Here is a 57,671-nt window from a genome sequence, read left to right as displayed (position 1 = left end):
ATCATCCTGTATAACCGTACCGGTAACCAACTTTATAACCGCATATTTGTGGTATCAGCATTTTCGGGTGTTACTAATGTGCTTTTAGAAAATAAAAAGACGGGCGAACCAGGTGTATATCATTTGATTGCCAAACACCAAGATTTTCAACAGGCGTTAGAGCAATTAATTGTGAAGCTTAAGCAGCTAAATAAGCAATATGAGCCGCTCGGCCTTAATCTAACCGAAGCGGATGAGTTTATTGAAAAGCATATCAGACACGCCGAAGGCTTTTTAAATAATTTGGTTGGCATCTTGGCCTCAGGTTATGTAAGCACGGAGGGTATTTTGCAAGCTGCACGAGAAATCCTTGCTTCTATCGGCGAAACACATTCGGCTTATGTTTTTACTAACATTCTGCAAAACATGGGCATTAATGCTACGCTGGTAGATTTAAGCGGTTTTCATGATCACGAGCCTTATACCATAGATCAGCGTATTAAACACGCTTTTAAGGACATTGATTTTGCCAGCACTATTTGCATTGCAACCGGGTACACTAAAGGTACCGAGGGCATTATGCGTGAGTTTGACCGTGGCTACTCGGAAGTTACCTTTAGCAAAATAGCTGTTGCGGTAAAACCTGAAGAAGCTATCATACACAAGGAGTATCACCTATGCTCGGCCGATCCGGTTTTAGTGGGCGTTGACAATTGCATGCCGGTAGGTTTTACCAACTATGACGTAGCTGATCAACTGGCCGACGTAGGCATGGAAGCCATTCACCCAAAGGCATCTAAACCTTTAGAAATTAATAATATAAACCTGCGCATAAAAAACACTTTTGAGCCCGAACACCCGGGCACATTAATTACTCGCGAGTATGTTTCTCCGGAGAAAAAAGTGGAGGTGATTACCGGTACCAACAAACTGGTAATGGTAGATATTTACGACCCGCTGATGGTAGGCAACGTAGGTACGGATTTGCAGATTATGCAGATTTTTGCAAACCACAATGTAAGCTACAACTTTAAAGCCACCAGTGCCAACAGTATCTCCATTGTTATTTGGGAAAAAGATTATACCAGTGAACTGTTCGACGAACTACAATCAAAATTTGAAAAAGTAACCGCCGAAAAGGTTGCTATGGTATGTTTGATCAGTTCAAATATGGATCAGCCAGGCTTACTGGCCCGGGCAGCGCAGGCCTTGGCGGGTGCAGACATTAACATAAAAAGTGCTGGCTTTGCCTTGCGCCAGGTAAACATCCAGTTCCTGGTAGATCGTCAGGATTTTGATACTGCTGTTATAGCCCTGAACAAAGGCATGTAATGCAGCCGCGTGTGCAAATTAATTTTGGAGTAAAATTTTCATAAAAGTGAATTTCGCATATTGAATTAACGGTAGTGTATCTACAGATATTTCATTTCAATGGTTAATGAAAATTGCATTGTAACTTTTTCATAACCCGCTTTTATTCCCACCTATTTTTACGCATTTTAGGTTGACTTTAACGAAAACTCAACTTGAAATGCGTAAAATTTTACTTTTAGGCCTATTTTCGGCAGCCAGCATGAGCGTTTTTGCTCAGCAGGCAGCTAAAAAGCCGCTCGACCATTCGGTGTATGATAGTTGGCAGAGTGTTGCCAACCAAAACATTAGTAACGATGGTAAATGGGTGGTTTATGTGGTTAGACCGCAGCAAGGCGATGCCAACATGGTAATCACCACCGTTAAAAATGCCGGAAAAATCACCATACCGCGTGCAGATACCGCCCGCTTTACGGCCGACTCTAAATACGCAGTTTTTTTGATAAGGCCATTTTATGCCGCCACCCGCATGGCCCGCATTAAAAAGAAACGCCCAGATGAAATGCCTAAAGACACTTTAGGCCTGCTTACCTTGGGCGGCACAACAATAACCAAAGTACCCGGCGTACGCTCATTTAAGATAGCCGATAAAGCCGCAGTTATTGCTTACCTGGCTCCTTCTGACACAGTTCGGAAGCCGGCCGCTGGCGATACCTCCCGTCGTGCGGTAGCCACTACCATTGCTCCTCCAACCCGCGAAGGTGCAGACCTTACCATCAAACAACTGCTTACAGGCAAGCAACGCACCTTTAAATATGTAACCGAGTACCAGCTGAGTAAGGATGGCAAGTTTATGGCTTACGCCGTAACTGCCCCCCGCCGTTCTAAAGATGTGCAATCGGGCGTGTATTTTTACAATATTGAAAAAGATGCCATAAAACCTATCAGCAGCGGCCGGGGCACTTACCGCAATCTGGCTTTTGATGAGACCGGCAAACAGCTGGCTTTTACAGCTGAAAAAAATCCGGAGAAAGCACAGGTTAAACCTTTTAAGTTATACTATTACAATACATCTAAAGATAGCGCTACGGCAATTGTTGGTCCGGCTATGGCGGGTATTACGCCTAAATGGTCGGTTAGTGGCGATGGCCGTGTGTATTTCAGCAAAAGTGGTAACAACTTATTCTTCGGCACTGCTCCTATCCCTAAACCTGCCGATACCACGCTGGTTGAGTTTGAAACTGCCAAATTGGACATCTGGAATTACAAAGACGAATATCTGCAACCTCAACAGCTTAAAACCCTGCAACGCGATTTGCGCCGCAGCTATTTGGCCGTTATTCATCCGGCTGAGGCTAACGCTAAAATGGTTCAACTGGCCGATAAATATATTGAGAACATATCGCAGCCCATGGGCAACGACTCAAAATACGTATTAGGCACTACAGATACAGGCTCGAGGGTGCAAGCCCAGTGGGAAGGCAGTGGTAACCAGGAAGCTTATTTAATAAACACTCAAACCGGCGAACGTAAAAGAATTATCCCCCGTACAAAAGCACGCTACCTGTTCAGTACAGGCGGTAAATATGTAATTTGGTTTGATGCTAAAGATCAGAACTATTTTAGCTACAGCCTGGCTACTGGTAAAAAAGTAAACCTTACTAAAGCCACCGGCGTTAAACTGGGCGAAGAGGATAACGACGTGCCCGATGATCCAAACCCGTACGGCTTAGCCGGCTGGACTGCAGATGATAAGAACGTGCTGATTTATGACCGTTACGACATTTGGAGCATAGATCCTGAAACTGGCAAGGCTGTAAATTTCACTAACGGTGCGGGGCGTAAAAACCGTTTAATTTTCCGTTATCCTATGCCGGGTGGCGGCCGCTTTGCAGCATTATTTGGCGGTGGCAGCGTGGACGATGATGACCGGTACATCTCCACCAAAAAACCTTTGTGGTTGCTTACGCAAAATGAGGATACCAAGCAATGGGGCTATTACAAACAGGCGTTCGGCTCGTCAAAAGCGCCCGAAAAAATGGTGACTGCGCCTTACAGCTACAGTACCTTAACCAAAGCTAAAAACGCCGACATATATATTTATACCAAACAAAGCTTCGATAAATCGCCCGATTTGTATGTGTCTACTGATTTAAAGAAAGAAACCAAGCTAAGCGCTATCAATCCGCAGCAATCACAATACAACTGGTTTACTGCCGAGTTGGTAGAATGGACCACGCCAAAGGGCTACAAATCTAAAGGCATATTGTACAAGCCCGAAAACTTTGACCCGAATAAGAAATACCCAATGCTGGTGTATTTTTATGAAAAGGTTTCAGAAACGCTCTATAATTATCAGTCGCCGGCACCTACGCCTTCGCGCTTGCCTATATCCTATTTTGCAAGCAATGGTTACCTGGTTTTTACGCCTGATATTAGCTACGAGATTGGCCACCCCGGCCCATCGGCAGTTGAGTTTGTGAATTCGGGTGTTGAAGCGCTAAAGAAAAACCCTTGGGTTGACGGAAAACACATTGGAATACAAGGCCAAAGCTGGGGTGGTTACCAGGTGGCTTATCTCATTACCCAAACCGATATGTATGCAGCCGCATGGGCTGGCGCACCGGTTGCTAACATGACCTCTGCTTATGGCGGTATACGTTGGGAAAGCGGTGTAAATCGCCAGTTCCAGTACGAAAAAACGCAAAGCCGTATTGGTGCTACATTGTGGGAAAAACCTGAACTTTATATGGAAAATTCGCCAATATTCCAGTTCCCTAAGGTTAAAACCCCTGTTGTGGTAATGTCTAACGATGCAGACGGAGCCGTGCCATGGTATCAGGGTATTGAAATGTTTACCGCACTGCGCCGGTTAAATAAACCGGTTTGGCTATTGCAGTACAACGATGAAGCACATAACCTGGTGCAGCGCCGTAACCGCAAAGACATCACCATCCGAGAAGCACAATTTTTTGACCACTTCCTGAAAGGCGCACCACTGCCCGTATGGATGGACAAAGGCGTACCAGCTGTTGATAAAGGCAAAGACTGGGGTTTAGCCTTAAGCGATGGCGGTAGATAATTTAAGGGTTAACTACTACGGTTAATCCTTAAAAGGGTGCTTAGACTTTTCTAAGCACCCTTTTTACTTCTACTACTTTGGCTAGCATTAGTAAACTTTACTCCAAGTAGTAATGCCTGATCTGGTTTAACCTATCATCTAACTCGTAAACCCACGGGGTAGCAGTAGGAATATCCAGCTGGGCAACTTCCTCGTCACTCAGGTTATCAATATACTGTACCAGTGCACGTAAGCTGTTGCCGTGTGCACAAATAACTACTTTTTGGTTTTGGCGCAGCGCCGGCACAATGCTTTCATGCCAAAATGGTAGCGCGCGCGTCATGGTTTCGCTCAGGTTCTCGGTAAGGGGAAGTTCCCTATAAGTCAAATCGTTATAGCGCAGGTAATGGCCGGGGAAGCGGTCATCATCTTCGGTAATAGCAGGCGGGTGCTCTTTAGGGTCGCGTCGCCACTTGTGTACCTGCTCCTCGCCATATTGATCAATGGTTTCCTGCTTATTTAAACCCTGTAAAGCACCGTAAAAACGTTCGTTAAGCCGCCATGATTTTTGCACCGGTATCCACAGCATATCCAGTTCTTCGAGCACAATATGCAGCGTTTTGATTGATCGTTTGAGTACCGATGTAAAACCGGCATCGAAAGTGTAGCCATGCTTTTTAAGCAGTTGGCCGGCATGCCTGGCTTGTTCTACGCCATTGGCAGATAAGTCTACATCCGTCCAGCCGGTAAAACGGTTCTCCTGGTTCCAAATACTTTCGCCGTGGCGCAGTAAAACAAGTTTTTGCATATAATTAGCTATTCAACAGCAAAGCTAACTATCGGTTTATATTTTTTGCGTATTGATGATGAATGATTTATATTGCGCATACTAACCCATAATAAACCTATATTTTATGATTCCAACTACCCCTGTAGTGGTAAAGGATGGCATAGCCAATCCGGCACCGCTTGGTCTTTGCGCCTTTGGCTTAACCACTGTCCTTCTTAACATTCACAATGCCGGCTTTACCGAGCTTAGTTCCATGATACTGGGAATGGGCATATTTTACGGCGGAATAGCCCAGGTAATTGCCGGAGTAATTGAGGCTAAAAAGAACAATACGTTTGGCTTAACGGCCTTCACCTCTTATGGCTTTTTCTGGCTGTCATTAGTTGGTTTGCTGGTTATGCCTAAACTGGGTTGGGCAGAGCCCGCCAGCAACGGATCAATGGTGGCTTACTTAAGCATATGGGGCATCTTTACCTTTTGCTTGTTTTTTGGCACCTTGCGACTTAACCGTGCACTACAATTTGTTTTTGCTTCACTAACCATTTTGTTTGCACTGCTTGTTTGGGGTGACGCCTCTGGCGATGCAGGCATTAAGCACCTGGCTGGGTACGAAGGCATTGTATGTGGCGCCTCTGCCATTTATACGGGTATTGCCGGTGTTTTAAACGAGGTGTATGGCAAAACCGTGTTGCCTATTGGTCCGGTTAATGCTTAACAAAATTTCATAAACACTAATTTAGGTAAACATATCACATTGATGTGGGTGCCAGTTGAGGGGATAATTGTCAAACTTAACACACTACAAAGGCCGGATTGGGATAAAAACCAGTCCGGCTTTCTTATGTCAGTATAATTGAGGAAATGTTAAACTGATACAGGTTAATATTAACTGACACCTAAACATTTATCTTATGAGTTGGGTTAAGGTTTTATGAAAAAGTTACTCATCTGCCTTATGAACTTTGCCATGGTTACCGGGATGGTAGCTATCGCATCAACCAGCTATGCACAGCAGCCTAAACTGCAGCAGGTATATTCTGATAATACTTATCAATTTACCGGCGTAGCCATATCTGCTAAAAACCGACTGTTTGTTACCTACCCGCGCTGGTCTAAAACCTATAAATACGCCGTGGTTGAGGTAATGCCCAACGGCACCGCAAAACCTTTTCCTGACGCAGCCACCAACAGCTGGCAGCCAGGTGAGGATGGCATGAACAAATGGGTTTGTGTGCAAACCGCTTATGTAGACGATCAGGATTATCTTTACATTGTTGACCCTGCAGCACCTATGCTGGCCAAGGTGGTAGGCAACAGTGCCAAAGTGGTGAAGTTTAACTTAAACACCAATAAAATAGAAAAGGTATACCGTTTTACCGGCACTATAGATAACAGCAGTTACTTAAACGATATACGCGTAGATACCCAAAAGCAAATGGCTTATCTTACCAACTCCGGTACAGGCGGTATTGTGATACTGGATCTTAAAACAGGCAAATCGCGCCAGGTATTGCAGAGCCACAAATCGGTACGGCCCGATCCAAATTATAAATTTGTGATTGATGGCAAACAGTTAATGAAGCAGGGACAACCGGCTGTATTTAATTCTGATGGTATTGCCCTGAGTCCAGACCGCGAATGGCTCTATTATAAAGCTATTAATGATAAAAAGCTTTACCGTATCAAAACTGCTTCGCTGTTAAACGAAAAGTTAACGCCTCAGCAGTTAGGCGGCGAGGTAAAATACTTAGGAGAAGTAGCGAGCACCGATGCCATGATTTTTGATAAGAAAGGTAACCTTTACCTGGGCGATATGGTCAATTATCGCATGATACAAATATCTCCCGATTTAAAAGCACGCACCTGGTTTAAAAGCAAAAGCCTGATCTGGCCAGATACTTATTCCGTATCAAACGATGGTCACCTGTACATCACTACCTCACAAATTCAAAAGCAGCCCGATTTTAATAACGGCGTAAACAAGCGCACAGAGCCGTACCGGGTGTTTAAAGTAAAGCTACCGTAAGGAGCGTATAGAATATAGCGTTAGAAGCACAAGCCTTTTAAGGTCATCCCTTGTCATTTCGAGCTACAGCAAGAAATCTTTTCCATGCGACTAGCTTGTCAATTTGAAAGAATCTCTGATTGTAGTTCGAGATGACACTTTTTGTAATTCATTTGCTTCCCGGCTCAATTCCACATAGGTTAACCCGCATGGAAAGGGTTAAAATTCCGTTGGCCAATTTCCATGCCGGCGGCACGGCAAACGGTTTTATTGCCATACTTAAAGTTGATGTTATCCATGGCTTTATAGAGCTTTATTTGTTCCTCATTATCCTCAAACAAATTAATTTGATAGCTGCCTGTACAAAGCTGGCTAAGCTTTACACCTATTAAGCGTATAGGCCTGTGCTGGTTCCAGGCGCGTTTAAGAAGGTTTTTTATACCCGGAATTAAAATATGCTCGGCTGAGGTTAGCGCAATCTTCTCCTGCAAGGTATGCGTCTCAAAATTAGCGTAGCGTATCTTGATGGCCAGGCACGAAGCCAGTTTACTTTCGCTGCGTAATTTAAAGGCCAGCTCCTCAGTCATCGACACCAGCAGCGTTTCCAGCTCGTGCCTGTTGGCCGTGTCCTGATGAAAAGTATGTTCTGTTGAAATGGACTTGCGTTCGCTGTAAGGTATAATTTCGCTGTCATCAATACCGTTGGCTTTCTCCCAAATGTATTTACCGGCCCTACCAAATCTGCTCTCCAAAAAACGCGGATTTACACGTTGTAAATCTCCAATTTTTTCAATACCGTATTGATATAGCTTTTCGCAGGTTTTATCGCCTAGCATGGGTATCTTGCTAATGTTGAGCGGCGCCATAAATTCCTTTTCGCGACCGTGTTCAATTAACAGTTGTCCGTTTGGCTTAGCCTGATTAGTGGCCATTTTAGCTACCGTTTTACAGGATGCCATGCCAAAAGAAATAGGCAAACCGGTTTCTGTCGTAATTCGCTGGCGCAAGTCAGTCGCCATTTGGTAAGGATCATAATAACGGTCCATACCAGTGAGGTCAATGTAAAACTCATCAACCGAAGTTTTCTGATAAAGTGGTACCGTATCATGAATAATTTGTGTTACCTCGCGCGATGCTTCGGAATACCGCCCATGACTGCCATGCAAAAAAATAGCATGCGGACAAAGCTTATAAGCCTGCCGGCTGGGCATGGCCGAGTGAATGCCAAACGCCCGCGCCTCGTAACTACAAGAAGCCACCACTCCCCTGTCTTTTGAACCGCCGATAATTACCGGCTTACCTATCAACGCCGGATTTAATCGCCGTTCCACCGACACAAAGAAGGAATCGAGATCGATATGTACAATATATCTCTTGGACATCACGCTACAAATGTGGAAAAAAGAAATCACAAATTACTAATTTTATTAGCATTTTTGTTTTGGTTAGAAAACACAACATGTTGAAAAATAAAGACGTCTTATTTATCCTGGAACCTTCAGACACATTAAAACAGAAGGTTGCTGCAATGAAAACTGAGGTTGCGAACACTATCGGGGCATATGAAAGCAGGTATTCTAAAGCCCATATAACCTTATGGGACGCTGCAAACCTATCTCCATATTTGATTGACCACCTAATCTCAGTAAATGAGAAATATGTTAGAGCAATACGACCACAGACCTTGGTAGCTGGCGGGTTAAATTCTTTTAGTGAAAAATTTCCCTATACCGTCTTTATTCCTTTAGAAGAAACATCGACAATTGATAAGTGGTTCAATGAGCTGTATAATGCGATAAAGCAAAAAAAGAGAACGCCTCATATTACCATTGCCAAAGGATTACAACTCGAACAACGTCATTCCATATTTCGCTTATTTACAGATTTAAAAATCAATGAAAGCTTTACTCCAAACGGCATTACCGTGCTGGTAAGAGACACTTTCGATCATAACTCCCATTGGAAGCCTCATAAAACACTTTATTTCAATCAATAATTATTACGATTCATTAATATAAACCACATCTAACATGGAAGGATATTATGATTATCTTTTCTTACTGCAGCCGTCGGACGCGGTAAAAGAGCAGATTAAACACTGCAAACTGAAGGCCTGCGAATATATTGGCCATTACCAGGGCATGAAAGCCACTGCCCATCTTAGCATTTGCGAAATAACACGGCAAAAGCCGCATGTTATAGACTCTTACCTGCAAACCGTTAAAAACAAGGTAAACAGCATTCCACCCGTTAACCTGGAGATCAACGGCTTTGACTTTTTTATGCACAGCAATGAACATATGACTATTTATGCAGCCATTAAGCCTACCTATAAAACAGACAACTGGTTTGCACTACTCAAAAAGCTACTGAACAGCAAAAGGCCTTTAACACCGCACATTACGGTAACCCGGTATATTCCGGTGAATGATTTTTATAAGCTTTGGCCTGAATTGCGCCAGGTTCGTTACCAAGATAGTTTTGTGGCCAACAGGCTCACCATTTTAGAAAAAGAAACATTTAAGCCTAATGCTAAATATAACATCCGGGAGGAAATCTATTTCAAAAATGAGTTGAAAGCACAGTACTGACAATAGGCAGTAACCAGGATGTTACAGCAAACGTTGGAACTTATTCGTTTCACAAAGGGCACTACTTGTTTAACACCTGCAACCATTCAATGAGACGGTTAAAAGAAATCCTACCGGAGTTTAAAGGTAATTTTTATAGCTGAACATCAGCTGCTTAACCATAACTTTACATTTAGTTGCACAGAAATCGATATTTTTTCTACTTTTGTGGCGGGTAAGTCTTTTACGACCAGCTCCTCTTGAACTCCCCCAGGGTGGGAACGCAGCAAGGGTAGAGAGTTGAGCGGTGCGATAGAAGTAGCTTACCCATTTTTTGTGCCTAAATTTTTCCAAACGCCTCTCCTTCCCTTGCAATAAATCATCATTTAAGTAATCCTTTTAGCGAAATGCTTGTTTAGTTCGTAAATATGTTATGCAAATCAAACAACAAATAGATGGTGATGAAGGCCTGTTCTTTATCGAGAAAGACAATAAGCCGGCAGGTGAAGTACGCTTTATGATCAATGACGGTGAAATAGAAATTTACCATACCGAAGTTGACCCAGAATTTCAGGGCCAAAAGCTTGGCGAAGAACTGATTGAATATGCGGCAAATTATGCCCGCCAAAATCAGCTAAAAGTGGTGCCATCTTGTACCTTTGCTAAAACTGTATTTGCCAGAAACAAGGCACTGCAAGACGTACTGGCCTGATTAAATTTTAATATGCTTGACCTCATTATTATTGGCGGCGGCCCCATCGGCTTAACCTGCGGATTGGCTGCCCAAAAAGCCGGCCTCAGCTTCATCATCCTCGAAAAAGGAACGCTGGTAAATTCGCTGTATAACTATCCCTCTACCATGACCTTCTTTTCCACTTCAGAAAAGCTGGAGATTGGTGGATATCCCTTTGCCACTACTCATGTTAAGCCTAATAGAGCCGATGCTTTAGAGTATTACCGGCGGGTAGCGCTTAGCAATAGCCTGCCACTACAACTATTTGAAGAGGTGACTTCTGTTGATGCTGTTGAAGGCGGTTATGCGGTAAATAGCAAGAGGGGAAATTATCAGGCTCAACACATCATAATTGCCACCGGCTTTTATGATATAGCGGTTAATTTGGACATACCTGGCGAGAACCTACCTAAGGTTAAGCATTATTATCAGGACCCGCACTTTTTTACGATGCAAAAGGTAGTGGTAGTAGGCGCCAGTAACTCATCGGTTGATGTAGCTTTGGAAACTTATCGTAAAGGTGCGGAAGTAACGATGGTTGTGCGGGGCAATGAGATTAGCCGGCGGGTTAAGTACTGGGTGAAACCCGATATTCTGAACCGCATTGAAGAAGGCAGTATTAAGGCTTACTTTGATTCCAATCTAAAAGCAATCCGCGAGCACGAAGTGGACATTGAAACACCGGGTGGAACTATTACCATCCAAAATGACTATGTAATGGCCATGACAGGTTATAAGCCTAACTTTGATTTCTTGAAAAAGATAGGAATACAGTTATCTGACGACGGCAAGTTTATTCCACATTATAATCCGGAAACTATGGAAACTAATTTGCCAGGCGTTTATTTGGCAGGCGTAGTTTGCGGTGGCTTAGATACCCATTTGTGGTTCATTGAAAACTCACGTGTGCATGCGGAAATGATCTTGAGCGATATTGTCGAAAAACAACAACGTTAAAATCTTGTGGAATATCAGTATGAGCTGATCCAAGATAATACCCTGGCCGAATACGTAAGCTAGTTTTTGCTTACACAGATAGTTGCTTGCCATATTTGGCTGCGCCAAACTTAGCTTTAATTAACTCGAAACCGCCAAACAGTATGGCGCCAAATATCGCATCAGCCAGCAGCATGTTACGCTCAAATGGCAGCGCCATTAGCAATGACTCACCGTAACCTAAAAGTCCTTTATCATAATAGCTGCTGTACAACCATGGCTCAATATCAGTTAACAACCAGTGTATAGCCACACTTGCAAGTGATGCTAACAGCACATTGGTAACGTTTACTTTCTTAATCAGGCTACCGATAAAAATCATAATAATTAAACTACCATATAGCCACAAAGCACTATTGCCGTACCAAATAATTAGCTTAGAGGTATACAAATAGTTAATAAATATATCTGTTAAAAAAAGGGTAACTACCGTCAGCAAAGCAGCTTTCCATTTATCAGCAAAATAAGCGCCACCAAATATAGCCAGTGCACCCATCGGTGTAAAATTGCTCAGCATCGGAAAATAGAAGCTCACCAAACGCATAGCGCCGGTAGATATAACAGATGCAACAATTACCAGTATGAGAGCTGGTACGCTTAGTTTTACTTTTTGCAATGACATTTTTTAAAGTTGTAGATGCAAATTTATGAAATATTTATGTACCACCACTGTTCCGTTTACAAAGTAGCTTTCTTAAACTACACAAAACAAGCTAAATTCCATTAATTTCAGATAAACAAAACTTAGCATACAACGCAGTGTTTAACATGTACCTATAAAAAACAATGTTATGGCAACTAATGCATTAGAAAAAAAACCATTATTTGAAGGCTTAACCAAAGGATCTATAAATCTGGAGTGGCCCGAGCGTTATATATCAATAGCCGCTGGCGTAAAGATTTCACTGTCAGGCTTAAAAAACGTTTTTTCAAGTCCGTTTACCAGCATCTTAAAAGTTGGTGCCGGCGGCTACCTTATTACCCGCGGCATCACTGGTCATTGTGAGTTATATACCCAAATGGGTAAAAACAGCACCGAGCCGGTTAATGTAAACATCCGCTCATCATTTACTATAAATAAACCACGACAAGAAGTATACGAATTTTGGCGCCAGTTAGATAACCTGCCTAAATTTATGAAGCACCTGGATACAGTAGAGGTAATTGATAGCAAACGCTCGCACTGGGTGCTAAAATTGCCTACTAATGTAGCTAAAGTAAGCTGGGATGCTGAGATTGTAAATGACGAACCAGGCTACGCCATTGGTTGGAGTTCATTACCAGGCTCAACTATTGATAACGCAGGTAAAGTACGCTTTAAAGATGCAGAAGACGGCAGTGGCACCATTGTAGATGTAGTGATAAGCTACACTCCTCCTGCTGGTGGCGTAGGTACGGTAGCCGGCCACGCACTCAACCCTCTGTTTAAAAAGATGGTTGATGATGATGTTCGTAATTTTAAACAATATATGGATGTTGAAAGCACTGATAACACGCTAGCTGGAACGGGCGCTGATCAACCACATTCAAATAGCGCTGTATTATAACAGCTTGTAAACATAAAAAAGCCATGTTCGTTAGATCATGGCTTTTTTATGTGCGGATTCCGCCTTATTGTCCCATTATACAAAGCCAGTTTATTTTACCTGGACTTTTTGCGGCCTCTCTCTCCATACAGTTATTAATAACAAAAGAAGCCCCGCTCAAATGAGCAGGGCTTCTTTTGTTTGCTTGTATGTAAGAGTCTGGCTTATTTAACAACGGCCTCAACCACAGCTTTAAAAGCTTCCGGGTGATTCATTGCTAAGTCTGCTAATACTTTACGGTTTAAGCCAATTTCGCTGGCGTTTAACTTACCCATTAATTGTGAGTAAGAAATGCCATGCTGACGGGCACCAGCGTTAATACGCTGAATCCATAAAGCACGAAACTCTCTTTTTTTGGTTTTACGGTCGCGGTATGCGTATTGTAAACCTTTTTCAACTGTGTTTTTTGCAATGGTGTAAACCTTGCTGCGTGAACCATAATAACCTTTTGCAAGGTTCATGATTTTTTTCCGGCGTCTTCTCGACGCAACTGCGTTAACTGAACGTGGCATTTTTTTGCTCTTTTGGTAGTGAGTGTTCCATTAATCGGAAACTTGACGAACTCGAATACCTGGTTAAAAATTTAATGAATTACTTTCCGATACAAAGCATACGTTTAACGTTACCCATGTCAGCATCAGATACTAAACTGGTCTGACCTAAGGCACGTTTACGTTTAGTCGACATCTTGGTTAAGATGTGGCTTTTGTATGCGTTTTTTCTGGCAATTTTACCGGTTCCAGTAAGCTTAAAACGCTTTTTAGCACTGGAATTGGTCTTCATTTTTGGCATAACACTTATTTATTTAATTTCTACGCTTCACCAGCGTATTATCTTTACACAGCACAAAGGCTGGTTTCAGTCAACTATTTTTTGGCTGCTTTAGGGCCAACTATCAAAAACATACGCTTACCTTCAAGCTTGGGCAATTGCTCCACCTTGCCAACTTCTTCCAAAGCCTGTGCAAATTTAAGCAATAAAATCTCACCCTGCTCTTTGTAAACAATCGCACGACCTTTAAAGTGTACGTAAGCTCTAACTTTTTCACCAGCCTCTAAAAAGCTGATCGCATGCTTCAGTTTAAAATTAAAGTCATGATCATCAGTATTTGGGCCAAAACGTATCTCTTTAATTACGGTTTGCTTAGCGTTGCTCTTGATCTCTTTTAGCTTTTTCTTTTGCTCGTAGATAAACTTATTATAGTCGATCACACGGCAAACAGGCGGAACAGCATTAGGCGATATTTCAACCAGATCCAGCTCCTGCTCTTGCGCTATAGCCAAAGCTTCGCGGGTTGGGTATACACCCTGCTCCACGTTATCTCCCACAAGGCGAACCTCGGGAGCTTTGATGAAGTTATTAATATTGTGCTCTGCTTCCTTTTTCTTGAAAGGAGGCCGTGGCCCTCTGTTGAAATTCGGTCTTCCTAATGCCAAGTTATATGGTTATTTCTTTAACTAATTGTTGTTTAAAATCTTCAATACTTATACTTCCCAAATCACCTACGCCGTGCTTACGAACAGAAATCGTGCCATCGGCAGCTTCCTTCTCGCCTACTATAAGCATGTATGGAATCTTTTTGACTTCAGCATCACGTATCTTTCTGCCTATCTTCTCATCTCTAAAGTCAATCAGCCCGCGAATATCGGAATTATTTAACATTTGTGAAAGTTTTTTCGCATAATCCTCATACTTTTCAGATATAGGCAGGATTACATATTGCTCGGGCGACAACCACAGCGGGAAGTTGCCTGCACAGTGTTCAATTAAAACAGCTACAAACCTTTCTAACGAACCAAATGGCGCCCGGTGAATCATTACCGGACGATGTTTTAAGTTGTCGCTTCCGGTATATTCCAGCTCAAAACGCTCAGGCAGGTTGTAATCAACCTGTATAGTACCTAATTGCCATTTACGGCCCAGGGCATCTTTCACCATAAAATCAAGCTTGGGGCCATAAAATGCTGCTTCACCGTATTCAACTACAGTTGGTAAACCTTTTTCGGCAGCTGCTTCAATAATTGCGCTTTCTGCCAAGGCCCAGTTCTCGTCGGTGCCAATGTACTTAGCTTTGTTTTCGGGATCTCGCAGAGACACCTGTGCCGTATAATCTTCAAAACCTAAGGCCGAAAACACATACAACACCAGGTCGATTACCTTTTTAAATTCTTCTTTTACCTGATCTGGACGGCAAAATAAGTGAGCGTCGTCCTGTGTAAAGCCACGCACACGCGTTAAGCCATGTAATTCCCCGCTTTGTTCGTAACGGTATACGGTACCAAATTCGGCAAAACGTACAGGTAAATCCTTGTACGAACGCGGTTTAACTTTATATATCTCGCAATGGTGCGGGCAGTTCATCGGTTTTAAAAAGAACTCCTCTCCCTCCTGCGGTGTTTGAATAGGCTGAAAGCTATCCTTGCCATATTTTTCGTAATGGCCCGATGTTACGTAGAGGTTTTTATGACCGATGTGCGGGGTAATTACCTGCTCATAACCCGCAGCTACTTGTGCGCGCTGCATAAAGTTAACCAGGCGCTCACGCAGTGCAGTACCTTTGGGCAACCACAAAGGCAAGCCCATGCCCACTTTTTCAGAAAAAGCAAAGAGCTCCAGTTCTTTACCTAATTTACGGTGGTCGCGTTTCTTGGCTTCTTCCAGTACGCGCAAATATTCGGTTAACTCGCCTTGTTTAGGAAAGGTAACGGCATATATACGGGTAAGCTGCTTGCGCGTTTCATCGCCGCGCCAGTAGGCACCGGCCACGTTCATTAGCTTTACTGCTTTTACAAAACCGGTGTTAGGTATATGCGGACCACGACATAAATCCGTAAAGTTGCCCTGGCTATAAAAAGTTATAGAACCGTCGGGCAGGTCTTTGATCAAGTCAAGCTTGTATTCGTCGCCTTTTTCGGTAAAGTATTCGATAGCGTCCGCTTTACTAACCGGCTTGCGCACGTAGTCAGATTTTGCTTTAGCCAGCTCCACCATTTTATCTTCAACGGCTTTAAATTCCTCTTGTGAGAAGGTACGGTCGCCAAAGTCAACATCGTAGTAAAAACCGGTTTCGATAGCCGGACCAATACCAAACTTAGTGCCCGGATACAAGGCTTCTAAAGCCTCGGCCATTAAGTGGGCTGATGAATGCCAGAAAGTTGATTTACCATCAGCATCGTTCCAGGTAAGCAGCTTAACTTTTGCGTCTTGCTCAATTGGCCGGTTGGCGTCCCATACGGTGCCGTCAACCTCGGCAGCTAAAACGTTACGTGCTAATCCTTCTGAAATAGATTGTGCAATTTGCATGGAGGTAGTTCCTTTTTCGTACTCACGAACGGAACCATCAGGAAGTGTAATCTTAATCATCTACAACTATGATTTATGTTCTTAAAATGAAAAATATAAAATTACTTACAACAGTGATTTATGAGTTGGCTGCAAAAATAGAATAATTTGTATGAAATCGTTAGCCTGATATGAAAGGATGACAACTGGTTATTGTTGAAAATAACTATTTGCTATTTGATGACTTAATTAAGCGCTTGTCTGCAATCGCAAATAATATAACTGTAGTAGTAAGCTGTATGCCAGCGGTGGTTACAAAACAAAGCATCCTCACAAACAGTGTAATATTTTTAAAAGCCAAATTAAAAACTTCCGGCATCCAAACTAATGGTAGCAAAGTGAATGCAGAAAAGAATAGTAAAAGCCATTTAATGGTACTTGAACCGCGATAAATTGCACTGGTTATGGCGCAACCAACTATGATTATGGTGAACATTGATGGCAGTTCTTTTGACGAAATAGACCCATCAAGTATAAATGGCACAATGTTAAGTAATATTGAAAAACCATAGACATACGCCAGCTTCGTTTGTAACTTGTATTCCATTTAATGCAGTAAATAGCTAACTTAAATATTCCCCCACCCGTTAGCTAGTACATCAGCTATATGGATAGTTTTAATGGGCAGTTTTTGTTTGTCAATATAATTTTGAAGATGCAATAAGCAGGATGCATCAGTTGAAATAATGTAATCAGCGCCGGCAGCTAAAGCGTTATCTACCTTTTGCTGCGCCATAGCGCTTGATATAGCCTCAAACTTAACGGCAAACGTGCCGCCAAAACCGCAGCAGGTTTCGTTACCATGCAGTTCAAGCATCTCCAATCCGTACACTTGAGATAAGAGTTTACGGGGCTCATCCTTAATTTTACACTCACGCAGCCCGCTACAGCTGTCGTGGTAAACAGCCCGGCCTTCCAGTTCTGCACCAAAATAATCAACCTGCAGAATGTTTACCAGAAAATCAGATAATTCGTAAATGTTGCCTTGTATAGCCCGGCATTTGTTATGCGCCGTGGTATTGGTAAACAAATCATTGTAATAATTGCGTACCATGCCTGTACATGAGGCGGATGGCGTTACGATGATATCTTCTTCACTAAAATCATTTAAAAACTTGCTGCCTACGGCTTTAGCGTCGTCCCAAAAACCGGCATTAAAAGCAGGCTGACCACAGCAGGTTTGCTGGGCATTAAAGTTCACCTCGCATCCGGCCTTTTGTAAAACCTTCACTGTATTAAAAGCCGTATCGGGGAACAACTGATCAACAAAACACGGCACAAATAATTCAACCTTCATGATAGCTTATCCATTTTATTGTGCACTAACCGCTACGGTTTCTGCTTGCCGCTTTTGCGTACTCAACAACAAAAACAACAGCAACAAACCTGCTATAAAAAACACGGTAAGTACCAGCGCCGAGTTACGCATGCTATGCGTAAGCGACTCCACAAAGCCAAAAGTAAACAATCCAATCACAATAGCCAGCTTTTCGGTAACATCGTAAAAGCTGAAATAGGATGCAGTATCTGTAATATTTTGCGGTAAAAACTTTGAGTAGGTTGAGCGCGATAATGACTGTATACCTCCCATTACCAAACCCACCACTACAGCCAGCAAGTAAAACTGCACGGCAGTTTGTATAAAGTAAGCGGTTATACATACGCCTATCCAAATCATCACCACCCCTATCAATACCCTAACATTACCATAGATGGACGACAGCTTTGACATTAGCGCCGCACCACCGATAGCTACGAGTTGTATAATCAGAATTATTGCTATTAAGCTTTCTGCTGGCAGTTTCAATTCCTTAGCTGCGAAACCAGTAGCTACCAGCATAATAGTTTGCACGCCCATAGAGTAAAAAAAGAAAGCCGATAAGTACCGTTTAAGCACGGGCATTGCTTGTATTTGATGCCAAACATGGCCTAATTCTTTAAAACCACCTGCAATTACGTTTTGCCGCTGGCTGGCATTATTAGGCACACCTTTAGGTAACTTATAAAACGGAATTTGGGCAAAGCCCAACCACCATATGCCAACCAACAAAAATGAAAGCCGTGCCGGAAACGAACCATCGCTAATACCAAACCACTCTGGTCTTAAAACAAATATGAAGCAAATAATCTGCAACAATACGCTGCCCACGTAACCATAGGTGAAACCCTTGGCACTCACTGCATCCTGTTTATCAAGCGTAGCGATTTGGGGCAGGTAGGAGTTATAGAACACAGCACCACTACAGTAACCTATAGCCGCAAGTGCGAAGCAAAGCATACCAAACTCAAGTGTATCTAATTTGAAAAAATACAGCCCACAGCAAGCCAGTCCTCCTATCCATGTAAACAGCTGCATGTAGCTTTTCTTGTTTCCCCTGTAGTCTGCTATTGAGGTTAAGATGGGAAGTAGTAGAACAACTATCATATAGGCAGCTGCCAATACATAATCGGCCAGGGCAGTGTTTACAAACTTATGGCCTAAAAAGGTAACCTTGTCTCCATTTGCTTCGGTTTTAGTAATAGCGGTATAGTATGCCGGGAAGATGGTTGATGTTATAACCAGATTGTAAGCTGAGTTTGCCCAGTCGAACATAGCCCAGGCTTGGATGGTTTTTGGGTTGTTTTTGGTTTGCATGGATAAGCTAAATTAGAAATATATACGCACAAAAAAAGACTTGTTAGGAAACAAGTCTTTTTCGCATTTGCCCAAATTGAACTTACGGTACGTTAGCAATGCTACTTTCAAAACAGCTATTCTGTGCGCAAACTTTTTACAGGGTTAACTATAGCAGCCTTTACCGATTGAAAGCTAATGGTAAATAATGCTACTACTATTGACACGATTGCTACCGATGCAAAAACAGATAAATCGATAGTTATGCGGTAAGCAAAGTTATTTAACCACTTGTGCATGGCCAGCCAGGCTAGCGGCCATGCAATAATATTTGCTAAGATTATTAATTTAAGGAAATGCCCTGAAATTAAGAATACAATGTTATTAACTGATGCGCCCAACACCTTTCTTACCCCAATTTCTTTAATCCGCTTTTCGGCAGAGTAAGACGCCAACCCGAGCAGGCCAAGGCTCGATATGAAAATAGCTAAGCCGGCTAAGATTCCTATTACCTGGCTCACCTGGTTATCGGCGCGATATACTTCACTAAAGTGATCTTCAACAAACTGGTACTCGAAAGGGTAATCCGGAATAGTATTTGCCCACTTTGATTTGATGAAAGCAAGCGCCTCTTTGGTTCTGCCCGGACTTATTTTTACCGACATTTGGCTATAACCCCAAGCTTTTACATTGAACATAAACATGGTTTCCACCTTATGATGCATAGAGTTGAAGTTAAAGTTTTTAGCTATACCTGTAATTACACCAAGTGAATCGAACCCAAACTGCCTGCCAATGAGCGACTGTAATTTTTTCTTAGGCTCATCCTTAAGTAGTTCTTTGGCAAGTTCTTCATTAATGATGTACTCTCTACCATAACCATTTTCACCAGTCGAAAAATTACTGCCCGCAGTCAGTTTAATGTTATATAAATTTAAAAAGTCTTTATCAACAATAAGCCTGGTAGAGGTAAGAACACGTACCGGTCCATTCTCTGGTTTGTACCCCACTCCACCCTGATCAAGATGACTGCCCAGCACGTCCTGCGACCCGGTTACGCCATTTATTAAGCTATTGCTTAATAAATCCTGCTTTAGTTGGTCGTATTTTTTCTTTGCAACGTCGTTAAGCGGTATGGTAATAATTTGTTCACGACTAAACCCTGGGTCGCGCTTTTGCATAAACTTAAGTTGTTTAATAACAAAAACAGTTGTTATCATTAAAAAAACAGCACTTGAGAACTGACCAACAACCAGTATATTACGTAAACCAGACTTGCTAGAACGCAAAGATACCGCACCTTTAAGCACCTTGACTGGTTGAAAAGATGACAGGAACACTGCCGGATACAAGCCCGCTATTAAACCGACCACAACTGTCAGTAAAACCAAACCCACTAACAATGCCGGATTGCTGAATAAAGACAGCTCCAGATTACGCTGACTAAGCCGATTAACATAAGGCAGACATAATTTAACAATCACTAAAGCTAAGACGAGGGCAATAAGTGATAACATAGCCGTTTCACCCAAAAACTGACATGCAAGTTGTGTACGATGCGCTCCTATTGATTTACGTATGCCCACTTCTTTCGAACGCTCTATAGACCGTGCCGTTGTAAGGTTCATAAAATTAACACAGGCTATAACAAGCACAACAAGAGCGATTACACTAAACAAATTGGTTGACTGTTTATCAAATTTTTGATAATTCAGGTAATCCAGTCCAACGTCTGTAGTTGATGCGTGAACTTCACTGATGGGAGTAAAAAACAGTTCATACAACTTCCATGAATCATTATTGGGCATATATTTTTTCAAAAAAGCCGGCATTTTGTTTTCCAGCACTTTTATATCTGTTCCTGGAGCAAGCTCCACATAAGTATTTAGCCAGTTGCCGCTCCAGCTGTCCATCCATGATTCATGAATGCTGCTTAGTGATAGTAAGCCGTCGAACTGTAATTGTGAATTTTGAGGCACATCTGCAAGTACTCCGGTAACGGCGAAGCTTACGGTATCAGAGCCATAGTGCATAACGGTTTTACCCATGGGATCTTTATTACCAAATAACTTTAGGGCCGTTTGCTGAGTGATTATTATGCTATTTGGTTTTTCAAGAGCCGTTTTCCTATCGCCTTTGAGTAACTGGAAACTGAATATACTTAGAAAGGCAGAGTCTGTAAATAGCACCTGCGGTAGGAAAACCCTTTTCGACTGGTTAGCCAGTTGATACTTATTGCTCCATTTTACCCGTGTAAAGTTCTTTACCGCAGGGTAGTCATTTTTAAGGCTAGGTCCCATCGGGTACATGGAAAGCGCAACTTTTTGCGAAGCTACCATACCCGGAAACTTTTGCACCTCACTCAAACGATAAATGTTTTTTGTGTGAAATTTATCGAAGCTTTTCTCGTAAAAAACAAAAAGCATAATGACTATACAAGCGGCGATACCAATTGAAAGGCCGATAATATTGATCACTGAAAAGAACTTGCTTTTCCAGAGATTCCGCAATGCGCTTTTGATATAGCTTTTTATCATAAAATAGATGTGATTACAACCAACTTATTATAAGCTACACATGGCAAGCCATCATCGCAAACACTTGCATATCAACAAATTACGATTTATCATAATACTTACACTGTGCGCATTTGATACAATAATTGAATGCTTTTGATACACGCGGTAACGTGAAAACTGAACACGATATAGGTAATAATGACAACTAATAACTGGATTGAAGACAATTGTGTTAGCAGCGGCAACCAAAAAAGATCACACTAAGAGCTTTGCTGCCTTGATGATGACATACTTATTAAAGGTGATTTAACAGCAACTACCAAAAAAGAAAAGGCTGCTCTTTACGGGCAGCCTTTTCTTAATTCAGAATTACCTGATTTGGTGCGGAAGAAGGGACTCGAACCCCCACGCCTCGCGGCGCCAGATCCTAAGTCTGGTGCGGCTACCAATTACGCCACTTCCGCATTAGGATTAACAGGGTGCAAATATAGCGTTATCTGTTAATATTTAAAATTAAAAAGTCATTTTGGACTAATTGTGCTGATATATAGCCAATTAATTTTAATGAGCTTTTAGAATGCATTCTTATCACCTCTAACAGTGCCCCAAAAAGTTAAGAAAATAATTTTCAGATCAAGCAGGAACGACCAGTTTTCCAGATACCACACATCAGCTTCTACCCTTTGCAGCATGTCTTCGGTTGTTTTAGTTTCACCACGCAAGCCGTTTACCTGTGCCCAACCTGTAATGCCCGGTTTTAGAAAGTGGCGAACCATAAATTGGTCTATCAATTTAGAATATTCTTCGGTATGCTTAAGCATGTGCGGACGCGGACCAACAACCGTCATATGCCCCATTAGTACATTAAAGAACTGTGGCAGCTCGTCTAAGTTAGTTTTACGCAGGAAAGCGCCGATCCTGGTTATGCGCGAATCGCCACGGGTGGCTTGTTTGCTGTCCGAATCCTTGTTCACTTTCATACTGCGGAACTTGAAGCAACGAAAAGCTTCGTTATCACGTCCTGAACGTACTTGAACAAAAAATATAGGTCCGTTTGAGCCCAACTTTATAAGGATGGCCAAAATTGGAAATAACCAGCTAAACACAAACAGGATAATAAATAAAGAAAAGGATATATCGAACAAGCGCTTAAAAAAGCGATTGAGCATGTTTTCCAAGGGTTCGGGTCTGATCGAAATAACGGGTATGTGCCCGAAATTTTGAACAAAAGTTGGCTTGTGGGTATAATAGAATTCAGGCACGAGCTTAAAGCGGATAAGGTTTTTATCCGCATCCATCATAAGTTGCTCAATCTTGTCTGCCTCAGTATTGGGAAGAGTACAAAAGATCTCATCAACGCGATTTTCCTTCACATATTCTATACAACGGTCGGTACCACCCAGAAAAAGATTTCTGTTAATCTCAGTATTGCGGTCGTCAAATATACCCAGTATTTTATATCCCCTTTCAGGATTGAGGTTGATAAAATTATAAAGGTCGGTACCAATTCGGCCACCTCCAACAATCACGGCCCGCCTGAAGTCAGTTAACAGCGCGCGATCGCTACGCCTTATAGCCAGGAAAATAAGCTTCCAAATACCCAGTAAAAAGCCAAAAAGTGCTAAGGAATAAAATAAGTATTGACGTGTGATAGAATAAGCCTTAGTACCAATAATGATGAGAACCGTAAAGCAAATAAGGCTCACAAACAATAAGTAGGTTTTAAAAACGCCCCTGTAAGTTTTTATAGAGTCTTTATTTAATACCTGCTCGTAAAAACGAGTAATATTAGCAGACAACAGCCATATTAAATTGAAAACTAATACAATTGGTAAATAATTTTTATTGTTGATCCAGATGATGTATGATTTATCAACTATAATATAGGCCAGTATCATACTAACATTCAAAATCACATAATCAACAGAAAGATTTATGGCTTTTATGAAAGTAGCGTATCTGTGGCTCATATTGTATTCTCATCCTTATCTAACCAGAAGGCTGGCTTATAGGGTTGGCTAAATTAACAGATATTTTTGAAATTGTATATAGTAAAGTGATCTGTTGTACAGTAATTAAGTTACTGCAACCAAATAGCCCGTTTGATTCACTTTCGGATATATCAATCTATTACCCTTGTTAAATAATTTACAATGAAGTAGCTTGTTAAAGCCTTTAAAAACTTTTTAGGATAGGCGATATAGCGTACTGCTGAGAAATATCTTTTACTGATCACTAAACTTCTGAACAAACAAGGCTGCTTTAGTAATTAAGGTCCACCGCTGTACAAATGATATGCCCTATGAGTATATGCATCTCTTGTATGTGTGCTGTTACTGCCGATGGAACAATCAAATTAAGATCGCAACAATCAGTCATCTGACCTCCGTTATTGCCCGACAGACCAATATTGGTACAGCCCAAATGTTTGCCCAACTGTAGTGCCTTGATAACATTGCCGCTATTGCCGCTTGTTGATATGCCTACCAGTACATCGCCCTTAGCAGCTAACCCCTCCACCTGACGCTCAAATATGCGATCAAATCCGTAATCGTTACCAATTGCAGTAAGTGCAGACGTGTCGGTTGTAAGCGCAATTGCCGGCAACGACCGCCGTTCTTTTACAAACCGGCCAGTAAACTCCGCTGCAATATGCTGAGCATCAGCAGCGCTACCGCCGTTTCCAAATAATAACACTTTATTGCCAGCTCTCAGGCATGCTTTAATAATAGTACAAGCTTCTTCTATCTTAGGAGAAAGCCTAACAAGCGTATCTTGTGCTACAGAAATATGTTGATTGAATATATCCTTAATATCGTTAATCATCCTGGGTGTCTACTGTTAAATTACCTATTAAACCTTTGTTCAATCTCATCAAGTGTTGCTGTAGCACTGCCTACTTTACTTACAACAACGGCAGCTGCCTGATTGGCAAATACGCAAGCCTCATACAAGGATTTTCCTGAACACAATGCAAGGCCTAAAGAGGCCAAAACCGTATCGCCCGCACCAGTTACATCAATAACGTCAAGGGCCTTGGTAGGAATTACATTTAACCCGGCGTCAGAAAACAAGGCAATTCCCTCATCTGACATTGTTACAACTACATCGTTACAGTTAGTTATTTCTTTAATCCTTTTACAAGCCTGTTCCAAACTATCCTTGTCCTTAATTGCAATACCAGTGGCTAAACCTGCTTCTTTTTTATTAGGCTTAATGAGATTAACACCCTTGTACTTTGAAAAATCAAGCCCTTTGGGATCAACAAGAACGATTTTACTACTTTGCTGACATATGCTTACAACTGCCTGAACCAAGCTTGCGGTGAGCAACCCTTTATTATAATCTGATATCAAAACAACTTCATAGCTATCGATGATATCTCTGACCTTAGTGACAACAGCCTGCTCTACTTGTGAGCTAATTGATTCAGTAACCTCACGATCCAGCCTAATAAGTTGATGATTTACGGCTAACACACGCGATTTGATTGTTGTACATCTGCTTGCATCTTTCACAAGCCCATCAAAAACAAAACCATCCGCTTGAAGCATCATCTCAACAATCGCTGCATTTTCGTCGTCTCCAGTAACAGAAATAATGGTGGTAGTACAACCAAAGGCCTTCAAGTTTTTCAGCACGTTACCCGCACCACCTAATGTGCGCTTCTCACGCGTTATTTCCACTACGGGTATAGGCGCCTCAAGCGATATTCGATCGCAATTACCGTAGATGTAATGATCAATCATTAGATCACCGATAACTAAAATTTTAGAATTACAGTTCAAATTATTATACATATTTTTAAGCAAAAGCAACAGACAATGCTTCAGTTGAGGTAATAAGCCCACAAACTTTTAAGAGAAGCAATGTCAGATTAGTCTTCAGAACGCCGTGACTTGGCCAATATACAGGCAATAAAACATCTGTCGTACAGTTTTGTTTCTGGTGATACTTATATACACTTACTGCAATTGTTATCGTATATTTGTACAACACTCATCTATGAAAAAAGCTCAACCAAACTCTTTCAAAAGCACAATAGCGTTTCAGATCCTGTTTTATTTGTTGATATATACTTTAAGCGCACAAGCTCAGGTTCGTTATCAGCCATATAGTTATCAATTCTATCAGAAGCTGAACGACTCTGTTTACTCAACTAAAACAAACTTTCATAGCGCAATTAAACCTTATTTAATAGACGATACGACGTTATATGCAAAATATAAGACCTTAACCGACTATGGGGTTGACACGTTAAATCGTCGCAGCTGGGTGCACCGAAAACTATTCGACGAACATTTGATAGACATCAAAAAAAGCGATTATACTTTTTTTGCGGATTATCTTCCAGATTTGACCCTAGGCAGGGAGTTTAGCAATTCCCGGACTACTTGGCTGAACACCAGAGGATATCAAGTTGGAGGAACAGTTGGTAAAAAGTTTTATTTTTACTCAAGTGGCTACGAAAATCAAGCCGTTTTCCCTGATTACTTTAATACTTATATTAACCAAACAGGAATTGTTTCGGGGCAGGCATATGACCGCAAGCCGGGCGGTAAGACTAAGGATTGGTCATATGTTACAGCTTTACTTTCATATACTCCTTCTAAATATCTTAACATTGCTTTAGGGCATGATAAGAACTTCATAGGCGACGGATACCGCTCTATGCTTTTATCTGACTTCAGTTCGCCCTACACCTTTTTAAAGCTTACAGGCAATTTAGGAAATGTAAGTTACATGGCTATGTGGAGCTATATGCAAGACCCACGCGCGCCTAAAGTTGGTACGGATATAGGCAATCGTAAAAAATGGGGAGTATTTCATTATTTAGATTGGAATGTTACAAAACGCTTATCGTTGGGATTTTTCGACTCTGTTATCTGGGCAGTAACTGATGACAATGGAAACAGACGCGGATTTGACTTTACTTATGGCAATCCCTTTATATTTTTGAGACCAGTTGAAGCTGATAACGGCTCTCCAGATAATGCCCTGATTGGTTTTAATGGCAAATATAAAGTTTCAGACCATGCTACACTATATGGCCAGTTTGCTTTAGATGAGTTTGAAGCCAAGAACTTCTTTTCAGGGAAAGGCAGCTCAAGAAATAAATATGGGTGGCAAATTGGTGTTCGTGGGACAAATATTTTTAACATAAACAGCCTCAATTATTTGATCGAATATAACGGCGCTAAGCCATACACTTATACTTCAACATTTAGAATAAAAAACTATGCTCAGCAAAATGAACCGCTAGCACATCCATTTGGAGCAAATTTTAAAGAACTGCTTGGCTTAGTAAATTATAGTTATAAGCGTTTTGATTTTACCGGACAGCTTAATTACGGTCATTATGGACTTGATATAAATGGCTTGAATTATGGAAAAGATATATTTTTATCTTATTTAACTCCAGCCAGATATGATGGGCCAACCGAAGATTTTGGTACTGGTAATAGTGCTTATACTACCGGCAATTATACCGGCCAGGGATTAACAACAAATATGTACTATGCCGAAGGTAAAATAGCTTATTTACTAAATTCGAAATACAACTTACGGATTGAAGCAGGTGGGCTATATCGTAGAGAAACTAATAATATCTTTACTGATAAAAATACAATGTTTACTATTGGGTTACGTAGTTCGTTTAGAAATTTATATCAGGATGTGGCAAGATATAGAAGTATGTAAGCATAAGATAATTGAGCGTTACTACCAATTACTAATGTAAGTCCATTTTATTACAGTCGTTATACCAATCAGCAATTGCCTCCTTTAACGTATACTGCAATTTATAGGGTGATTCATCAAGCTTCTTTCCTGATATGTTAGTAGAAATCATTAATTTTTTAACTCTGTCGGGGTGAATGCCGTTAATTTTTTTTCCTAACAAATTACCTGAATAATATATTGTACTTGCTGCTAATTTCATTAGTGATGCAGGTACTAATAACTTGGGTTCGTTTACGCCTGTAACTTGGGCCATAACCTCACATATCTTCTGTATTGTGGGTGCCGGAGAATAAGTCAAATTATACGTGGCCACGCCCGTGCCCTGACCAACTGATGTTTCATACAATATTCTGACAACATCTTTAACGTAGACTGCCGCCTTTGTTGTATCCCTCCTACCAGGATAAAAGAAAAAGCCTTTTTTTAAAGACTGGTATAACCTTGTAAAATTACCACCTTCATTTTGTCCAAATACCACCCCGGGACGTACAATTATTAATTTTCTGTTATCCGGATCTTCTGCTTGCCATACTTTATGAATGTATTCAGCCGTCAATTTTGAAATGCCATAGGGTGTATTAGGCATCGGAATTGTTGTTTCTAATTTAAGCTCTTCAGATGGGCCATAAGGAGCAATAGAACTTGTAAATACGATTGTGTTTATATTATTGCTTCTAGCAAAATCACAGATATTCTCTGCGCCAAAAATATTCGTTTCAAAATAATCGTGATCAGGATGGCCGGGAGTAGTATGTATGGCAGCAAGGTTATATATAATTGAATTACTTGAATCATTTAGGTCTAACAAAATACGTTTCCTTACATCCAACTTTATAAAATCACTTTGTACTTTATTATATATATCATAGCTATTAATTACTGATGAGCTTAAATTAAGACTTGTTATATATTTGGCTAAATGAGTTCCTATAAACCCAGCTCCACCAAAAATTAAATAATTCATTATATATTCTTTAATTGAATCTTATTGTTAATGAAGTTCAAAAACTGTATTTTAAATCTATCTCTGCTAAATTTTTCAGCATGATTTCTTATCACCAAAGGATCGTAATTTAAAAATTTGCTTTCGAATAATTCAACGGCGTTTATAAGCGAGCTTTCGGTTTGCTCTTGGTATAAAACACCTGTTACTCCGTCAATGACAGATTCTAACACTCCTCCTTTTCCAAATGCTATTACAGGAGTTCCACAAGCCTGCGCTTCAACCGGAACGATTCCAAAGTCTTCTTCAGCAGCAAATACAAAAGCTTTTGCATTTGACATATAACTTTTCAACGTTTCAAATGGCTGAAAACCTAATAACTCAATATTTGCAGTTGCCATCGCCTTAATCTTGTTTAAGTCAGGTCCATCTCCTACTACAATTAACTTTTTTTCGGGCATCTTAGAAAAAGCGTTAACAATCAAATCAATCCTTTTATAAGGAACCATTCTCGAGCACGTAAAGTAATAGTCCTTTTTTGATGTTTCTAAGGTAAATTCATCAACCGCTACACTAGGATATATTGTAACACTTTCTCTATTATAAATTTTCTTAATTCTTCTGCCTATGTAATTTGAATTGGATATAAAAAAATCCACTCTATTTGTACTTATAATATCCCAACTTCTAATCCTATGAAGTAAGTATTTTGCTATTAATCCTTTCAAGCCCTTATCTAAACCTGATTCTTTTAGATATTGATGGTGCAAATCCCAGGCATATCTTATTGGTGAATGACAATAACATACATGAAGTTGGTTTGAATTGGTTAAAACTCCTTTGGCCACTGAGTGCGATGAGGAGATAACTAGGTCATAATCCGCGAGGTCGAACTGCTCAATAGCAAGAGGAAAAAGTGGTAAGTAAGATCTCCACTTTGTTTTTGCAAATGGAAGCTTCTGTATAAAAGACGTTTGCAATTTATGAGAGTCTAAACCAAGGGCTTTAACAGTATCTGGAATAGCTACTAAGGTAAAAAGATCCGCATTTGGAAAAATTTTAGATATTTCTTGAACAACTTTTTCTGACCCACCAATTGTAGTTAACCATTCTTGTACTAAAGCAATCTTCATATATACGTTACCGGGTTTCTAGAACAGATGTAAAGATATAACAAAACCAACGAATTGCCTTAAGAAGGCAAGTTACTTTTAGAATTATGTATTGAAATAATTTTTTTTGGAATATATCAATGTGATGATGATGTGTAGCTATTTGCAGTGTATATTAAACATCCTTGATGTATTTTTCAAACAATTCTAAATGTTTATTCGCACTCACATTCCAATCAAATTTTTTTATTTGATTCAATCCTTTAAAAATTAATTCCTCTCTTAACATGCTGTTTGATAAAATTTTTTCTATAGCTCTTTTAATTTCAAGGCTACTATCAGGATTAAAATATAAAACTGCATCTTCACATATCTCTCTTACACTTGGTATATCCGAAGCTGCAACAGGACAGTTACATTTCATCGCCTCCAAAGGAGGTAAACCAAAACCTTCATATAACGAAGGGAACACAAAAACTGAAGCATTGGCATATATGGTATCCATGTCAACATCCTTTACATAACCTGTAAAAACAATTGATTTCTTAAGCACCTCATTGCTTTGTATTATGTTAAACAATCCTTCGTCTGCTGTGATAAATCCATCTTTTTTGCCTACGATTACGATCTTGTATTTTTCTTGAAACGATTTATTTAGTATCAAATAAGCATCAAGTAATTTAGATAAATTTTTATGGGGCTTTACACTTCCAACAAATAACAAATAGTTATCAGGCATACCATACTCACTTTGAATAGCGGTAAAATCCTTTACGTGGGACTTTTGATTTACTCCGTTATAAATTACATTAATTTTTTCCGGCTTGCAACCAGTGTATTTTACAATTTCATTCTTTGAAAAATCAGACACCGTTATAATGCTATCTGACAACAGAGTCGCAGCTTTCATTGCAACCTTCACATAGACCTTCTGCAAAAGAGAAAGTTGTTTAAATATGTGCAAATGGTAAACGTCGTGTATGGTTACAACTCTGTGTTTTGCATCAATTTTAAAGAAGGGTACGTTATAATGTGGCGACCAGAACAAATTACATTTTGGAATAGCTTCTCTGAAGCCAAGTTGTTCTTTTATTGTATAAATATTGAAATTAAATTTTTTTGCTGAAACCCTCCCTTTAAAAATATCATCTTCCTCATCAGTATCCTTTACAAGCGCCATAGTATTTATATTTCTGCTTTCTTGAAGTTTACTTAAGCCGTTTTGTAAGTATACTCCTATACCTGTTTTCAGTATTCTTGCATCTACGCATATATGTATTGTGCTCATAAAATATTATTTACTTGTATGAAGTGTTTTCAAGTAACACAATCCTAATGCTAAAAAAGCCCATAAGAAAAAAGAGTACACTGGTGCTATGGTAAACATTGTTATTATATTGAAAGAAGCTCCAATAAAAAACATTTTACTGTATCCTGAAGAATTACGATACTTCCAAAAGCTTTTCAATATCAAAAATAGCAGCATAAACAAAAATATACCTCCAAATATTCCCTGTTCACTTAGTACAGAAGAAAAAACGTTCTGAGGAAAGGCCCCAGGCTGTAGCATTTCACCAAAAGTTATGATACCCATCCTAAATTCATATATGTGCATATAATATACACTGTTACCAACTCCAACACCAGTAAAAAAGTGCTCTTTGAATATACGCATTCCAATGGCACCTGTATAACTACGATAACTACCACTATCTAATGTGTGTTCAGGTGCCGCAAAGAAACTTTGCACTTTGGTTATAAAAGTATACTCGAAAGCATCGTATACGTCATAGTAAGCTATCAAGTATGCTCCCAGGAAGAAGCAGATCATTATTAGAAAAGTAGTCATTAACTTGACCTTAAATGAGTTGTTTAGAAGAAAGATGCTCACTACAATCACTAAAGTCAAACCAACTAAAGTACTGGAAAATGTTAAAATTAAAGAAAGTACGTTTATAACAAGCAGCGTTATCCAAAAAGCCTTATTGAAAAGTCTTTTTGTAAAAAAAACGAACAAACATATCCAGCTTTGATACAAAACATAAAAACTCGGCTCTTGAGATAGACCAGAACTACGGAATGTATAAACCGACTTATTTTGAATTATATTAGGCAAATACGTAATTACATCAACGGTAAAAGTGGCTATTATAGAGTATGTGGCTATTATTGTGCCTACTATAATGACTCCTCTTAGGAGTCTGTCAATATTCTCGGCTAAACGTAATGATGTGCTGATTGAATTAAAAGCTGCGTAATTGAAAAACATATATACAAGCTGCAACAATGGAAATATGTAATAATTAAATTTGAAGCCATCAGCAGCTGGATATTTATTGTAAAATTCATAAGGATAGTCTAAAATCAACAATGAAAATACGTAACTTACAATTGGAGAGACTACAAAAAACATAGAGGCCATAAGGCTGATCAAGGAAATCTTTTTCGGCCTGTAAGTAGCTAAATTTATTACCAGCAGAATTAGAGCTAATACTTCATAAATTTTCAGGCTTCCACCTATCCGAATAACAGGGAACTGTTGAAATCCAATAAACAACAATATAAAATACGATAATTTCTCTTTAATGCTCAGTCGAAGTCCGGAAGTCATCATTTTTATAAACCTATAATTGTTTGGTCCGGATAAATATCTTTCAACAATAAAGCATGTGGTCCTATTTTAACATTATTGCCTAAAACAACATTCCCATGCATCGTTGCGTTAAAGCAAAAATATACATTTTCACCTAACGACGCAGCAAACATAGTTTTATTATGATTTCGTCCAAAACACCGATTTTAACATTCTCAGAAATATCACTATTAACATCAATTACGGCCAGCCGATGTATAATAAAGGAGAACTGATGAGGAAACGTTAACTTCCTTAATGCATTTTTTTTTAAGCTATTAAGATTAACTTTCACATGAAACAAATACTTGTTAATTACTATTCTGATGATTTTAATCGGCATTTTAAAATAAGATACTTGTTCTAAATAAAGTATACCTATAAGAATCGTGGCATGTGACTCATTTCTTTTGCAAATAGTTCTTAATCCTCTCAACATTGCGTTGTGCTATATTAAATTAAACCAACTGGAAACAACATTACAAAAATCTGCATTGCTATCTTCATTTATGCCGGTCATGATGATTTGTTTTGGAGGACTATCAAAGGCATTCAAAATTGCTTTACAAATGGAGTTTATGTCACTTACGTTTCCGATGTACGAGGCTTGGCCTTTTGAAGCTTCAACTAATTCTGAGATGTTAGTGGTAATCGATTGGGTTCGGCATGCTAACGCTTCTGCAACAGGCATACCGTAGCCTTCATAAACAGAAGGAAATACAAATAAAGATGCACCGTTGTACAACACTGCTAAATCCTTATTACTTAAATACCCCAAGTGCTGGATTATATCTTTGTTTTGATTTATTAAGTGTCTAATTTCTTCATTTTTCCAACCAAACTTACCAACGAGTACAAGCTTATGTTCTTTTAAGTAGTTTTCACTTCTCAGTTTTATAAACGCCCTTACTAAATTACCTAGATTTTTCCTTGGTTCTAACGTTGCAACTGCCAATAAATAAGGTTTGCTTATCGTCAATTCTTTCAACCGACCGGTTACAAGTTCGATGTCTAACTTTTTATACACAGAATCAACTGCTGGATTAACTATGATATCTGGCGTTTTTTTGAAATATTTAATTGTTTTATCAAATGTACCCTGTGAGTTTACGATCACATAGTCGGCTTTTTTAACGTCACTCTTGTAAAATAGCTGATGAGCTATTTTCTGCGTAAAGGTCATAGTAGCCGGAACTATAATATGGTTGAAGTCATGGACAACAACTATGGTTTTTATATTACTACTTAAATGCGGTAAGAAACCAGCACCACCTATAAAATAGTCTAATTCATCGGCATTTATACACGATTTAGAAAAGAACTTTAGCCATACAACAGGTTTCATCTTTTGGGCGAAACCTCTTTCATCAACTCTTAATACATGCTTAAACCTACATTCCGATAAATCAATGTCTTTATTATTATTGTATATATAAAATGTAGTTTCATATTTTGCTACTTCATTGATCCTGTTTAAAAGCTGCGTCACGTATTTACCAACGCCTGTTAACGGTTTGTTAAATACTCTGCCATCTATTCCTATTTTAACCATTTTTTTCAAACAAGAACATTTGTTCTTCAAACCTAGATTGTACTCCTAGATAACGCATTATCATGTAATATCTTTTTATGCCAATTAGCTTTTTAAGAACCTTCAAACCTTTATTGGCTTTTTCAAACATAGCCTTATAATTCGGAAAAGACTTTTGTAGCTTTGCATACTTGGCATTATCATCTATTATTAATAATTTATTATTATCCAATAGTTCGTAGAATGAGTTTTTCCCAATTTCGAATGGATTAGCAAAGTTATGAGATTTTTGATTTAAGATGCCTCTATATAATCTTCTTTGATAAGGTACAATGTACACCCCATTTTTATAGGATGAATAGGTGTAGTGCATATCTTTATGCGCTTGCAAACCACACTTTTCGTTCATTAAATCTACATATTCTTTGAACAAACGAGTATATTCTGGTTTGTTATCCAAACTATATTTGGTTTGCTTACGGCACAACTTATGATATTCTTCGGGGACTAAACCCGAAAAATGATAAACTAATAGCGGCTGGCCATCAACAAAATACTTTCCATCAACATCAGTGAATTCGCGTTCATGCATATTCCAAAATGCAGTATTTACGCCCGGATGCCGTAAGATACCTACATTACTTCCATATAAAGAAGGCAGAAAATCCATCCACCGCTGGTCTACATGTAATGCATCAGCTTTGTCTGCAAAACATTGGTCGGTTAACTTAGCTTTCCACCATTGTATAATGGTATTGCCTACCTCTCCTCTTCTTACTCCAAAAAAACCTAAATTATATATGCCAACAAAAAGCAGTTCCTCTTCCGATGTTGCTCCCTCATACTCAACGTAAGGTTTTATAATATGTGGTGTTAAAATGGCATCGTAAGTATCTAGCTGCTCATATAAATAATCAAGGTTGTCATAAACAACCATGTCTGGATCTAAGTATAATATTTTGTCATACTCATAATTTTTAAAAAGATGATCTAAATAAAATGGCTTAATAGATGTGCTGTATTCAACCACATTATATTTAAAAGCCATTTCATGGAACTTCTTTATACCCAAGGTTTTTGCCTCAACTAAAGTAAAGTCCGAAGCCTGTAAATCATGTCCATCAATTTCATCGGCTAGCAAGATATGAAAGTCAACTTCAGGATTTGTTTCCTTTATTGAATATCCTAACGCTTTAGCCTGACCTAAATAATTTTTAGCTGCTATTGTGAATACTACTTTTCTTCCCATATTGTATAATTAATTATGGATTTTAACCGAAAATAATAATTTCCCGAACAATCCATCTTTTATTCCTTTAAATATCGATTTAATTTTCTCGAATTTATCTGACTCAGCCATTATAATTTTTATGGCACGAAAAATTATGTGCTGCATTATCAACGTTTTTTTGTATTGATATGAAAAATATTCTGGGTACTGTCTCCAAATAAGGGTTTGATTTCGTACGATATAATAAGTTCTGAAACTTGAATAGTTAACAGTCGAAAATCCCCAAACGGTCTTTTTACTGTAGCCAACTTCATGTGTCATTACGGCATTTGTAATTATCACCGTTTTTAGACCGTTGTATTTTTTTGCCCTGTAACAAAATTCGTAATCAACGGCATCTATAAACATGTCTTCGTTAAAGTACCCACATTTTTCAAATACTTCAAGAGGAAACACCGAACCTGACGTTATTGTATCTGTGACGTCCAACAAATGCGTCGATTGTGAAAAAACCAGTTCAGCATGACACAAAGGATTTACGCCAAAAATTCCGATTGACTGGTCGGTATTTTTATTTATCGTGTCTAAATAGAATGTCAGATACTTTGATTCAAAGCAGCTATCTTGGTCCAAAGTTAATATATGAGTATAGCTATTGTTTATAGACCACTTAACCGCACCATTCAAACCAGCTCCGATACCTACATTTCTTCCGTTACCTAAAAAAACGATTTTATCAAACACGTCAACGAATGAATTTCGAAGTTGAATTTGATCAACAAGCGTATTTTGCCAAACTATAACCTTATCTACAACATTAATATAAGATTTTATGTTATAAATTAATTCACTTATGTCTGGATTGTAAACTACGACTGCTGCTGATATTCTCATGCTAATTTTTAGACAACTTTAATTAATTTAGCAGGGACGCCAGCTAAAATAGAATTTTGGGGGAAGCTTTTAGTAACAACTGAATTTGCCCCAATGATACAATTTCTTCCAATTGTTATATTCGGCATAATTGCAACTCCTTCTCCTATCCAAACATTATCTTCTATTATAACTGGGCCTTTAGAATATATCGGTCTTTCGGATGGGGGCATAGCAATTCCGGTTTTCGTAATTTCTCCATGATAATGATCAGTTATAAACACCTTGCTTGCAATCAAAACATTGTTTCCTATAATAACTTTATTTACGCATCCGATATGGCAATCAAATATAATGTTCACATTATCACCTATTATCAGTTCAGGCGTGTGTTTATCAGAGTACTTGAATGTTTCAAACCTAGTTCGAGCATATATACTACAATTATTACCAATAACGATGTTCTTGCCTCCTATGACTTTAACCGGAGCTTCGATGTATAAATTTTTACCACATGACTTAAATTTACTAAATAGAAGCCCCGCCTTTAAATGATTTACTACAAATAGAATGTTATTCAACAACTTTTCTGTAAAGCAGTATCCGATAATTACACCTAAGTAATAAAAGAACTTTGTAAGTATTCGTCTCAAAGTTAAGTTCTATAAATTGCTACTTGTTCTTTTTTTTGACATAAATTGCCTGCCCAATCCTTTTATCTCATTCACCGCATTAAAAATATTAAAGTAATAAGGTGAAAACATATCATATCCACTTCGTTTTAAACTATAGTATGACAACAGTGCGATAAACATTTCCGTTATTATCCAGGAGAAAGCACTGCCAACATAACCAAAGAAATGTATCATTATTAAATTTAAAAAGACGCTGATTACACCGCAAAAAAATATGATCTTAAGCAATGCTTTGTCCATTTTTAACACCACCATAGTTTGTAAACATAATAGTGTATTTATGTAAGATAAGACAGGCACAATAGTTAGTATCCTGAAGACCAGAATTGAACTCACAAATTTATCGCCATAAAATAGTTTTATAAAATAACCGCCGAAGATAAACGCAAACAAAGAGCAGCATATTGTAAAGTATACAACGATAGGCATAATTTTTTGTACTAATTGTATACCTTTCTGCACATTTTTGGAAAATGCTTCAGCAATATATGGAAATAGAGTTTGCGATAACGGAAACGAAATTATCATTAAAAAAATGTATGTGAATTTCCACGCTGCCGAAAAATAACCAACATGTTCTTTAGATTCAAAAAAACCAAGTATAACAATGTTTGTATCTGTATATAAATTAGTTGATACAAGTGTTAAAAACACCATTCGATCTTCCCAGATAAGGTTTAAAACATCTTTTACAGAAACCGATGCAAATTTTATTTTATATATTCTTACAGCTATAATTAATGATATTAGAGATATAAGTATCTGAGTAACACTTAGTGTAATTGGTTGCCAAACATAATCTTCTTGCTTTTTTACCAAAAGTAAAATAGAAATTGTATAAATGATTTTTACTATAAAATTAAACAGAGCCAACTTTGTTAAATTTTGCATTCCTTGATAAAACCAATTTGGTGATATAACCCAGGCAATACATATGAGATAACTGTATATTCCAATTTTAATTTCTTCTTCATTATTCGCTACAAAAAATATAGTGGACAAAAACAGAATGCAAGATAAGACGAACAGTAAGCCCTTCGCATAAAGTATCTTTGTAAAATGCCGGTTTCGTCTTAATACGTCATGTCTATCAACAGCGATGAACCTTGTACCAGTATAATCAAACCCATAATTTACAAGCAATACAAAATAGGCGATGAAGGACGTGTAATAATTTATAACACCAAAATGTTCAGGCCCTATAATCCTAACTATTATCGGTATAGACACTAAGGGAAGCAGGTAGTTGGCAATTTGAACAAAACCAACAGAAATTACATTTTTTACTAATTGCTTTACTTTCCCGCTCTCTTCCCTAACCATTATTATTTTTTAAATATTTTTTTTATTTCAGAAAACCAGCTATCCTCATCTTCGACCCCATAACCATAAGCTTGTTTATAAGTTGAATAACCAGCTTTTTGAACTTTAATATCATTTACAATTAAGTAAAGGCTCTTAATTTTGTTGTTCTTTAATAAATCATTAACTATGTTTAGTTGAGATTTATAAGTGTATCCTTGCCTGGTTACATAAAATGTAAGGTCTGCATATCTTTCTAACATGAGTGCATCAGTAACTAAACCTACAGGTGCACAGTCCATAATTATATAATCAAATTCACTTTTTAAGTAATTTAACAAGGTGTCTAATTTACCATTCATTAGCAATTCCACCGGATTTGGCGGAATGGGGCCAGACGATATTAAAAAGCAGTTCTTGTTAAAGCTTAATGGCTTTAACAACCGCTTAAAATCAACATTAACATCCTCTGATATTGCATAATTTGTGAAACCGTTGTCAATAGTTAAACCAACGCTTTCAGACAGTTTAGGTTTTCTAAGATCCATTTCCATAAAAACCACTTTCTTATCACTTAAGGCCAAGGCACTTCCTAGGTTTAAAGACAAAAATGACTTTCCTTCGCCGCTCATACTTGAAGTAAAAAGCAATATATTAGGCTTGGATGCATCCAATACGAATTGCAAGTTTGTTCTCAAACCTCTAAACTGTTCAGAGATTACAGATCTGGAGTTTGTACCGGTAACCAAACTTTGCTTATCACTGTTATGTCCAATTTCTCCAAGTATAGGAGCACTGGTAATTCGTTCTATATCGTTTTTACTATCAATCCGTACGTTTAACAGTTCTTTTACAAACAGGTAAATAGATGGAAGCAGTACTCCGATAATAATTCCAACTAAATAAATAACAGATTTTTTAGGCTTAAACGGGTAAAAATCACTTTTTGCCATATCAACTATTCTCGAATTGGAAATTGTTGAATTTCTTGTTATAGCTGTTTCTTCTCGCTTTTGAAGCAAAAATAAATATAATTCTTGTTTTAAATTTTGCTGCCGTGAGAAATCCAGATAGTTGCGTTCTTTTCCCGGTAATTGTTTGAGTTGTCCTGTAAATCCAATATTTTGCTTTTGTAACTCGGCTCTACCTACCTGCAAACTTTGCTTGTAAGTTTGAATGTTGTTTAACAAGGTTAATCGCGCATTGTTGATTTGCTTATCGAGATTTTGTACAACAGGGTTCTGTTCTGTAAAAGACAAGGTCGCCCTATCCCTACTCAGCACTAAATCATTATAACTATTAATAGCTTGCCCGAATGACTGATCACTTGGATTAATTAGAGAACGGGGAATTATATTTTTATTTTTTGAATTATTCAAACGCCTTTCCAAGTCATTTATAATTGTTAGCTGCGTTTCTTGTTGTGCTAGTTTATCATAATATTCACTTGCACTGCTAACCAGTACTTTTGACTGCTCAGTTATATTGGCTATATTGTTTTGTGACTTATACTGCTCAAATTGTTTTTCAATGTTATTTAATTCTTTAGATACGAGCAAAATACGAGAGTCAATAAAAGCCATAGTACTGTCGGCAATTTGCTTTTCGTTTTGCAAGTTTGATTGCAAATAGATTTGCATGATACTATTCAATATAGCTTCGCCCTTTGCTGGATTGGGGTAGGTTAGAGATAGATCGATAGTTGTAGCTTGTTTATCGGACAACACTGCCGTGTAGTTTTTCGAGAAATTGTTTATTGCTACATCTTTAGACTCTACTGCAATTTGGTACAATTTAGAAAATTTCACGCCTTGCTTGTAACGTAGCAATAAATTATACTGGTTTAGCCGTACAACCTCTCCAAATTTGGCTTTTACGTTTAAATCATCTTTATCATTTAAAATAATAAATTTATTACCATCAATAACTTTAATATTATAAATCCTTGAATTAATTGTATCTGCTTTATACGCCAAGTTTACCGTAAACGGAGCTTCCTCAAATATTTCTTTCGATTTGAAACCATCTTTTACAAAGATTCTAACATTTAATTGCATGGCATCAACTGCTTTCTGCATTATAGTTCTAGACTTCAAGATTTGGATCTCATTATCTGCGCTACTTTTAACACTAAACAACGATCCAACACCGCCACCTAAACTGCCCCCCAAAGCACCTTGGGCACTGCTTTTGTCGTCCTTAACTATAATTTTACTAGAAACTAGCCAACTGGGAGACGCAAAATATGCGTAAACTACAGATAAAGCCAAGCACAAAATTATACTAGATACAAACCATACCCAGTTGTATATGACTTTCGCTATTATTTGTTTAATATCAATTACATCCCCGTCAGCACTTTTAGAATTTTCAAGCGCTGTGGGAGAGGAAGGGTAAAAATTCTGAGACATATAAAACTTAATTGTTCGTAGCGCTTACAACAATAGCAACTATTGAAATTAACAAACCACCGAGTGTGGTAAGGATGGTAATATTCCGGTTTTGTATGGCATCGGATGATGCTATTTTGGATTTGCTTGGCTCTACGTATATGTAGTCGTTTTGCCTCAGAAAAAAGTATGGTGAATTTAATACTTCACTCTTGCTCAAGTCAAGCCTAACAAGTTCACGTACGCCATTGTCACCTTGCCTAATTAATGCGACGTTTTCCCGCTTACCATAAACAGTCAAATCACCAGCTAACCCCAGTGCATCTAAGATATTTATCTTTTCATTAGAAACAACGTATGTACCTGGTTTCGTTACCTCACCTAAAATTGTTATTTTAAAATTAGCAAAACGCAAATTTACGGTTGGACTTTTGTAAAATTGGCTGGCTCTTTCTCTAACCACATCTCTGGCTTGTTCAGTGGTTAATCCTGAAAGCTGTATTTTACCAATAACAGGCATCTCAACATAACCCTTATTATCAACTAAATAGCCTGCAATATTTTGCCCACCGGTACTGCCTGCTGACGAAGCACCTATAGCTGCGTTCTGCACATTACCTTGTGCCAGCGTCTGTGTGGCTGCCGGATCAACTGTTTGAATATTAATTGACAAGATATCATCAGCCTGAATTTTAGGCTCCGTATACTTAACATCCGCCAATCTGGTTACTACAGTTGTATCGGATATATCTTTAAAATATTTAACGTTTTTTATAGAAGAACAAGACGAGATGATAAGTGGCAGACATGTGATATAACACCATTTAAAAAAAATCTTTTTATTTTTCAGAGGCACGGTAATAGCTTTTTAGGAAAATTAAATCTTCCAAAAATAGCATGTTTTTTTGAATAAACCGTAAAAAAATAAGGGGCGTTAAAACCCCTTATTTTTTTACGCCTGTTTTTTGACGTTAAATAGACTGGCTCTTTTTTAGTGCTGAACCTATCACTTGGTGCATATCATAGTACTTATATTCTGCCAAGCGTCCGCCAAATACAATGTGACTATCGGCTTTCGCTAAAGCTTCGTACTTTTTATAAATATCTGTGTTGTAAGCATCGTTTATTGGATAGTACGGTTCTTTTTCGGTATTCCACTCTTCAGGATATTCTTTGGTGATGACCGTTTTTGGCTGCGTGCCAAACTCAAAGTGCTTATGCTCTATTATGCGAGTGTAAGGTATGTGGCGTTCTGTATAATTTACCACAGCATTGCCTTGGTAATTGTCGGTATCCTTGGTTTGATGTTCAAACTTGAGGCTGCGATATTGCAATTGACCAAAGCGGTAATCATAAAACTCATCAATTTTTCCGGTAAAAACTATTTTGTCGGCTTGCGCATCCCATTCAGCGCGGCTGGCAAAGTAATCAACATTTAGTTTTACGTCGATTCCATCTAATAACCCTTCGGTCAGTTTATTGTAACCGCCAATAGGGATACCCTGGTATTTATCGTTAAAGTAATTATTATCGTAGGTAAAGCGTACCGGCAACCGTTTTATGATGAATGCAGGTAAGTCCTTAGCATCCCTGCCCCACTGCTTTTCGGTATAACCTTTTATAAGTTTGTAATAAATATCGGTACCTACTAACGATATAGCTTGCTCTTCGAGGTTTTGCGGGTTTGTAATGCCTGATTCGTCAATTTGAGTCTGAATGATGGCCTTAACTTCGTCGGGCGTTTTAACCTTCCATAATTGATAAAAGGTGTTCATATTGAACGGAAGATTGTACATCTCGTTCTCAAAAATAGCGAGCGGGCTATTAGTGTAACGGTTAAACTCTACGAAAGAGTTTACATAGTCCCAAATGGTCTTATCATTGGTGTGAAATATGTGAGCGCCATACTTATGGACATTAATGCCCTCCACGTTTTCGCAATAAATATTGCCCCCAAAATGATTGCGCTTGTCGATAATCAGACAACGTTTTCCTTTTTTTTTAGCTTCATGGGCAAACACTGCCCCAAACAATCCAGATCCTACTATTAGATAATCGTATGGTTTGCTCATTAAGTATTTTATTTTAATTGTTACAAATTTTTTAGTGAAACAGATACTTCACTTTGAGATTTAGCAAGAACTGTTAAAACTGTTGTAATAATTAAAAACCGACACTTAATGTTTTAAGGAATGGCAAAAATATTGTACAAATAAGAAAATTTAAGGGATAGCTTACAGCCTTCCAGAACTTGTGCTTGCCGGGAGGATACTTTTAATATCATATACAACGGCATGCTGATGACGTTTTAAAGCATTGATATCTAATGACAAAAGCTCTTTATGCGCAACAGCCAGAACAATAGCGTCATACTTGCCGCTTAGCTGGCTAAATTTATTAAAGGTCGTAATTCCATAATCACGCTTTACCTCTGCTGGGTCGGCCCATGGATCATACACTTCGCAATTGGTGTCATACTCTTGAAGTACCTTAACAATATCTACCACACGCGTATTGCGTACATCCGGGCAGTTCTCTTTAAATGTAAATCCCAACACTAATATACTAGCTTGTTTAACACCAATGTTATTCTTTATCATTAACTTAATCACCTCTTGGGCCACATAGGTTCCCATGCCGTCGTTAATGCGCCGACCTGCTAAAATAATTTCAGGGTGATACCCCACTTCCTGCGCTTTTTGCGCTAAGTAATATGGGTCAACACCGGTACAGTGCCCTCCTACCAATCCGGGTTTAAAATTTAAAAAATTCCATTTGGTGCCAGCTGCTTCTAAAACGGCCTGTGTATCAATATTCAAAATGTTAAATATCTTGGCTATTTCATTCACAAAAGCAATGTTTATATCACGTTGTGAGTTTTCGATTACTTTGCAGGCTTCTGCAACTTTAATACTGGGTGCCTTATGTGTGCCTGCTTTAATGATGGACCTGTATAGTGCATCTACATAATCGGCCACTTCGGGGGTTGAACCTGAGGTTACTTTAACAATACTGGTTAAAGTGTGTACTTTATCGCCCGGATTTATACGCTCGGGTGAGTAACCTGCGTAAAAGTTCTGATTAAACGTTAAGCCAGAAGTTTCCTCTAAAATAGGAATACAAATTTCTTCAGTTAGTCCTGGGTATACGGTTGATTCGTAGATAACTACATCTCCTTTCTTTAGTACCTTGCCAACGGTTTGGCTCGCCAATTTAATTAAGCCCAGGTCTGGCCTATTATGTCTGTCGGTTGGTGTCGGAACAGCTACAACATACACGTTACATTTTTGAATATGCTCAGGCGTTGATGTTAGGGATAAACCAACGCCCGGGTTTACATCAGTAATAACAGTTTTTAGTTCTAAATCTGTAATCTCATGAGTCCGGTCGAACCCGGCGCTTAATTCTGCAATTCTGGATAGCGATTTATCGAACCCAAACACCGGATATTTTTTGGCAAATTCAACTGCAAGTGGCAGGCCAACGTAGCCTAAGCCAATTATTGCAATGCAGGTATTACTCAGATCAGGCATTGCATCGCTGTTGCCAAGTTTGTAATCAATCATTATTTTAGTAACGCAGTGAGTAGATAATTTGCAAATATAAATTTAATTTGATGACACTTATACCGGCATCAGTATGATAGCTGCAACAAGCTTAGCATTGTGTAAAAATTAACTTTTAAAAAGAAGTACTTATATATTGTAAATTTCACTAACGCAATCGATTGCTCATTAACAATATGAGGTTAGTGTATTTTTTACATCAAAATTTATTTTATTTAAAGTAAGTAAATCCTACATTTAACCCCAACTTAACTTTAAAAAAGCCTATGAAATTAATTGCTGACGGCGGCTCAACTAAAACCAACTGGTGCTTGGTGAACGATGAAGGAAAAAAAGTATATTTCAATACAGAGGGCTACAACCCTTATTTTGTAAGTACTGAGTACATAATCGAATCATTAAACGCAAATCTGCCGTCTGACCTGCAAAAGGACATTCTAACCGAAGTGAATTATTACGGTGCCGGGTGTTCTACCGAAGAAAAACGTAAAGTAGTTCAGGGAGCTATGCAAAAAGTTTTTGTAAATGCTAAAGTAAATATTGGTCATGATTTGATGGCCGCTGCACGTGCATTGCTTGGCCACACAGAAGGATTTGCAGCAATATTAGGCACTGGCACCAACACATGTATTTATGACGGTAAAACTATCGCTCACAACATCGATTCGGGCGCCTATATTTTAGGAGACGAAGGCAGTGGATGTTATATTGGCAAAAAATTGCTGATTGACTATTTAAGAGGTTACATGCCTGAAGCGGTACGCAAAAACTTTTGGGATACCTATCATCTTACACCTGACGACGTTAACGAACAGGTGTACTCACAACCCCTTGCTAACCGCTTTTGTGCAGGTTTCAGCAAATTTGTTTATGATAACAATGTGCATTTGGAGTACACGCGCAATTTGGTAAAGACATCATTTGAAGATTTTTTCCGCAACTTGGTTACTCGCTATCCAAATTACCAAAACTATAGTTTTAACTGTATCGGATCAGTTGGCTATAATTTTAGGAACGTATTGGAAGAAGTAGTTACAGAGAACGGCATGAAGATGGGTAACATTATCCGTTCACCTATAGATAATTTGGTTAAGTTCCATCTTGAACTTGCTCCCAGCCAATTATAGTTTGCCGACAAGCATATAAAAAGAAAGCGCCGATTAAATCGGCGCTTTCTTTTTATTATTCGCTTATATGTCTACCCCTAACTCGTTTTGAAAAATTTTACTGTACTTGCGTCTGTCAAACTTGTATAGCTTTGCAGCCCTGAACGACACGTTTTTTTGCTTCTCATCCAGCTCCTTTAAAAATCCGTAGCTTAACATCTTTTTTCTAAAGTTACGCTTATCGAGTTTTTTATTCAAGATAGCCTCATACAATTGCTGCAATTGCGTTAAAGTAAATTTTTCGGGCAGTAGCTCATAGGCAATAGGCTGATAGCTTAACCGGCGACGCAGCTTATTAAAACCTGTTTTAAAAATTTCGGTATGGTCAAACGCCAACTTGGGCAAATCGCTAACGGTATGCCATAGTGCTTTTCTGGCCAATTGGCCCGGCCTAAGTTCTTTCTGACTGTCAATCCTGATCAGTGCATAATAAGCTACCGTTATAATACGGCCACGAGGGTGACGATTCACATCTCCAAATGTGTGGAATTGCTCCATGTGCAGGTTGTTCAGGCCGGTTAGCTCATGCAGTATGCGCTCAGCAGCCTCCTCAATTCCTTCATTATTTTGTACCAGGTTACCCGGAAGCGCTAACCAATCTTTAAACGGTTCGTCATTCCGCTCAATTAATAATATTTTCAATTCACCGGCTTCAAACCCAAATATCACGCAATCGATCGAGAATTCGGACTCAAATTTAACCAACTGTTCTTCCAAGGCCTTCAGTATTAAATAAATTAAAGCTTTAAGTTATAAAGGTAATTGTTATTCAGCTAAAATTAACTCCAATTTAGCAACTGCAACAATAATACATTTTTTAGATAATATGCAGATACGAGTGGCAAATTTTTAGTAAACAAAAGGCAATTTAAACCGGTTATAAAACGTTGGTGTAATTTTTACACGAAACCTTGGCAGATATTAGGTTGATAAGCCACCAAAGTTATTATATTTGCGCGCCAAAGTGCTTCATTTACATGCTTGCAGTAATATACAGTGGATCTAATTATGCTGATTGGCGTTTAGCCGATAAAGGCCGAACGGTAGCCTCATTTAAAACTGGCAGTATAAACCCGTTTTTTAATGATGAAAAGCATATCCTGCAACTGCTGAATAAGAATATTAACCTTATACACCATGCCGAGCAAATTAAGCGCATTTACTTTTTTGGTGCTGGTGTGCTGAACAAGCCGCTTCAAGAGCTGGTTTATAACAGCTTTTCCGCATTTTTTAAATATGCACGCGTGGTTATTGAGCATGATATGCAAGGTGCTGCTATAGCCTGTTGCAAGAGCCAGCCCGGCATAGTATGTATCTGTGGCAGCGGCACCAACTCAGCTTGGTTCGACGGCAAGAAGATTAAACCCAACAATTACGGTTTAGGCTATATCCTGGCTGATGAGGGTTCGGGTAATTGGTTGGGTAAACAACTCATTAAAGCATACCTTAATGAAACTTTGCCCGAAAACTTGCGAAAAAAATTTATAAAGCGCTATGATGCAGACCGAAGGCTGCTTTTGGAAAAAGTTTATCACCAGCGGCAGCCTGCTTTATACCTAAGTTCAATGGCCGACTTCTTTGTGGATAACCAAACCGATAGTTATATTCAGAACGTCATTACCAGGGGCTTTGACCTCATGATAAACACCTATGTGCTACCTTTAAAAGAGCAATACCCGGATGCTGAGGTGCATTTTGCTGGATCGGTGGCTGCCGGTTTCAAAGCCCAGTTAGAACAAGCGGCGGCAAAAGCCGGCGTTCAAATTGCTTACATTTTAAAAGAACCTATAAACAATTTATTAAATTATTACGCTAATAAAAATTAGAAACACATGAAAATAGGAATTAACGGATTCGGCCGTATTGGTCGGTTAGCTTTTAGGGCCGCTATACAGAGAGCCGATATTGAGATAGTAGGAATCAATGACCTGGTTGAACCAGACTATATGGCTTATATGCTTAAGTATGACTCAACCCATGGTAGGTTTGACGGTACTATCGAAGTAAAAGATGGTAACCTGGTAGTAAATGGTCAAACCATTCGTGTAACTGCCGAAAAAGATCCGGCTAACTTGAAATGGAATGAAGTTGGCGCTGAAGTAATAATCGAATCAACTGGTTTATTCTTAACTCAGGAATCAGCTCAGAAACACCTTGATGCTGGCGCTAAAAAAGTGGTGATGTCAGCTCCGGCAAAAGACGATACGCCTACTTTCGTTATGGGTGTTAACCACAAAGAGCTTAAAGCTGAGCAAAACATTGTATCAAACGCATCATGTACTACAAACTGTCTGGCTCCAATTGCCAAGGTATTAAATGATAAGTTTGGTATTGAAGAAGGCTTGATGAGCACGATCCATGCGGTTACTGCCACTCAGAAAACAGTTGACGGCCCGTCGGCAAAAGACTGGAGAGGCGGCCGTGGCGCTTATCAAAACATCATCCCTTCATCAACTGGTGCTGCTAAAGCAGTATCATTGGTTATTCCTGCCCTTAAAGGCAAATTAACCGGCATGTCTTTCCGTGTGCCTGTGGCCGACGTATCTGTTGTTGATTTAACCGTACGGTTAAGAGAAAACACTTCTTATGATGACATTAAAGCTGCCATGAAAGAAGCTTCTGAAGGCGAATTAAAAGGCATTTTAGGTTATACTGAAGATGAAGTAGTATCCGAAGACTTTAAAGGCGATGCACGCACATCAATCTTTGATGCTAAAGCCGGTATTGCACTGAACGGAAACTTTGTTAAAGTAGTATCATGGTACGATAACGAGTGGGGTTATTCAAACAAATTGATTGACCTAGTTCAGGAACTTGGTAAATTATAATTGTGTATATAAAGCAAAAAAGCCAGGCAAATCGTCTGGCTTTTTTTTGCTTTATAAATTATAAAATACCTGGTTATCCGCTTCAAGCACACTCAAGTCAGGCATCTCATTAAATATCCCAAATACTGAAGCTCCACTCCCACTCATACTGGCGTATAGTGCTCCGGCATTGTATAATACTTCTTTAATCAGCCTGATGACCGGGTAGGCCTCAAATATGTGATTTTCAAAATCGTTTGTTATGGTGCGCTTCCATTCATTGATAGGTTGCTGAATCAACTCCCTCACTGACACTTGAGGTGCCGCCGGTTTAATTCCACCGTAGGCCTCGGCCGTAGATACATGTACTGATGGCATAACTAATACTATGTGGTACGCCGATAAGTCCAGTTTTACCGGTTCGAAACGGTCGCCCTTCTCAAAAGCATAAACGGGTTTGTTTTTTATGAAAAAAGCACAGTCGGCACCAAGCTGCCGTGCATAGTTCATCATATCATCTTCGTTCAAGCTTAAATTAAAAGTTTCATTCATCACCTTAATAAAAAAAGCGGCATCAGCTGAGCCCCCGCCCAAACCGGCGCCAATAGGTATATGCTTATGCAAATGGATGCTTACCGGTGGCATATTAAAATCGCGATTTATTAAACGGTAAGCTTGAAGGCACAGGTTGCTGCCATTATTTCCCGGAATAGGAATGCCCGATGACTGAAAATTAAGCTCCTTGCTTTCAATCACTTCTAGCGCATCCTTTATCATCAGTGGATAAAAAACTGTTTCTAAGTTATGGTATCCATCCGGGCGGCGCTCAGTAATATGAAGCCCTATATTAATTTTAGCGTTTGGGAATACGATCATGAATGTTGATATACGGTTGAATTTTGCACATTAGTAGGAAAGCCAAAATAGATTAATTTTCTTTGTAACCGCAAGCGTTTAAACATTGTTGTTTTTGCGCGGCTTTTAAATTATGAAACAATATCTCGACCTGATGCGCCATGTGTTGGAGAATGGCGCTCAAAAGCACGACCGTACCGGAACAGGCACCATCAGCGTTTTTGGGTACCAAATGCGCTTTAATTTAAAGGATGGCTTTCCGTTGGTAACTACAAAAAAGCTGCACCTTAAATCTATTATACACGAGCTTATTTGGTTTTTAAGTGGCGATACCAACATTAAATATTTAAAAGAGAACGGCGTACGCATTTGGGATGAGTGGGCCGACGCCGAAGGCAACCTTGGCCCAGTTTATGGCTACCAGTGGCGCTCATGGCCTACGCCCGATGGCCGGCACATTGACCAGATAAGCCAGGTGGTAAAAACACTGAAAACTAATCCAGATTCGCGCCGCATTATGGTATCGGCATGGAACGTGGCCGATGTTGACCAAATGGCGCTTCCACCCTGCCATAGCTTGTTTCAATTTTATGTGGAGCCAGCCGACATTAAAAAGGGTGAAACACGGGGCAAATTGTCTTGCCAGTTGTACCAGCGCAGTGCCGATATATTTTTAGGAGTACCGTTTAACATTGCTTCGTACGCCTTGCTTACTATGATGGTAGCCCAGGTTTGTGACCTTGATTATGGCGACTTTATACATACGTTTGGCGATGCCCATATCTATAACAACCATTTGGAGCAGGTTGACCTGCAGCTTAGCCGCGAACCCAGGCCATTACCTACTATGCACATCAATCCTGAAGTAAAGGACATCTTTGACTTTAAATTTGAAGATTTTACGTTAGAAAATTATAATCCCTGGCCGCATATTAAAGGTGCAGTAGCCGTATAAAACTATTTATGAAACCTAAAATAATTATCACGGTTGCAATATCAGAGAACAACGCCATTGGAAAAAACAATCAGTTGCTTTGGCATTTGCCTAATGATTTGAAACACTTTAAGGATATTACAAGCGGGCACACAGTAATTATGGGGCGCAAAACGTTTGATTCGGTTGGTAAACCATTGCCCAAGCGCCGTAATATTGTGATTACCCGCCAAGATATTGAAATTCCGGGATGTGAGGTTGTTAATTCTTTAGATGCAGCTATAGCGTTAGGTGCTAATGAACCCGAGCTGCATATTGTTGGCGGTGCCGAAATTTATAAACAGGCTATACCTATAACAGATATATTAAATTTAACTATTGTGCATCAAGTGTTTGAGGCCGATACATTTTTTCCGGAAATAAATATGACTGAATGGGAAGAAGTAGGTCGGGAAGATTATCAAGCCGATGAAAAAAATGCGCTTCCTTACTCCTTCATCACCTTAAAGCGGCGCTAACAACACAGCCATTTATTTTGTTTTAATTAAAGTCTTTCCCTTACGAAATTTTATTAGATTTGCCGTCTTATTTTCAAAGCTTATAAATTAATTTACACATAGACTACACCATGCAAGGTAAAGGGGTTATTAAATTTTTTGCTGTATTAGTGGCGCTTGTTTGCTTGTACCAGCTTTCGTTCACCTGGGTAACCAAAAAGGTAGAAGATGATGCCAGGGCTTATGCTAAAGGCAACCCGGAAAAAGAAAAAGCTTACTTAGATTCTATTTCAAATAAACCGGTTTATCCGCTGTTTGGCCATGACTATCAGTATTGTAAAAACAATGAGCTGGCCTTAGGTTTGGATCTAAAAGGCGGTATGAACGTTACCATGCAGATCTCTTTGAGTGAGCTGATCCGTACGTTGGCCAACAATAATCCGGATGTTACCTTTAATCAGGCTTTGCACAATGCAGATGTAATTGCAAAAACAAGCCCTGAAAACTACATCGATATTTTTATGCGCGAGTATAAAAAGATTAGTCCTAACGGCAAGTTAGCACCTATTTTTTCTACACAGGCTAACCAAAGCAACTTAAAATTTGATGCCAGCAACAGCCAGGTTGAATCTTATTTACGCGAGCAATCAAACACTGCCGTTACCCAATCATTTAACATCCTGCGCAGCCGCATTGATAAATTTGGCGTAACCTCTCCTAACATTCAGCAGCAAGCAGGTAACCGCATCTTAATTGAGTTACCAGGCGTGTCTGAATCCAGCAAAGAGCGTGTACGTAAATTGCTGCAAGGCTCAGCTAAACTGGAGTTTTATGCTACATATGATAATACTGAAGTTGCACAATTACTGTTCAACATCAACGGTATAATAGCAGCCAAAAACAAATCAACAGCTAAAAAAGATACTACTGCAACCGCAGCTACAGCAGTTGCCGATACGGCTAAAAAAGGTGGTTCATTGTTAAGCAAGGTTAAGCAAAACTCGGCTAAGGATACTTCAGCTGCGTCATTGAAAAACAAAAGCCAGCTAACAGAAACACTTCCTTTATTGTCTATACTACAACCTAACGCAGGGCAAAGTGCAAACGGCATGCAGCCATACCCTGGTCCGGTTGTGGGTTACTCGTTGATAAAAGATACTGCTAAAGTAAATTCATATTTAAACAGTCCAGACGTTAAGGCAGTTATCCCAAGAAACATGAAGTTACTTTGGGCAGCTAAACCTAACGAAGGTGGCACAAAGGCTCTTTCTTTATACGCCATTAAGCTTTCAGGTGCAGAAAATGGTCCGGTTTTAAGCGGTGAAGTTATTACCGATGCCAAAAGTGATTTAAATCAAACTAAAGGGGGCTACGAGGTTTCTATGGCAATGAACTCCGATGGTGCTAAAACCTGGAGACGTGCTACTGCTGAAGCTGCCGGTAACCCTACCGATCCTAATGATAACCGCTCAATCGCCATTGTACTCGACGAGAACGTGGTATCTGCTCCACGGGTAGATAATGAGATTGCTGGTGGCCAGTCCTCAATCAGCGGTAACTTTACTCAGGATGAAACTAAAGACTTAGCTAATGCATTAAAGGCTGGTCGTTTGCCTGCTCCTGCTCGTATTGTGTCTGAAGATATCGTTGGTCCGTCATTAGGTCAGGAAGCGATCAACAACGGTTTAGTATCGTGTGGTGTTGGTTTGATTGTAGTATTGTTATTCATGATACTTTATTACAATAACTCAGGTGTAGTTGCCGACATTGCAGTGTTTGTAAACGTTTTCTTCCTGATGGGTGTATTAACCAGCATACATGCCGTATTAACGTTACCTGGTATTGCCGGTATCGTGTTAATTTTAGGTATATCGGTTGATGCTAACGTACTTATTTATGAACGTGTTAGAGAGGAACTTGCTTCTGGTAAATCTAAACGTTTAGCCATTGCAGATGGTTACAAACATGCCTTGTCTTCAATTCTCGATTCCCAAATCAGTAGCTTCCTTACCGGTTTAATCCTATTCATTTTTGGTACAGGGCCAATACAAGGTTTTGCTACTACCTTGATGATCGGTATCCTGACATCATTGTTCTGTTCTTTGTTAATCTCACGTTTAATATTTGAATGGATGCTGGATAAAGACATGAATATTAAATTTTCGAATGCATGGAGCTCTAACTTATTTAAGGGTGCCAACTATGCGTTCGTAAAAAACCGTTTCAGATTCTATGCTTTCTCAGGTATATTTATTTTGGCCGGTATAATCTCTATGTTTACACGTGGATTTAGCTACGGCGTAGATTTCCAGGGTGGCCGCAGTTACGTTGTACGTTTCGATAAAACGCTGACTACCCAAGATGTTCGGAGTGCTATCGACAACACGCTGGGCAAAGGTAAATCAGAAGTTAAATCTTTCGGTTCGGGTAACCAGGTACGTATTACTACCAACTACCTGATAGAAGATAACACCACGGTTGCTGATAATAAAGTTGAAAGCACGCTGCGTAAGGGTTTAAGCCAGGTTTCTCCTACCTTTAAAATCATGAGCTCGCAAAAAGTTGGGCCAACTATCGCTAATGATATCAAAACATCGGCGATATGGACTGTAATTTTTGCTATCCTCGTTATATCCGCTTATATCTTAATCCGGTTCCGCAGATGGCAGTTCAGTTTAGGCGCCATGGTGGCTACGGCACACGATGCGTTGCTGGTATTATCGTTCTTCTCTCTGTTCAACGGTGTGTTACCTTTTGCATTGGATATAGATCAGGCATTTATTGCAGCTATCTTAACTGTAATAGGTTACTCCATTAACGATACTGTGGTTGTGTTTGACCGTATCCGCGAGTTCCTTAACCTGCACCATGCCAAGACCGATGATCCGGCTGTAGTAGTTAACCAGGCTATTAATAGTACACTAAGCCGTACCATTATTACTGCTTTAACTGTTATCTTTGTGCTCATCGTATTATTTATATTCGGTGGTGATGTGATCCGCGGATTCTCGTTTGCCTTATTGGTGGGTGTGTGCTTTGGTACCTACTCATCCATTTGTGTGGCAACACCGGTAATGCTCGATTTTGGCGGCAAGAAGCTCAACTAAAATTTCATTATAAATTTTTATAAAAGGCTTCAAAGAACATTTGAAGCCTTTTTTGTTATACAAACAGACATCAACCTTACACGCAAATTGTTTAAAGAACATGGATGCAAAACAAAACACAAAATTTCCACTGGTAGTAATAGTAGGCGGTGGCTTCGGCGGTATTGAGCTGGCCAAACACCTGGCTAAAGAGCCGGTTGAAATATTATTACTTGATAAGCATAACTATCACTCATTCCCTCCCCTGTTATACCAGGTGGCTACCGGAAGCCTGGAGTGTGAAGCTATAGCCTTTTCATTGAGAAAGAACTTTGAGGGGCAAAAAAATCTGCGTTTTAGGGTTGCCGAGGTTACCGCAGTAAATACAGAGAACAACTACCTTGAAACGACCATTGGCGAGATAGCTTATGACTACCTGGTAATGGCCACCGGATCGACTACCAACTTTTTTGGCAATAAAGACATTGAGCATTATGCCATGCCTATGAAGACCATACCTGAGGCGCTAAACCTGCGGTATATGTTTTTACAGAATTTGGAGCAAGCGGTAATAGCTCCCACTAAAGAGGAACGCGACCCATACGTTACTTTTGTAATGGTTGGAGCGGGCCCAACGGGTGTTGAACTTGCCGGTTCTTTTGCCGAATTACGTAATCATGTATTAAGCAAGGATTACCCGGAGCTGCGCAAAGAGGATATGAAAGTTTATCTGGTCGACTTTTTACCAAAGGTTTTAGGTCCAATGTCTGACGAGGCTTCAAAAAAAGCGCAGGAGTTTTTAGAGAAGATGGGCGTTGAAGTACTGCTTAACGTAAAGGTTGCCAGCTATGACGGTACGGAGTTGAAATTTGAAGACGGACGGGTTATACGGACCAAAAACGTAGTATGGTCGGCAGGTGTAATGGGTGTTGTGCCACAGGGTATTGCTAAAGAGAACCTGGTGCGCGGCAACCGCATCAAAACCGATGAAATTTGCCGTGTGGTAGGTACAACCAACGTATTTGCCATTGGCGACGTAGGTGCTTCGGTAACAGAAGCAACACCTAATGGTCACCCCGGTGTTGCGCAAGTAGCCATTCAGCAGGGAAAAAAGCTGGCAGAGAACTTGTCGCACTTGGTTAAAGGTGAACCAACCGAGCCATTCAAATATAAAGACTTGGGATCAATGGCAACCATTGGCCGCAATAAGGCAGTTGCCGATTTAGGTAAAATTAAACTGAGCGGCTTTTTTGCATGGTTAATTTGGATGTTTGTGCATTTGATATCACTGTTGGGCTTCCGTAATAAAGTTATCACTTTCATCAACTGGCTGGGTAGCTATGTTACCTACAATGGCGGCACACGCTTAATTATACGTCGTTACGTACGCGAGGTTGCTCCGGAGGCTGCAGCCGCAGCACAGCTGCCTAAAACAGACTAATGACTATTTAAGTAAAAAAGAAAGGTTGGAAATGCAGGTTAATTTTACTAACCTGCGTTTCCAACCTTTTATCATTTAACGGCATTCCAATTAGAGGAGTAGGACTTCGTCCTATCTCTTTAAAACCATTTTATAATGCTTAATACCGGCCTCTTCAAATTCGGGCCCAATTTTAACGAAGTTAAACTTTTCATATAATGATACCGCCTGGATTTGCGCATGCAGGTATACGTTATCAACCTCTGCCGGTAAGTCGTTTAACACGGCTTGTACAAGCGCTTGTCCTACTCCCTGCCCTCTATAATCTTTTAGCACCGCAAAACGCTCCAGCTTAACCCCTTTATCGGTTTTGCGCCAACGCGATGCTCCTGCAGGAGTATTATTAACTGTAGCTAAAAAATGGTTTGACTGATCTTCAAACTCGTGCTCCAACTGAGGCGGACAATTTTGCTCAACCACAAAAACCTCATGGCGTATGGCAAATACTTTTTCCAGATCGTTCTGTTCGGTTACCTTACTTACTTTTACTTCTCGAATCATTTATACGTTGTGTAGTATGTTTTGATCTTTCTGATTTACTTTCGTGATTTAAGTTAGCAGCGTCAATAGTATGTGTACAACCTAAGTCATCCTCCGTTTTAGCAAGTTCAGATAGTCGCACGTAAAATTTATGAATCTGCTCCAGCTCATGCTCGCTCAGGTCTTCGATATTCACCATACGATTACTGGCACCTTCCATTGCAGCTATTAACTCATTAAGCTTCAAATGCAGGGCTCTCGAATCCTTGTTTTGCGCTTTTTGGATAAGAAACACCATTAAAAAGGTTATTATAGTAGTACCGGTGTTGATAACCAGCTGCCAGGTTTCAGAAAAATGAAACACCGGGCCACTGGCACCCCAAACTATTACAACCAGGGCAGCTAATATAAATGCCCCTGAACTACCTGTTGCAGTAGTTGCCCAATTGGCAAACTGCTCCATAAAACTGCTTTTCTTTTTAGACATGATCGGCTGATATATTTAAAGTAAATATCATAAAAAAGCGCCGGTACTTATAGGTACAGACGCTTTCCTTTAAGTTTATACAGTAATTACAGTTTGCTGTTTACGTCAAGACAATTCAAATCGGCAAAAGCCTGAGTTAAACGCTTAACAAAGTTCTCTTCACCCTTGCGTAACCAAACACGTGGATCGTAATACTTTTTATTAGGTGAATCTTCGCCTTCAGGATTACCGATCTGCGATTGAAGGTAACCTTCTTTAGATTTGTAGAAATCTTTTATGCCTTCCCAGAAAGCCCACTGCATGTCAGTGTCAATATTCATTTTAATGGCACCGTAAGAGATGGCTTCGCGAATTTCTTCCTGACTTGAACCAGAACCGCCGTGAAACACAAAGTTGATTGGCTTTTCGGTCTCAATATTGTGTTTCTTCTTTAAAAACTCCTGAGAGTTATGTAAAATAACTGGTTGTAACTTGACGTTGCCTGGTTTGTAAACACCATGCACATTACCAAATGCAGCAGCTACCGTAAAGCGCGGGCTAACAGCCGATAAGTGCTCGTATGCATAAGCAACTTCCTCAGGCTGGGTATATAAACGCGAACTGTCAACATCGCTGTTATCCACGCCATCTTCCTCGCCACCGGTTACACCCAGCTCAATTTCAATAGTCATGTTCATTTTGGCCATGCGAGCCAAGTATTGAGCTGAAATTTCAATATTTTCTTCTATTGGCTCTTCAGATAGATCGAGCATATGTGAAGAGAAAAGGGGCTTACCAGTTTCAGCAAAATGCTTTTCACCGTGTTCTAACAAGCCGTCAATCCACGGTAATAATTTTTTAGCAGCGTGATCGGTGTGCAGAATTACGGCTACACCATAGTGTTCTGCTAACAAGTGTACGTGTTTGGCTGCAGATACGCCGCCTAAAATGCATGCCTGCAGTTTCGAATTATCAAGTGATTTACCGGCATAAAATTGTGCGCCGCCGTTTGACAATTGTATAATAACAGGTGAGTTAACTGCTTTGGCTGTTTCCATAACGGCATTAATAGAGTTAGTGCCAATTACGTTAACAGCAGGCAAAGCAAACTGATGCTTCTTTGCTGCCTCAAACATTTCCTGCACCTGATCACCGTGCAAAACGCCTTTATAATTTTTTAAATCCATATGCGAATGTATGTTTATGCTACGAATGTATAAATTTATATAAGTGATTTGAAATGTATTACAGCATTTTACGCAGATCGTTCATATTTTTTAAATAATCACAATTTTCGATACATATAGGCAAACAATTAAGTAAGATTATTTTTGTTTCTTTGCATCGGTTAATATGAAAGATATAGCAATGGCTTGGTTTAAAAGAGAATCAAAAGGTATTACTACCTCCACTGAAGATAAAAAAGAAGCCCCGGATGGTGTTTGGAATAAGTGCCCTAATTGCAAAAGGCCCCTGCATTATACCGAGCAGGTAGAAAACCAATATGTTTGCCATTATTGCGGTTTCCACTTGCGTATTGGATCAAAAGAGTATTTCTCGGTTTTATTCGATAATAATGAGTTCACTGAACTTTTTGCCAACCTGCGCTCGGGCGACCCGCTTGAATTTGTAGACACAAAGAAATATAGTGACCGTTTAAGAGATACAATGTCTAAAACAGGCTTAAACGATGCTATACGTGCGGCCCACGGTTTGGTAGACGGTCAGCCGTTAATGGTAGCTTGTATGGATTTTAACTTTATAGGCGGCTCAATGGGCTCGGTAGTAGGCGAAAAAATTGCCCGGTCTATCGATTATAGTATTGCCAACAAAGTGCCGTTCCTAATGATTTCAAAATCGGGTGGGGCGCGTATGATGGAAGCAGCGTTCTCCCTGATGCAAATGGCTAAAACGTCGGCAAAGCTGGCACTGCTGGCTAAAGCACGTGTACCATATATTTCGCTTTTAACCGACCCCACAACCGGAGGCGTTACCGCATCTTATGCTATGCTAGGTGATATCAATATAGCAGAGCCAGGTGCATTGATCGGGTTTGCTGGTCCGCGTGTAATAAAAGAGACTATTAAAAAAGACCTACCTAAAGGCTTCCAAACCGCAGAATTTTTACAAGAACACGGTTTTCTGGATTTCATAGTAGACAGACGAGAAATGAAAGAAAAATTAGCGTCCTTTTTAAAAATGATGACTAACTAAACAAAAAGGCTTTGCGATTCCGCAAAGCCTTTTTTGTTTGGAACAGCCTCGTAATGTTACGATATCATATCTCATTCACTTGTTGGCTTTTTTAAAACTAATGCGTCGGTTTATAGGCAACGAAATATACAGCCAGTGCCTGCCCAATTCTTTTACACCTCTA

The 57,671-nt window shown here is 39.4% G+C and carries 51 protein-coding genes, 1 tRNA gene and 1 other RNA gene (1 of these 53 cut by a window edge); 19 read left to right on the top strand and 34 right to left on the bottom strand.

Annotated elements, in window-relative coordinates; all coding sequences use genetic code 11:
- Both ABDD94_RS10995 and ABDD94_RS10990 read left to right on the top strand, forming a co-directional pair.
- Positions 1–1,311 carry the 3' portion of an aspartate kinase gene (locus tag ABDD94_RS10995; RefSeq protein WP_345955909.1) on the top strand. Its footprint begins 63 nt before the window's first position, so only the last 1,311 of its 1,374 coding nucleotides appear in the window; its start codon lies beyond the left edge, outside the window; it ends in the stop codon at positions 1,309–1,311.
- 199 nt (positions 1,312–1,510) lie between these two features.
- A complete protein-coding gene (locus ABDD94_RS10990; RefSeq protein ID WP_345955908.1) occupies positions 1,511–4,372 on the top strand; it encodes a prolyl oligopeptidase family serine peptidase in 2,862 nt (953 codons plus the stop codon).
- A gap of 97 nt (positions 4,373–4,469) precedes the next feature.
- On the opposite strand, the gene gpmA is transcribed toward ABDD94_RS10990, so the two are convergent.
- Positions 4,470–5,159, bottom strand: a complete 690-nt coding sequence (gpmA, locus tag ABDD94_RS10985) for a 2,3-diphosphoglycerate-dependent phosphoglycerate mutase (protein ID WP_345955907.1) — start codon at positions 5,157–5,159, stop codon at positions 4,470–4,472.
- Positions 5,160–5,265: 106 nt separating this feature from the next.
- On the opposite strand from gpmA, the gene ABDD94_RS10980 reads away from it, so the two are divergent.
- Positions 5,266–5,856, top strand: a complete 591-nt coding sequence (locus ABDD94_RS10980; protein ID WP_345955906.1) for an acetate uptake transporter — start codon at positions 5,266–5,268, stop codon at positions 5,854–5,856.
- A gap of 216 nt (positions 5,857–6,072) precedes the next feature.
- The gene (locus tag ABDD94_RS10975) at positions 6,073–7,167 is read left to right on the top strand and encodes an L-dopachrome tautomerase-related protein (protein WP_345955905.1); all 1,095 of its coding nucleotides are present in this window, start codon (positions 6,073–6,075) and stop codon (positions 7,165–7,167) included.
- Between the two features lie 179 nt (positions 7,168–7,346).
- Here ABDD94_RS10975 and dinB read toward each other — a convergent pair whose 3' ends face one another.
- Positions 7,347–8,528, bottom strand: coding sequence for a DNA polymerase IV (gene dinB / locus ABDD94_RS10970; protein ID WP_345955904.1), 1,182 nt, complete (start codon positions 8,526–8,528; stop codon positions 7,347–7,349).
- A gap of 77 nt (positions 8,529–8,605) precedes the next feature.
- On the opposite strand from dinB, the gene ABDD94_RS10965 reads away from it, so the two are divergent.
- The 5 genes from ABDD94_RS10965 (at position 8,606) to ABDD94_RS10945 (ending at position 11,406) form a co-directional block, all read left to right on the top strand.
- A complete protein-coding gene (locus tag ABDD94_RS10965; protein WP_345955903.1) occupies positions 8,606–9,142 on the top strand; it encodes a 2'-5' RNA ligase family protein in 537 nt (178 codons plus the stop codon).
- A gap of 34 nt (positions 9,143–9,176) precedes the next feature.
- On the top strand, positions 9,177–9,737 hold the full coding sequence (locus ABDD94_RS10960) for a 2'-5' RNA ligase family protein (protein WP_345955902.1): 561 nt from the start codon (positions 9,177–9,179) through the stop codon (positions 9,735–9,737).
- Positions 9,738–9,949: 212 nt separating this feature from the next.
- Positions 9,950–10,048: signal recognition particle sRNA small type (gene ffs / locus ABDD94_RS10955), an RNA gene on the top strand.
- A 101-nt stretch (positions 10,049–10,149) separates the two neighbouring features.
- Positions 10,150–10,428: a GNAT family N-acetyltransferase gene (locus ABDD94_RS10950; RefSeq protein WP_345955901.1), complete on the top strand. Its 279-nt coding sequence runs from the start codon at positions 10,150–10,152 to the stop codon at positions 10,426–10,428.
- Positions 10,429–10,440: 12 nt separating this feature from the next.
- Entirely contained in the window at positions 10,441–11,406 is a 966-nt protein-coding gene (locus ABDD94_RS10945) for a YpdA family putative bacillithiol disulfide reductase (RefSeq protein ID WP_345955900.1), read from the top strand.
- 70 nt (positions 11,407–11,476) lie between these two features.
- Here the strand turns inward: ABDD94_RS10945 and ABDD94_RS10940 are convergent, their stop codons facing one another.
- The gene (locus tag ABDD94_RS10940; protein ID WP_345952054.1) at positions 11,477–12,067 is read right to left on the bottom strand and encodes a DUF6580 family putative transport protein; all 591 of its coding nucleotides are present in this window, start codon (positions 12,065–12,067) and stop codon (positions 11,477–11,479) included.
- A 169-nt stretch (positions 12,068–12,236) separates the two neighbouring features.
- Here ABDD94_RS10940 and ABDD94_RS10935 point away from each other — a divergent pair, with 169 nt between their 5' ends.
- The gene (locus tag ABDD94_RS10935) at positions 12,237–12,992 is read left to right on the top strand and encodes an SRPBCC family protein (protein ID WP_345955899.1); all 756 of its coding nucleotides are present in this window, start codon (positions 12,237–12,239) and stop codon (positions 12,990–12,992) included.
- A 203-nt stretch (positions 12,993–13,195) separates the two neighbouring features.
- Here the strand turns inward: ABDD94_RS10935 and rplT are convergent, their stop codons facing one another.
- From rplT to rfaE1, 12 genes are all read right to left on the bottom strand, one after another.
- A complete protein-coding gene (gene rplT, locus ABDD94_RS10930) occupies positions 13,196–13,543 on the bottom strand; it encodes a 50S ribosomal protein L20 (RefSeq protein WP_345952056.1) in 348 nt (115 codons plus the stop codon).
- A gap of 79 nt (positions 13,544–13,622) precedes the next feature.
- Positions 13,623–13,823 carry a 50S ribosomal protein L35 gene (rpmI, locus tag ABDD94_RS10925; RefSeq protein WP_090525627.1) on the bottom strand — a complete coding sequence of 67 codons (201 nt, stop codon included), beginning with the start codon at positions 13,821–13,823 and terminating at the stop codon, positions 13,623–13,625.
- Positions 13,824–13,897: 74 nt separating this feature from the next.
- Positions 13,898–14,467, bottom strand: a complete 570-nt coding sequence (infC, locus tag ABDD94_RS10920) for a translation initiation factor IF-3 (protein ID WP_345952057.1) — start codon at positions 14,465–14,467, stop codon at positions 13,898–13,900.
- A 1-nt stretch (position 14,468) separates the two neighbouring features.
- Positions 14,469–16,394: a threonine--tRNA ligase gene (thrS, locus tag ABDD94_RS10915; protein ID WP_345952058.1), complete on the bottom strand. Its 1,926-nt coding sequence runs from the start codon at positions 16,392–16,394 to the stop codon at positions 14,469–14,471.
- Between the two features lie 145 nt (positions 16,395–16,539).
- Positions 16,540–16,920 carry a hypothetical protein gene (locus ABDD94_RS10910; protein ID WP_345955898.1) on the bottom strand — a complete coding sequence of 127 codons (381 nt, stop codon included), beginning with the start codon at positions 16,918–16,920 and terminating at the stop codon, positions 16,540–16,542.
- Between the two features lie 21 nt (positions 16,921–16,941).
- Positions 16,942–17,670 (bottom strand): (Fe-S)-binding protein, encoded by a 729-nt coding sequence (locus tag ABDD94_RS10905; protein WP_345955897.1) that lies wholly within the window; start codon positions 17,668–17,670, stop codon positions 16,942–16,944.
- 15 nt (positions 17,671–17,685) lie between these two features.
- Entirely contained in the window at positions 17,686–19,008 is a 1,323-nt protein-coding gene (locus ABDD94_RS10900) for an MFS transporter (protein WP_345955896.1), read from the bottom strand.
- Between the two features lie 116 nt (positions 19,009–19,124).
- Positions 19,125–21,413, bottom strand: coding sequence for an FtsX-like permease family protein (locus ABDD94_RS10895; RefSeq protein ID WP_352432898.1), 2,289 nt, complete (start codon positions 21,411–21,413; stop codon positions 19,125–19,127).
- A gap of 472 nt (positions 21,414–21,885) precedes the next feature.
- Positions 21,886–21,970, bottom strand: a tRNA-Leu gene (locus ABDD94_RS10890).
- A gap of 108 nt (positions 21,971–22,078) precedes the next feature.
- Positions 22,079–23,476 carry an undecaprenyl-phosphate glucose phosphotransferase gene (locus ABDD94_RS10885; protein ID WP_345955894.1) on the bottom strand — a complete coding sequence of 466 codons (1,398 nt, stop codon included), beginning with the start codon at positions 23,474–23,476 and terminating at the stop codon, positions 22,079–22,081.
- A gap of 292 nt (positions 23,477–23,768) precedes the next feature.
- On the bottom strand, positions 23,769–24,332 hold the full coding sequence (locus ABDD94_RS10880; protein ID WP_345955893.1) for a D-sedoheptulose 7-phosphate isomerase: 564 nt from the start codon (positions 24,330–24,332) through the stop codon (positions 23,769–23,771).
- A gap of 20 nt (positions 24,333–24,352) precedes the next feature.
- Complete coding sequence (rfaE1, locus tag ABDD94_RS10875) at positions 24,353–25,306, bottom strand: D-glycero-beta-D-manno-heptose-7-phosphate kinase (protein ID WP_352432897.1); 954 nt, start codon at positions 25,304–25,306, stop codon at positions 24,353–24,355.
- 205 nt (positions 25,307–25,511) lie between these two features.
- Between rfaE1 and ABDD94_RS10870 the strand changes: the two genes are divergently transcribed.
- Positions 25,512–27,206: a gliding motility protein RemB gene (locus tag ABDD94_RS10870; protein ID WP_345955891.1), complete on the top strand. Its 1,695-nt coding sequence runs from the start codon at positions 25,512–25,514 to the stop codon at positions 27,204–27,206.
- Between the two features lie 31 nt (positions 27,207–27,237).
- On the opposite strand, the gene ABDD94_RS10865 is transcribed toward ABDD94_RS10870, so the two are convergent.
- The 14 genes from ABDD94_RS10865 to ABDD94_RS10800 form a co-directional block, all read right to left on the bottom strand.
- Complete coding sequence (locus ABDD94_RS10865; protein WP_345955890.1) at positions 27,238–28,212, bottom strand: NAD(P)-dependent oxidoreductase; 975 nt, start codon at positions 28,210–28,212, stop codon at positions 27,238–27,240.
- A complete protein-coding gene (locus ABDD94_RS10860) occupies positions 28,212–29,324 on the bottom strand; it encodes a glycosyltransferase family 4 protein (RefSeq protein ID WP_345955889.1) in 1,113 nt (370 codons plus the stop codon). Before ABDD94_RS10860 ends, ABDD94_RS10865 begins: the two co-directional genes overlap by 1 nt.
- A 154-nt stretch (positions 29,325–29,478) precedes the next feature.
- Positions 29,479–30,591 carry a glycosyltransferase family 1 protein gene (locus ABDD94_RS10855; protein ID WP_345955888.1) on the bottom strand — a complete coding sequence of 371 codons (1,113 nt, stop codon included), beginning with the start codon at positions 30,589–30,591 and terminating at the stop codon, positions 29,479–29,481.
- Between the two features lie 6 nt (positions 30,592–30,597).
- Positions 30,598–31,917 (bottom strand): O-antigen ligase family protein, encoded by a 1,320-nt coding sequence (locus tag ABDD94_RS10850; RefSeq protein WP_345955887.1) that lies wholly within the window; start codon positions 31,915–31,917, stop codon positions 30,598–30,600.
- A 2-nt stretch (positions 31,918–31,919) separates the two neighbouring features.
- A complete protein-coding gene (locus ABDD94_RS10845; protein ID WP_352432900.1) occupies positions 31,920–32,018 on the bottom strand; it encodes a hypothetical protein in 99 nt (32 codons plus the stop codon).
- A 365-nt stretch (positions 32,019–32,383) separates the two neighbouring features.
- Positions 32,384–33,487 (bottom strand): glycosyltransferase family 1 protein, encoded by a 1,104-nt coding sequence (locus ABDD94_RS10840; protein ID WP_345955886.1) that lies wholly within the window; start codon positions 33,485–33,487, stop codon positions 32,384–32,386.
- Complete coding sequence (locus tag ABDD94_RS10835; RefSeq protein ID WP_345955885.1) at positions 33,480–34,715, bottom strand: glycosyltransferase; 1,236 nt, start codon at positions 34,713–34,715, stop codon at positions 33,480–33,482. Before ABDD94_RS10835 ends, ABDD94_RS10840 begins: the two co-directional genes overlap by 8 nt.
- Positions 34,716–34,724: 9 nt before the next feature.
- On the bottom strand, positions 34,725–35,591 hold the full coding sequence (locus ABDD94_RS10830; RefSeq protein WP_345955884.1) for a hypothetical protein: 867 nt from the start codon (positions 35,589–35,591) through the stop codon (positions 34,725–34,727).
- Positions 35,592–35,599: 8 nt separating this feature from the next.
- The gene (locus ABDD94_RS10825; RefSeq protein ID WP_345955883.1) at positions 35,600–36,223 is read right to left on the bottom strand and encodes a DapH/DapD/GlmU-related protein; all 624 of its coding nucleotides are present in this window, start codon (positions 36,221–36,223) and stop codon (positions 35,600–35,602) included.
- 9 nt (positions 36,224–36,232) lie between these two features.
- A complete protein-coding gene (locus tag ABDD94_RS10820) occupies positions 36,233–37,588 on the bottom strand; it encodes a flippase (protein ID WP_345955882.1) in 1,356 nt (451 codons plus the stop codon).
- Positions 37,589–37,590: 2 nt separating this feature from the next.
- Entirely contained in the window at positions 37,591–39,978 is a 2,388-nt protein-coding gene (locus tag ABDD94_RS10815; protein WP_345955881.1) for a polysaccharide biosynthesis tyrosine autokinase, read from the bottom strand.
- Between the two features lie 7 nt (positions 39,979–39,985).
- Positions 39,986–40,813: a polysaccharide biosynthesis/export family protein gene (locus tag ABDD94_RS10810; RefSeq protein ID WP_345955880.1), complete on the bottom strand. Its 828-nt coding sequence runs from the start codon at positions 40,811–40,813 to the stop codon at positions 39,986–39,988.
- A 115-nt stretch (positions 40,814–40,928) separates the two neighbouring features.
- On the bottom strand, positions 40,929–42,029 hold the full coding sequence (glf, locus tag ABDD94_RS10805; protein WP_345955879.1) for a UDP-galactopyranose mutase: 1,101 nt from the start codon (positions 42,027–42,029) through the stop codon (positions 40,929–40,931).
- 162 nt (positions 42,030–42,191) lie between these two features.
- Positions 42,192–43,523: a nucleotide sugar dehydrogenase gene (locus ABDD94_RS10800; RefSeq protein WP_345955878.1), complete on the bottom strand. Its 1,332-nt coding sequence runs from the start codon at positions 43,521–43,523 to the stop codon at positions 42,192–42,194.
- Positions 43,524–43,789: 266 nt separating this feature from the next.
- Between ABDD94_RS10800 and ABDD94_RS10795 the strand changes: the two genes are divergently transcribed.
- A complete protein-coding gene (locus tag ABDD94_RS10795) occupies positions 43,790–44,650 on the top strand; it encodes an N-acetylglucosamine kinase (protein WP_345947515.1) in 861 nt (286 codons plus the stop codon).
- 63 nt (positions 44,651–44,713) lie between these two features.
- On the opposite strand, the gene ABDD94_RS10790 is transcribed toward ABDD94_RS10795, so the two are convergent.
- Positions 44,714–45,406 (bottom strand): NUDIX domain-containing protein, encoded by a 693-nt coding sequence (locus ABDD94_RS10790; RefSeq protein WP_345947516.1) that lies wholly within the window; start codon positions 45,404–45,406, stop codon positions 44,714–44,716.
- Between the two features lie 260 nt (positions 45,407–45,666).
- Between ABDD94_RS10790 and ABDD94_RS10785 the strand changes: the two genes are divergently transcribed.
- Positions 45,667–46,515 carry a hypothetical protein gene (locus ABDD94_RS10785; protein ID WP_345947517.1) on the top strand — a complete coding sequence of 283 codons (849 nt, stop codon included), beginning with the start codon at positions 45,667–45,669 and terminating at the stop codon, positions 46,513–46,515.
- A 6-nt stretch (positions 46,516–46,521) separates the two neighbouring features.
- Complete coding sequence (gene gap / locus ABDD94_RS10780) at positions 46,522–47,517, top strand: type I glyceraldehyde-3-phosphate dehydrogenase (RefSeq protein WP_345947518.1); 996 nt, start codon at positions 46,522–46,524, stop codon at positions 47,515–47,517.
- A 51-nt stretch (positions 47,518–47,568) separates the two neighbouring features.
- Here the strand turns inward: gap and ispE are convergent, their stop codons facing one another.
- The gene (gene ispE, locus ABDD94_RS10775) at positions 47,569–48,372 is read right to left on the bottom strand and encodes a 4-(cytidine 5'-diphospho)-2-C-methyl-D-erythritol kinase (protein ID WP_345955877.1); all 804 of its coding nucleotides are present in this window, start codon (positions 48,370–48,372) and stop codon (positions 47,569–47,571) included.
- A 112-nt stretch (positions 48,373–48,484) separates the two neighbouring features.
- On the opposite strand from ispE, the gene ABDD94_RS10770 reads away from it, so the two are divergent.
- The 4 genes from ABDD94_RS10770 to ABDD94_RS10755 all read left to right on the top strand — a co-directional run bounded on the left by ABDD94_RS10770 (position 48,485) and on the right by ABDD94_RS10755 (position 54,309).
- Positions 48,485–49,306, top strand: coding sequence for a thymidylate synthase (locus tag ABDD94_RS10770; protein ID WP_345955876.1), 822 nt, complete (start codon positions 48,485–48,487; stop codon positions 49,304–49,306).
- Positions 49,307–49,314: 8 nt separating this feature from the next.
- Positions 49,315–49,803: a dihydrofolate reductase gene (locus ABDD94_RS10765; protein WP_345955875.1), complete on the top strand. Its 489-nt coding sequence runs from the start codon at positions 49,315–49,317 to the stop codon at positions 49,801–49,803.
- Between the two features lie 110 nt (positions 49,804–49,913).
- Complete coding sequence (gene secDF / locus ABDD94_RS10760) at positions 49,914–52,889, top strand: protein translocase subunit SecDF (RefSeq protein WP_345947522.1); 2,976 nt, start codon at positions 49,914–49,916, stop codon at positions 52,887–52,889.
- Positions 52,890–52,989: 100 nt separating this feature from the next.
- Positions 52,990–54,309, top strand: a complete 1,320-nt coding sequence (locus ABDD94_RS10755; protein ID WP_345947523.1) for an NAD(P)/FAD-dependent oxidoreductase — start codon at positions 52,990–52,992, stop codon at positions 54,307–54,309.
- Between the two features lie 111 nt (positions 54,310–54,420).
- Here the strand turns inward: ABDD94_RS10755 and ABDD94_RS10750 are convergent, their stop codons facing one another.
- From ABDD94_RS10750 to fbaA, 3 genes are all read right to left on the bottom strand, one after another.
- The gene (locus ABDD94_RS10750) at positions 54,421–54,849 is read right to left on the bottom strand and encodes a GNAT family N-acetyltransferase (RefSeq protein WP_345947524.1); all 429 of its coding nucleotides are present in this window, start codon (positions 54,847–54,849) and stop codon (positions 54,421–54,423) included.
- A complete protein-coding gene (locus ABDD94_RS10745; RefSeq protein ID WP_345947525.1) occupies positions 54,824–55,315 on the bottom strand; it encodes a low affinity iron permease family protein in 492 nt (163 codons plus the stop codon). Before ABDD94_RS10745 ends, ABDD94_RS10750 begins: the two co-directional genes overlap by 26 nt.
- 86 nt (positions 55,316–55,401) lie before the next feature.
- Entirely contained in the window at positions 55,402–56,481 is a 1,080-nt protein-coding gene (fbaA, locus tag ABDD94_RS10740; RefSeq protein WP_345955874.1) for a class II fructose-bisphosphate aldolase, read from the bottom strand.
- Positions 56,482–56,662: 181 nt separating this feature from the next.
- On the opposite strand from fbaA, the gene accD reads away from it, so the two are divergent.
- A complete protein-coding gene (accD, locus tag ABDD94_RS10735; RefSeq protein WP_345952104.1) occupies positions 56,663–57,508 on the top strand; it encodes an acetyl-CoA carboxylase, carboxyltransferase subunit beta in 846 nt (281 codons plus the stop codon).
- Positions 57,509–57,671: the final 163 nt, after the last annotated feature.

Source organism: Mucilaginibacter sp. PAMB04168 (assembly GCF_039634365.2).
In the GTDB taxonomy this organism is placed as follows: domain Bacteria; phylum Bacteroidota; class Bacteroidia; order Sphingobacteriales; family Sphingobacteriaceae; genus Mucilaginibacter.
Note: the sequence above shows the minus strand (reverse complement) of the source record. Positions and strands in the feature narration are given on the sequence as shown.

What these genes read in the sequence shown, in the direction of transcription:
- ABDD94_RS10990 (WP_345955908.1), top strand. Translation starts at nt 1,511, where the DNA reads ATGCGTAAAATTTTACTTTTAGGCCTATTTTCGGCAGCCAGCATGAGC.
- gpmA (WP_345955907.1), bottom strand. Translation starts at nt 5,159, where the DNA reads ATGCAAAAACTTGTTTTACTGCGCCACGGCGAAAGTATTTGGAACCAG.
- ABDD94_RS10980 (WP_345955906.1), top strand. Translation starts at nt 5,266, where the DNA reads ATGATTCCAACTACCCCTGTAGTGGTAAAGGATGGCATAGCCAATCCG.
- ABDD94_RS10975 (WP_345955905.1), top strand. Translation starts at nt 6,073, where the DNA reads ATGAAAAAGTTACTCATCTGCCTTATGAACTTTGCCATGGTTACCGGG.
- dinB (WP_345955904.1), bottom strand. Translation starts at nt 8,528, where the DNA reads ATGTCCAAGAGATATATTGTACATATCGATCTCGATTCCTTCTTTGTG.
- ABDD94_RS10965 (WP_345955903.1), top strand. Translation starts at nt 8,606, where the DNA reads ATGTTGAAAAATAAAGACGTCTTATTTATCCTGGAACCTTCAGACACA.
- ABDD94_RS10960 (WP_345955902.1), top strand. Translation starts at nt 9,177, where the DNA reads ATGGAAGGATATTATGATTATCTTTTCTTACTGCAGCCGTCGGACGCG.
- ABDD94_RS10950 (WP_345955901.1), top strand. Translation starts at nt 10,150, where the DNA reads ATGCAAATCAAACAACAAATAGATGGTGATGAAGGCCTGTTCTTTATC.
- ABDD94_RS10945 (WP_345955900.1), top strand. Translation starts at nt 10,441, where the DNA reads ATGCTTGACCTCATTATTATTGGCGGCGGCCCCATCGGCTTAACCTGC.
- ABDD94_RS10940 (WP_345952054.1), bottom strand. Translation starts at nt 12,067, where the DNA reads ATGTCATTGCAAAAAGTAAAACTAAGCGTACCAGCTCTCATACTGGTA.
- ABDD94_RS10935 (WP_345955899.1), top strand. Translation starts at nt 12,237, where the DNA reads ATGGCAACTAATGCATTAGAAAAAAAACCATTATTTGAAGGCTTAACC.
- rplT (WP_345952056.1), bottom strand. Translation starts at nt 13,543, where the DNA reads ATGCCACGTTCAGTTAACGCAGTTGCGTCGAGAAGACGCCGGAAAAAA.
- rpmI (WP_090525627.1), bottom strand. Translation starts at nt 13,823, where the DNA reads ATGCCAAAAATGAAGACCAATTCCAGTGCTAAAAAGCGTTTTAAGCTT.
- thrS (WP_345952058.1), bottom strand. Translation starts at nt 16,394, where the DNA reads ATGATTAAGATTACACTTCCTGATGGTTCCGTTCGTGAGTACGAAAAA.
- ABDD94_RS10910 (WP_345955898.1), bottom strand. Translation starts at nt 16,920, where the DNA reads ATGGAATACAAGTTACAAACGAAGCTGGCGTATGTCTATGGTTTTTCA.
- ABDD94_RS10905 (WP_345955897.1), bottom strand. Translation starts at nt 17,670, where the DNA reads ATGAAGGTTGAATTATTTGTGCCGTGTTTTGTTGATCAGTTGTTCCCC.
- ABDD94_RS10900 (WP_345955896.1), bottom strand. Translation starts at nt 19,008, where the DNA reads ATGCAAACCAAAAACAACCCAAAAACCATCCAAGCCTGGGCTATGTTC.
- ABDD94_RS10895 (WP_352432898.1), bottom strand. Translation starts at nt 21,413, where the DNA reads ATGCTTTTTGTTTTTTACGAGAAAAGCTTCGATAAATTTCACACAAAA.
- ABDD94_RS10885 (WP_345955894.1), bottom strand. Translation starts at nt 23,476, where the DNA reads ATGAGCCACAGATACGCTACTTTCATAAAAGCCATAAATCTTTCTGTT.
- ABDD94_RS10880 (WP_345955893.1), bottom strand. Translation starts at nt 24,332, where the DNA reads ATGATTAACGATATTAAGGATATATTCAATCAACATATTTCTGTAGCA.
- rfaE1 (WP_352432897.1), bottom strand. Translation starts at nt 25,306, where the DNA reads ATGTATAATAATTTGAACTGTAATTCTAAAATTTTAGTTATCGGTGAT.
- ABDD94_RS10870 (WP_345955891.1), top strand. Translation starts at nt 25,512, where the DNA reads ATGAAAAAAGCTCAACCAAACTCTTTCAAAAGCACAATAGCGTTTCAG.
- ABDD94_RS10865 (WP_345955890.1), bottom strand. Translation starts at nt 28,212, where the DNA reads ATGAATTATTTAATTTTTGGTGGAGCTGGGTTTATAGGAACTCATTTA.
- ABDD94_RS10860 (WP_345955889.1), bottom strand. Translation starts at nt 29,324, where the DNA reads ATGAAGATTGCTTTAGTACAAGAATGGTTAACTACAATTGGTGGGTCA.
- ABDD94_RS10855 (WP_345955888.1), bottom strand. Translation starts at nt 30,591, where the DNA reads ATGAGCACAATACATATATGCGTAGATGCAAGAATACTGAAAACAGGT.
- ABDD94_RS10850 (WP_345955887.1), bottom strand. Translation starts at nt 31,917, where the DNA reads ATGATGACTTCCGGACTTCGACTGAGCATTAAAGAGAAATTATCGTAT.
- ABDD94_RS10845 (WP_352432900.1), bottom strand. Translation starts at nt 32,018, where the DNA reads ATGCATGGGAATGTTGTTTTAGGCAATAATGTTAAAATAGGACCACAT.
- ABDD94_RS10840 (WP_345955886.1), bottom strand. Translation starts at nt 33,487, where the DNA reads ATGGTTAAAATAGGAATAGATGGCAGAGTATTTAACAAACCGTTAACA.
- ABDD94_RS10835 (WP_345955885.1), bottom strand. Translation starts at nt 34,715, where the DNA reads ATGGGAAGAAAAGTAGTATTCACAATAGCAGCTAAAAATTATTTAGGT.
- ABDD94_RS10830 (WP_345955884.1), bottom strand. Translation starts at nt 35,591, where the DNA reads ATGAGAATATCAGCAGCAGTCGTAGTTTACAATCCAGACATAAGTGAA.
- ABDD94_RS10820 (WP_345955882.1), bottom strand. Translation starts at nt 37,588, where the DNA reads ATGGTTAGGGAAGAGAGCGGGAAAGTAAAGCAATTAGTAAAAAATGTA.
- ABDD94_RS10815 (WP_345955881.1), bottom strand. Translation starts at nt 39,978, where the DNA reads ATGTCTCAGAATTTTTACCCTTCCTCTCCCACAGCGCTTGAAAATTCT.
- glf (WP_345955879.1), bottom strand. Translation starts at nt 42,029, where the DNA reads ATGAGCAAACCATACGATTATCTAATAGTAGGATCTGGATTGTTTGGG.
- ABDD94_RS10800 (WP_345955878.1), bottom strand. Translation starts at nt 43,523, where the DNA reads ATGATTGATTACAAACTTGGCAACAGCGATGCAATGCCTGATCTGAGT.
- ABDD94_RS10795 (WP_345947515.1), top strand. Translation starts at nt 43,790, where the DNA reads ATGAAATTAATTGCTGACGGCGGCTCAACTAAAACCAACTGGTGCTTG.
- ABDD94_RS10785 (WP_345947517.1), top strand. Translation starts at nt 45,667, where the DNA reads ATGCTTGCAGTAATATACAGTGGATCTAATTATGCTGATTGGCGTTTA.
- gap (WP_345947518.1), top strand. Translation starts at nt 46,522, where the DNA reads ATGAAAATAGGAATTAACGGATTCGGCCGTATTGGTCGGTTAGCTTTT.
- ispE (WP_345955877.1), bottom strand. Translation starts at nt 48,372, where the DNA reads ATGATCGTATTCCCAAACGCTAAAATTAATATAGGGCTTCATATTACT.
- ABDD94_RS10770 (WP_345955876.1), top strand. Translation starts at nt 48,485, where the DNA reads ATGAAACAATATCTCGACCTGATGCGCCATGTGTTGGAGAATGGCGCT.
- ABDD94_RS10765 (WP_345955875.1), top strand. Translation starts at nt 49,315, where the DNA reads ATGAAACCTAAAATAATTATCACGGTTGCAATATCAGAGAACAACGCC.
- secDF (WP_345947522.1), top strand. Translation starts at nt 49,914, where the DNA reads ATGCAAGGTAAAGGGGTTATTAAATTTTTTGCTGTATTAGTGGCGCTT.
- ABDD94_RS10755 (WP_345947523.1), top strand. Translation starts at nt 52,990, where the DNA reads ATGGATGCAAAACAAAACACAAAATTTCCACTGGTAGTAATAGTAGGC.
- ABDD94_RS10750 (WP_345947524.1), bottom strand. Translation starts at nt 54,849, where the DNA reads ATGATTCGAGAAGTAAAAGTAAGTAAGGTAACCGAACAGAACGATCTG.
- ABDD94_RS10745 (WP_345947525.1), bottom strand. Translation starts at nt 55,315, where the DNA reads ATGTCTAAAAAGAAAAGCAGTTTTATGGAGCAGTTTGCCAATTGGGCA.
- fbaA (WP_345955874.1), bottom strand. Translation starts at nt 56,481, where the DNA reads ATGGATTTAAAAAATTATAAAGGCGTTTTGCACGGTGATCAGGTGCAG.
- accD (WP_345952104.1), top strand. Translation starts at nt 56,663, where the DNA reads ATGGCTTGGTTTAAAAGAGAATCAAAAGGTATTACTACCTCCACTGAA.